Genomic DNA, 42,686 nt, shown 5'->3' with positions numbered 1-42,686 from the left:
GTCACCACGGCCGGTGGTACCAGCAACGCCCTCGCCTACTCCTACGTCGCCGCATCCGTTCCGTCACTCAGTAGTCTCAGTCCGGCCTCCGGTCCCACGTCCGGGGGCAACACGGTCATCCTCAGCGGCGTCAACCTTTCCGGTGCCACCGTGGTGATGTTCGGTGCCAGCCCCGCCACCATCCTCACGGACACCGGGACACAGATCACCGTGATCGCCCCGGCCGGGCCGCCGTCGTCGGTCGGTGTCACGGTCACCACGGCCGGAGGCACCAGCAATCCACTGCCGTACTTCTACCTCGCCGCGCCCACCGTCAGCGATCTGTCCCCCCACCTCGGCCCGGCCACCGGAGGCAACACCGTCACCGTGCTCGGCAGTAACCTGACGCTCACCAGCGCCGTGACCTTCGGGGGAAGCCCGGCCACCAACATCCACGTGCTCTCCGACAACCAGCTCATCGTGACCGCTCCAGCCGGGCTCGGCACGGTCGTCGTCACCGTCACCACACCGGGCGGGACCAGCTCCGCGGCCACCGGAAATCCGTACTACACGTTCCTCGCTGCACCCGTCCTGACCAGCCTCACCCCCGCCCACGGCTCTGATCTCGGCGGCGAGGCGGTCGTGCTGGGCGGCAGCAACCTCACCTACACCGACGCGGTGACCTTCGGCGGCGTCCCGGCCTCGTTCGCGGCGATCTCCGACACCCAGGTCGTCGCGACCAGCCCGGTCGGGGCACCCGGCACGGTGAACGTCGTGGCGCACACCCCGGCCGGAAACAGCAACGCCCTGCCCTATGTCTACGACCCTTCTTGAGCCCAGCGGCTCCACGGAACGCAGCTGCGATGGATCAGAAAATTGGGAAGGGAGAGCGTCATGGTTCCGGTCATGATCAGCGTCAGCAGCACCATCCAACGCGCTCCAGCGGGAGGCACTTCGATCCCCGTCCGCTGCACCGATTTCACCGGTGCCTCGGCCGCCCGTATGGGCGGCGTCCCGGAGCCGGGGGGTTGTCATGGAGGCGAATGAGCCGCTGTTGACGGATGAGATACCAGTGGGGCACGCCCCCATCGTGGCGGCGATCACCCCGGACGGTCGGCACGTCTATGTGACCAACTTCGGGAGCAGCAGTGCCAGCGTGATCGATACGACCACCCGGAGCGTCATCGCCACGATCGGTGTGACCAGCGGGCCGTGGGGCGTCGCGGTCGCCCCGGGCGGGATGCGCGCCTATGTGGCCTGTTTCGGGTCCGACACAGTAGCGGTCATCGACACGACCACCAACCGGGTCACCGCCGGCGTCCCAGGGCTGGACAAGCCCCTCGGTCTTACGGTGTCACCCGACGGCTCCCGGCTCTACGTGGCCAGCCAGGGTGGGAACCGGGTAGATGTGATCAGCACGGCCACCAACACGCGCATCACCTCGGTACCGGTGGGCACCGGTCCGCGCAATGTGGCGGTCACACCTGACGGGACGCAGCTCTATGTCACCGAGGAAGGCGCGGACACGGTCACGGTCATCGACACCGCCGCCCTCAGCGTCACCGCGACTCTCCCCGGGTTCGTCTTCCCCCGAGGAGTGAAGCCATCACCCGACGGACAGCGCATCTACGTGACGGAGTACGGCGGCAACAGACTGGACGTCATCGACACCGCCACGCACAGCGTCGTGCACACGGTCACGGGGCTGTCCATTCCCTTCGGCGTGGCGCTCAGCCACGACGGGCTGCTGGCGTACGTGGCGTGCAACGGCGATGACAGCGTCTCCACCATCGACCTCGTCAGGAACGAGATCATAGATACGGTGCCGGGCTTCCACGCGCCGTCCTGGCTGGTGGTCACCCCGGACGACCTCGACGTCTACGTGGTCAACAACGGCAACGAGACGGTGCGCGTGCTGCCCACGGCGCCCGGTGCGTACCCCGACGTGGGGCCCCTGTCGGGTGGGACGGCGGTGAACATCATCGGGGAGGGGCTGGGCGACACCACCGCCGTCCGCCTCGGATGCGAGCCGGCCGCCTCGTTCATGGTCGTCAACGACCAGGAGATCCTGGCCATCTCGCCGCGCCTCGACACCGACGTCGAGATCGACGGCACTCTCGGGCAGCTCACCACCCGAACCGTAGGCCGCTTCTACTACCTCCCGGATTCGGTGCTGACCGGGATCAGCCCGACCTCGGGTCCGCTGAGCGGGGGCGGCACCCTGACCGTGACCGGCCGGGGCCTGGTCACCACCACATCGGTGCGCTTTGGCACCGTCGCTGTCACCCCGTCGTCCGTCCTGGACGACAAGGTCACCGTGACGGTGCCGCCCGCGCAGACAGCCGGCCCCGTGCCGGTCACCGTCGTCACGCGGAGCAACTCCTACGGACACTCCACCTTCACCTACGTGGGGCCGCCCGGCATCAGCTCCGTGACCCCGTCCTCAGGTTCGACGGCCGGCGGCGCCCGGTCCTGATCGTAGGCACCGAGCTCGCGTCCACCCAGTTGGTGACGATCAGCGGTGTCGCGGCCGCCTTCGGGATCATCTCCAACACCCGGATCGCCGCCATCACTCCCCCCGCGGCCGCCCCCGGCCCGGCGAACGTCACCGTGACGACGGCGGGCGGCACCACTACCGCGCCCGGGGCGTTCGTCTATACCTGATCGCCGGGGCCGGGCCATGCACTCCGCTCGGCCCGCCGACCTTGACAGTCGCCTGCCCCAACAGGTGGTTGCCTGGCCGGAGTGCAGGCCAGACGATCCGGCGCTGGCCGACGAGGAGCCGGCCGATCGGATGGTCCGCTGGTGGCGGCGGACCTGGCCGGGCCACTCCCGGGCCGGGTACCCGCCGGTCGCCCTGGTCGTCACCGGTGCCGAGCCGGTGGCGCTGGAGGGCCGGCAGCAGGCGGTGGCGGACCTGGCGGCCGCCGCGCCGCGCTGACGCGGGTGTGGCTGTTCGGCGGGGGGTGCGGTTTGTGGTTCGGTACGGGATTCGGCTGGGGGTTCGGTGCGTGGTGCGGTTCGGCCACCGGCCGCCGTCTCCGCTTGCCGCCTGTTTACGCAGCTCAGGGGCACTGGGGCGGCGTTCTCACCACTTCGACTTACCTTCCTTGGCCCCTTGCTGGTGGTTGTGGTGGGTGGGTTGGGGCGTTGGTCGGTGTGGTGGGTCGCTGCGCTGTGCTTCTTGTTCTCGCGTCCGGCTGGGGCCGGCCGCTCGTGGGTGTGGCGGGCTGGATGTGGGGGCCGTCCCGCGCGGGCGGGTCGGGCGGGGCCTCGCCGGCGGTCAGGTCGCAGCTGTTTCCTGGGGGGTGTCCGGGCGGGTGGCCTGCTTGAGTTCCATCTCGGCTTTGTGCCGGTTTCCCGTCTCGGCCCAGTGCGAGTGGGCGTACAGCTCGGCGCTGACGGCGGCGAACGCGAGCCGGTTCTCCTCGGTCGGGTCGGCGGCCCAGGCGGCCTCGGCGGCGTACCAGCGGCGCTGGAGTTCGAGCAGGTCAGCGGGGAATGCGGTGTCGGACACCAGTTCATCGTAGACATCGCACGGTGTTAGCGCGTCAAGCCGAGGGGGCGAATCCGCTGTTGACGATGCGGGTCCAGAGGGTGTGGTGCCAGTCGTTGGCGTCGGGAGCGGGCGCGGCGGTCAGGACCGGGTTCGGGCCTGTCTCGATGAGGTGTAGCAGGGTCCAGGCGACGCCGTAGCAGTCGTCCGGTCCGAAGCAGGCGACGAGTGCCTGGGCTTCCTCGCCGGTGACGGGCGTGGTGATGGCTTGGAGCTGCTCGACTCGCCGGTCGATCTCCTCCTCGTCGGCGTCCCAGTGGGGGAGGGGGCCGTCGGCTACGAACGCCTGCACTTCTGGTCTCATCCGCTAATGATCGACCGCTGCGGCTGGCTGGGGCATGGTGGGGTGGGTTGCCAGGTCAGATCGAGTGCGCTTTCCACTGTGGCGATGCTGGGTTCCTGGGAGCCGCCGGTGGCCGCCATCGCCGCGTTGTAATGAGGCGGGGGCCGACAAGGCCCTTGTGAAGGGCGAAGTCGTCGACGCCGAGCACCCGGACCTTCCCGGTCAGCGGGTCGGGCAATACGCGGATCAGGCGTATCAGGGCGTCCCGGCCGACCCCGTCCGACAGACACGCGGCCAGCCGGGCGCCGGCCCGGCCGCCGAGTGCGAGGGCGACGGTCTCGCGGACCTTCCGTAGCGACACGGTGCACCGCCCATAACGGAACGTCAGGCCCGGGACCTGCTCGGCGAAGGTCCGCTTCCCGCACTCGTCACTGTCACAGAAGAACCGGCGGACCCGCAGGTGAAGCACCAACTCCTGCCCGGAGACCGCGGTGTCGCTGATCCGCCGCTCGTAGCCGCTGTGGACCCGATCGGACCAGGTCCCGCAGCCTGTGCACGACGCTCCCGGTGTCCTGCCTCGGGCATGCACCCGGACCGACCGGCCCATCGATCTGACCAACTCGACGTGCAGCAGCGCGAACTGGGGGAACAAGACGGCCAGAAGATCAGCAACAGACACCCGACATGATCGCCAACCATCGAGATCCGCGGGCAGCTTTCACGGAACTGATGCTGTTGGTGATCTCCACCAGTCCCACAACAGCACCCAGGTCGCTCAGTGGTCGGAAGTGTCCGTCCGCTGCGTCATGCTCCCAGCGTGAACGAAGACGCCTTCTGGCAGCTCATCGAAGACTGCAGGCCCGCAGGACCTGACTCGGAGGCCGAACTCCACGTCCACGTCGACATTCACCAGCCGCTCCTGCCCCGGGCCGGTGCCGGCACCGGGACCTCGGACAGTTGTTGGACTTCCGGCCTGCCGTAGGCGGAAAAGGTGAACGCTCGCCGGAGGCTCAGGAACCAGCCACGTTTGCGGGCGCGGTCCAGCCGGTAGCTCGGATCCACTCGACCAGGTCCAGGGTGGCCGGCTCGATCGAGCGCACCACCGTGAGGTCCGAAGGGTCTTCCCTCGCCTTCGCGAACTCGCGGAACATCGCCTTGTCGAGGTCGTTGGGAAGCACGCTCAACGGGAGGGCCTCGTACCGTGCCGGGAGCCCGGCGTGCGCGCCGAACGCCTCGGCGATCTGGGGGCCCGTCAGCTCGTCGCCGACGAGCTCGACGACTCCGCCGGTCGCCACCGCGGTGTCGAGCAGGAGCGCGGCGGCGACCCGGCCGATGTCCCGGACCGAGATCATCTTCAGGGGGACGTCCTCCGGCAGCGGCATCCTCAGCACGATCTCCCCATGCTCCAGGCTCGGTGCCATCATGCTCGCGAAGTTCTCCATGAAGGCGGTCGCGCGAACCACCGAGGCCCTGAGGCCGGACTGCCTCAGGTGCTCCTCGATCGACTGCTTCGAGTCGTGGTGCGGCACACCCGACTCCCGGTCCGCCCCGAAGACCGAGTTGAACACGACGTGCGGGACGCCCGCCTCAACTGCCGCGTCGACGAGCGCGGTACCGATGCGGATCTCCGCCTCGACCTCTTCGAGGCTGTTCGCTTCCGGGGTCATGAAGGAGAACCCCCCGACCGTCGCCAGCGCGGCGGTCAGCGACGCCGGGTCGTCGGCCCGGACGGCCGCCAGCTCGACGCCGCGGGCGGCCAGCGCCCGAGCCCGGTCGGACTGCGGGTTGCGAACCAGAGCCCGCACCCGCGCGTTGTGGTCCAGCAGCGCGTCGACCACCGCCCCGCCCTGTTGCCCCGTCGCGCCGAAAACGGCGATCGTGCCGGTCGTCCGGGTGTTCATCGCTGCCACCGCTTCACCAGCGGTCTCAAGCTTGATCTGTTGTGACATGTCTCCACGATGCGGTCTGCGGTGCCAGGCGCACCACCGTTATCACGCCAGGATCTTCCGATAACCCGCCAGCGGCGGGTAGCCTCGATCGCGTGTCCGACCCCCGCGGCGAGCCGAGCTTCTGCACCGACGATGTGCCGTTGTCGGCGCCGCTGGCCCATGGCGCCGACGTGGCCGCGCACTTCCACGACTACGGCCAGCTCCGCTACGCCGCGCGTGGGGCCCTGGTCACAGCGACCCAGGTGGGCACCTGGGTGGCGCCGGCCAGTCGGATCATGTGGGTGCCGCCCTTCGCGGTGCACAGCAGCAAGGCGTACGGCGAGACGGACATCCGGGTGCTGTCGCTGCCTGTGACGCTGACTGGACAACTGCCGGCCGAGCCGTCGGTCTTCGTGGCGAGCGCGTTGCTGCGCGAGGCCTATCTGGCGCTGATGAGCGAGGGCGAGCCGCTGGAGAGCCCCCGTTCGCGGCTGCTGATCGACGTCGTACTCGCCGAGCTCGCCCGCGCCGCACAGGAGCCGCTGCGCCTCCCGGAGCCGAGCGACCGGCGTCTCAAGGCGGTCACCGACCTGCTCCATGCGGACCCGGCAAGCCCGGCGACGCTGGCCGAGCTGGGCCACCGCACCGGCACCGGCGAACGCACCCTGAGCCGACTGTTCGGCAGCGAGCTGTCGATGAGCTTCCGCCACTGGCGCACCCTGCTGCGCATCCAACGGGCGCTGATCGAGCTCAGCGACGGTGCCTCGGTCACCGACACGGCGATCCGGTTGGGCTGGTCGAACCCCGGCAGCTTCATCGACGCCTTCACCGAACTGGTCGGTCAGACACCGGGGGGCTACCGCTCGTCGGCTCGGTCCTCCCGCAGCTCCCATGGGTGAGAGGGGTGACTCCCTCCTTCACCACCCAGAGCGCCCGCCAGCTGACGGCGGCCGACCCAAGCGGTTCTGATCCACAGAAGTGATCCTGTTGGTGATCTTCACGAGCGACGAGTTCGAGTCCCGTCGCTCAGTTGTTGGCACAGGTGCTGGAAGCGGGTGGTTTGGCCTCGTTGAGGATCGGTTGATCTGGCGTCGTCGTGGTGCTGACTGAGGCGGATGATGTTGGTTCCGGCTGCGGTAAGGACGTGCTGGACGTGGGTCTTCGCGGTGCCGCGGTAGCGGCAGTTGCGCAAGCCGTGGGCGTGGACGGTCTCGGAGACGGTGGCCTCGCAGCCGGCCCTCATGGCGTATCGGTCCTGCCAGGGTTTGGTCTTCTGCTCTGTCCTGACGCGGTTTTGGATCTCCTGCAGGGGCTGTGGCAGGAGCAGGACGTGGCGGCCTTTGCCGTCGACGTTTCCCGTGCACTTCGGGCGGTCGTCGCAGGCCCGACAGACGGCACGGGGAAACAGCACGGACAGGCGCGGCTGTCCGTCGGCGAGGGTCGGTTTCCATGGCGGGCTGGTGGCACCGTTTGGGCAAGTAAGCGTTCGTTCCTCCCAGTTGGGGTGGAAGTCCTCCTTGTTGAAGCCCGGCAACGCCCGTGATCGAGGTGGGAGCCGGACGGGGCCAAGCAGGTCAATTCCGTACTCGGTCCTGGCCCGATGGATGGCGGCGGGGCTGGTGTATCCGCCGTCGACCAGGTGCTCGGCCGGAGCCAGGTCGCGTGCGGCGAGGTCGGAGTGGATCCGTTCCAGGGCGTCGATGTCCTGCTCGGGCGCCGGCGTGGTGGCCACGTGCACGATCACGTTCGGCAAGCCGCTGTCGCAGGTCTCGGTCTGGTGGTCCTTGTAGCCGACCCACTCGGCCTTGCCGGGCTTGTGGCTGAAGCGGGCCTGCGGATCGTGGGGAGAGATGATCTCCACCGACGACCACGGAACCCGGGCGGAGGCGGGATCGGGCCGCCCGTCGGAGGCGTCCGCGGTCGTCGAACGCCGAGGGCTGTGGCGCCGGCTCAGCCGGTCGCGAGTCTGCTTCGGGCCGCGCCAGCACAGATCACCGTGTTCGTCGTACCAGTACTGCTGGACCCAGACCTGGCGCATCACCTCGACCTTGGGCAGCCGCCGCAGCCGGGCCGGTGCGTCCGGGGCAAGGAGGGCCTGGAACAGGCGCATTCCGTCCTCACCGACCGTGAGCGCGTACTGCTTGCGCTCGCTCGTCTCCTTGGGCAGCCGGTCGTAGCGCACCGGTCGACCGTAACGGCGGGCCCACTCGTCCGTGACCAGGGCGGATATCCAGTCCTCGTCTGCTGCGGCCACCTCCTCCAGGGCCGCGCGCAGGGTCTCGCCGACCAGTTCGATCCGGTCCAGACGCCGCACCGCGGCCAGGACATGGGTGGAGTCGGTCCGCTGTCTCCCGCGCCGCTTCACCAGCCCCGTCTCGGCCAGCCGTTCCACCATCAACGTCAGCAGCCGGTCCGCCCGGTCGCCCTCGGCCATCCGGTCACGGAACTCGCTGAGCACCGAGAAGTCGAAGCCCGGATCGTCCAACTCCAGCCCCAGGCAGTAATTTCCAGTCCAGACGACACCGGACGGCCTCGGCGGCCTGACGGTCGGTGAGGTTCTGCGCGTATTGCAGCACCGACACCAGCGCCAATCGCGCCGGTGACAGGCCGCGACGTCCGTCTGCGGGATACCAATCGGCGAAATCCTCGTCCGTGAACAGCCCCTCCAAGTGATCCCGCACCCACATCGCAGCAGTGCCCCGAGGATTGCTCGCCTGTGCCATCCGCGCAGTCAGCGGCGGGATCTCCCGCCCGGACCATGAACCCATCGCCACCGCAGTCCACCCCTCTGAACAGGCCCGACCTCCAGGCCAGGACAGCAGACGAGCACTGGCGCATTCAGCCGATGGCGGCAATATCACTCTCGCCAGTGAAGATCACCAACAGCATCCGGAACTCGCGCCAGAGCCAGTCTGTCGTGTCCGCTGACAGCAGCGGGAGCAGGTACCGGATGCGCGCATTCTTACAAGCCATCTCTCCTGCTTGCCAGGACCCTTGTGCTGAAGCGCCCGACAAACGTGGAAGGTGTTTGTGCGGGCGCTTCCCGTCCAAGCCATGACGATGCGTTCCCTGCCTGAACTGCCGGTCGCCGAATGCGGGCGGGCCGGCCTTGAGGGCACGGGGCCAAACCAGAATGGGGGTTGCAGATGAAGAAGAGGCTTGCCGCAGTGGCAGCCGGGGTAGTGATCGCGTTCGGTGGGGGTGCCCTGATGGCGCCTGCGGCGGTCGCCGCACCCGCCCCCGCGGTCGAAGCCGCACTCGCGGGTGGCACCCAGTTCGACGTGGGTCCCTTCCCGGAGATCGCGACGTGCGAGGCTGCAGCCATCAGCCTGTACGCCTACTACACCAATCAGGGCTACGGAGCCGCGGCGTTTTGCTACCTCGCTGCGGGCATGCCGCCTTTCGGTGTGTACAAGGTGCGAGTCGTCCTCCGCTGGTGATCCCCAGCGCTTTCGCGGCGGTCGGTCCCAGTACTGTGCCCACCCGCACCCACCCGCACCCACCCGCTGGTGACTCACTGACGGAGCCGGACAAGCACGGATGTAGCTGGCCCCCCGCTGGCGCGCGTTCGGTGGGGGCCCACAATGAACCAGTCCCCCGGTTGGCCACGCTCCCGTCGGCCAACCGGGGGGGGTCGGTTACGCCGGCACCCCCCGTGGCGAGATCACCCACGACGTCGCCTGGCCGCTCGCGGCCCCACCAGGCCGGCACACCTGCCTGCATGCCGTCCCGCTGCCCTGACAACCCCGAGCACGCCACACCACAGCCGCAACGAGAACCGGGTCCTCCCGGGCGCTGGCGCGCGGTGCGGGACCGGGGGCCGCAGCCCGCCTGCGCCAGTGGTCCGCTACCGTCGCGCGTTCGCGCTTGCATCCTCGAGGGCGGCCACGCGGTTGCGGAGCGTGCCGATGCGTTCGACCTCGACCTCGACGACGTCGCCGGGTTGCAGATGGCGGCCGGAGAACACGCCGGCGCCGCGCGGTGTCCCGGTGAGGATCACGTCGCCGGGTTCGAGGGTCTGGTAGCGCGAGAGGAAGGAGATCAGCTCGGCCACGTCGTGGATGAAGCCCGCGGTGCGGTCGTCCTGGCGCAGTTCGCCGTTGACCAGGGTGCGCAGCCGCAGGTCGAGCGGCTGGTGGAATTCGTCGGGGGTGACCAGGCAGGGGCCGAGCGGTTTGAAGGTGTCGAAGCTCTTGGAGACGCCGATGGAGGCGGTCGGGTCGCCCGTCATCGCCCGGTGCTGGATGTCGCGGGCCGAGACGTCGTTGGCGATGGTCAGGCCGGCGAGGTGGCGCATCGCGTCCGCGGTGTCGACAGAGGTTGCGGAGCTGCCGATGACGGCGGCCACTTCGCCCTCGTAGTCGACCTGCCGGGACGCGACTGCCGGGAGGTGGATGTCGTCGCCGGGGGCGATGACCGCGGAACCGGCGACGACCTGGAAGTTCGGCTCGGTGGGCAGGGTGATGTCGGCCCGGCCCATCGCGGCGAACATCTCCAGGGCCTCCTCCGCGTGACTGTGGTAGTTCAGTCCGACGATCAGGATTTTCCCGGGCTGGGGAACGGGTGCGTGCACGCGGACCTCGTCGAGCGCGACCTGCCGGACGACCGCCGCCGTGCGAGCCGCCGCGATCCCCGGGCCGCGCAGGAGGGCGCCCAGGTCGGCGAAGGGGAGATCGAGCAGGGAGAGCTCGCCGGGGCTGTCCTCTCGGGCGATACCCAGGGCCGTGCTGTACAGGCGCATCAAAGACTCCCGCAGGTCGGGGGTGGCTTCTCTTGGATCAGAGTCAAGAGCCTTCTTGTTTCGGAGTCAAGAGCTAGTTCATCGCCCCCCCGGAGCCGCCGACGGATGGTGCGGCGGCGCCGCCTAGGCTTTGCTGTCATGCCGAGGAACCGTCAGCAGATCCCGAAAGCCGAGCGCGAGGCCGTCCTGGTCGAGAGCGCCTGGGAACTCTTCGCCGACCAGGGGTACAAGGGGACCAGCCTGGCCGAGATCGGCCGGGCGGCGGGCGTCGCGGCAAACGCCGTGCGCTGGTACTTCCCCACTAAGGACGACCTGTTCGCCGCCGCACTGGACCGCAGGTTCCTGCGCGAGCGGGAATACGTCGAGGCGGACCCCGCCATCGGGGGCGATCCGCGCCGACAGCTGGTGGCATGCCTCGTCGGTCTGGAGGCCTACCGCGGGCTGCACCGGGAGGCGTACGACCGCATGGGCGAGTCGCCGGCGCTGACCGACACCTACGCCCGCATGCAGGAGTGGCTGGAGGGTCGCCTGCTCGCGGCAGTCGCGGACCGGCTGCCCGAGGGGGCGGACGTCGCGCCGGTGGCGGATCTGGCGCACGTGCTGTTCGAGGGGCTGCTGGTCAGTACGCGAATGCTGGACCGGACGACCGGGGAGCTCGTCGACCTGCTCATGGAGGCGCTGGTGGCTGCCGCGGCGGCACGCTGAGCCGGGCCCTTGAGGGCTGCCGCGGCGGCGTGCCGAGCTACCTCTTGACTGCCATACAAGAGAACTCCTAAGTTCCTCTTGTATGGCAGCCAAGAGGGCTGCCGTGCTCCCGAGAAGGAGGTCGCCACCCCATGGCTTCTCCCGACAAGCTCGCCCATGTCGTCCTGCGCACCGGCCGCCTGCCGGTCATGACCGACTGGTACGCGAACGTCCTTGAAGGCCGGGTCGCCTTCGCCAACGAGCTCCTCGCCTTCCTGACCTACGACGACGAGCACCACCGGGTCGCGCTGATCGCCACCGGGGCGTCCGAGCGTCCGACCGAGGCACACACCGGCCTCCACCACATGGCGTTCACCTACGCGACGCTCAAGGACCTGCTCGACACCTATCGGCGGCTGAAGGGCGAGGGCATCCACCCCTTCTGGTGCATCAACCACGGGCCGACCACCTCGATGTACTTCGAGGACCCCGACGGCAACCACATCGAGCTCCAGATCGACAACTTCGCCACTGCGGAGGAACTCGACGAGTGGTTCCGCTCCGGAGCCTTCGAGGCCAATCCGATCGGGGTCGACTTCGACCCCGACGACCTGCTGCGACGCTTCGAGTCCGGCGAGTCCCCCGCCGACCTGGTCCGGCGCGCATGAACGACTTCGACACGCCCGTCGTCATCATCGGCGCCGGCCCCGTGGGCCTGGCTACCGCGCTCGTCCTCGGCCGGCACGGCGTCCGCAGCGTCGTCTGCGAACAGTTCGGCGGGATCAACCCCCACCCCAGGGCCCACGTCGTCAACACCCGGTCCATGGAACTGTTCCGGGCCTGGGGCATCGCGGACGCCGTCCGGGCGGACTCGGTGGACCCGGCGCAGGCCGGCACCATCCTGTGGAAGCAGACCCTCGCCGGGGAGTCCCTGGGCCGGATCGACTTCGCCGAAGGCCCCCGGATCCTGGAGCGGATACACGCCTCGGCCGAGCAACTCGCCTCCTGCGCACAGGACCGGGTGCAGCGGCACCTGCTGGACGCGGTCGTCGCCCAGGGAGCGGCCACCCTCCGCTACAACACCACCGTCAAGGAGGTGACCGACCACGGTGACGCCGTCGACGTCACCGTGGAGGGGGCGGACGGGCGGCAGACCCTGCGCACCCGCTGGGTCGTGGCTGCGGACGGGGCGACGGGCGGCATGCGCGACCGGCTCGGCATCGCGATGGACGGCGCCCCGGTTCTCGGCCACCAGCTGAACATCTACTTCCACGCCGACCTCTCGCCGTGGACGCACCAGGACCCCGCCCTGCTGGTCTGGCTGATCAACAGCGTCTCCCCGGGCGTGCTCATCGGCATGGACGGTGCCCGCCGGTGGACCTTCCAGCGGGCCTTCGACCCGGCCGTCGAATCGCCGCAGGACTACCCACCCGAGCGCTGCGCCCAGATCATCCGGGACGCCGTCGGAACCACCGAACTCGACGTGGACATCCGCTCCGTGGGGTCGTGGACCATGACGGCCCGGACCGCCGCGACCTACCGCCGCGGCCGGGTCCTGCTCGCCGGCGACGCGGCGCACCAGTTCCCGCCGACCGGCGGCCTCGGCATGAACAGCGGCCTCGCCGACGCGGACAACCTCGGCTGGAAGCTCGCCGCCGTACTGAACGGTCACGCCCCCGAGGCCCTGCTCGACAGCTACGAGCGGGAACGCCGCCCCATCGCCGTCGACAACGCCCGCCACAGCATGATGAACGCCATCAAGATGGCCGACGTCGGCATCGGGACCGGCACGGCCGTCGTCGCCGCGCGCCTGGAGAGCCCGGACCCGCAGGTCGCCGCGGCGGAACGCCGACGGATCGCGGAAGCCGTCCCTCTGCAGCGCCCGCACTTCGACGCGCTGAGCCAGGAGATCGGGTACGTCTACGGAGCGGCCCGGTGGGCCGACGGCGCCCTGTCCTCGGACGGCGACCGCACGCCGACCGCCGTCCGCGGGGCGCGACTTCCGCACGCCTGGGTCGAGCGCGGCGGGGAGCTGGTGTCCACCCACGACCTCCTGGTGCCGGGCTTCACCCTCTTCGCCGGGCCGGGAGGAGCCGCCTGGGCGGACGCGTTCGCGGTCGCCTTCGAGGAGTTTTTCCCCGAGGGGCCCGGGGGCGGCATGGCGCAGCGGACCGTCGTCGTCGGCGACGTCGCCAGCGCGGACGGCGCCTGCCTAGACCTGCTCGGGATCGGCGCGGACGGAGCCCTGCTGGTCCGGCCGGACGGTCATATCGCGTGGCACAGCGCCGAGGGATCGGCTCCCGTGTCGGCTCTCACCGGCCTGCTCCGCGGAGCTGAACGGCCCGCCCGGTAACGCTCCGTCAGATCCTGTCCCCGCCGGGCGGGGGCCGCGACCGCGGCTCCCACCCGGCGCTCCCTCCCCACCGCCCGGCCGCCCGCCCCCACCGGGCAAAGCCCGGCGGACCGGCAAGCGGGCCCGCGGGCCCGTACCCGCCCCGCCAACCGATGCCCCACCCGGAGGAACACAGTGGTGACCTCTCAGAACCCGACCGAGCCCCGGCCCTCGCTCCAGGACCGGTACACCCTCGAAGAAGGCAGCGTCCACCTCACCGGCATCCAGGCGCTCGCCCGGCTGCCCCTCGACATCCGCCGCGCCGACCGCCGCGCGGGCCGCAGCACCGCCGGATTCGTCTCCGGGTACGAGGGTTCGCCGCTCGCCGGATATGACATGGAACTCGCGCGCTGCCGCCCCCTCCTCGAGGAGTACGACATCGTCTTCCGCCCCGGCGTCAACGAGGAGTTGGCGGCGACGGCGGTCCAGGGCACCCAGCTCGCGGCCGAGCAGCCGGACAAGCGCGTCGACGGCATCACGGCCGTCTGGTACGGCAAGTCCCCGGGCCTGGACCGCGCCTCGGACGCCATCCGGCACAACAACCTGATGGGCACCCACCCGGCCGGCGGCGCGCTCGCCCTGGTCGGTGACGACCCCGCCGCCAAGTCGTCCACCGTCCCCGGCGCCTCCGAACTGCTCCTCGCCGACCTCGGTCTGCCCACCCTCTACCCGTCCGACCCGCAGGAGGCGCTCGACTTCGGACTGCACGGCGTGGCGATGTCCCGGGCGTCCGGTCTGTGGGTGGCGCTGAAGATCGTCACGGCGGTCGCCGACGGCTCCGGCACCGTCGACGTGAGCGCCGGCCGGATCTCGCCGGTCGAACCGGACCTCGTCATCGACGGAGTGCCGTACCGCCACACCGTCGGCTCCCGGATGGTGCAGCCGGCGCTCGGCGACCTGGAACGCACCCGGGAGGGCGCCCGTCTGGAGATCGCCCGCCGCTACGCCGCCGCCAACGGCCTCAACCGGATCACCGTCTCGGGGTCCGAGGACCGCGTCGGCATCGTCGCGGCGGGCAAGACCTTCCTCGACGTCCGTCAGGCCCTGCGCATCCTCGGACTCGACGACGCCGAACTGAACCGGCGGGGTGTGCGCCTGCTCCACCTCGGCATGATCCACCCGCTGGAACCCACGGTCGTCGAACGGTTCGCGCGAGGACTGAGCCACATCGTGGTCGTGGAGGAGAAGCGGCCGCTGATCGAGACCGCCCTCAAGGAACTGCTCTACGGGCATGGGAACCGGCCGGCCGTCTCCGGCAAGCGCGCACCCGACGGTTCGGTCCTCTTCCCGTTCGACGGAGAACTCGATCCCGACACCGTAGCCGCACGGCTCGCCCACCGGCTGAACAGCCTGGGCGACTTCCCCACCGTGCGCGCCTGGTCGGACGTCCGGCGGCCGACGGTGGCCGGGCGCCGGGCGCTTCCGCTCCTGCCCATGGCGACGCGCACCCCCTACTTCTGTTCCGGCTGCCCGCACAACCTCTCGACCAAGGCGCCCGAGGGCGCCGCCGTCGGAGCCGGGATCGGCTGCCACGCCATGGTCACGCTCATGGACCCCGCCCAGGCCGGGGACGTGATCGGCATGACACAGATGGGCGGCGAGGGCGCCCAGTGGATCGGGATGCAGCCGTTCCTCGCCCGCGACCACCTGATCCAGAACCTCGGCGACGGCACCTTCCACCACTCCGGCAGCCTCGCCATCAGGGCGGTGGTCGCGGCCGGGGTGAACGTCACCTACAAACTGCTCTACAACTCGGCGGTGGCGATGACCGGCGGGCAGCAGCCGATCGGCGTCATGCCCGTGCCCGCGATCGCACAGGAGCTGTTGGCGGAGGGCGTCGGACGCGTCATCGTCACGACCGAGGACGTCAAGCGCTACCGGCGGGTCGCGCTTCCGAAGGGCGTCGTCGTCTGGCACCGCGACCGGCTGCCCGAGGCCCAGGACGTGCTCGCCCGGACCCCCGGGGTCACCGTGCTCATCCACGACCAGGAGTGCGCGACGGAACTGCGACGCAAGCGCAAGCGCGGCCTTGCGCCCGAGCCCGCCGAGCAGGTGGTGATCAACGAGCGGGTGTGCGAGGGATGCGGCGACTGCGGACAGCAGTCGAACTGCCTCTCCGTGCAACCCGTCGACACCGAGTTCGGGCGCAAGACCCGGATCGATCAGTCCTCCTGCAACAAGGACTACGCCTGCCTGGCAGGGGACTGCCCCTCCTTCCTCACGGTCGTGCCCGCCGGCGGGAAGCGCGCCTTCACCGCCACCGCCATGCCGGACACCGCCGCCCTGCCCGATCCGGCACCTGTCGTGCCGGCGTCCCACACCGTCCGGATCACCGGCATCGGCGGTTCCGGCGTGGTCACTCTCGCGCAGATCCTCAGCACCGCGGCCTCGCTCGTGGGCCTGCACGTCCGGACCCTCGACCAGACCGGCCTGGCCCAGAAGGGCGGTGCGGTGGTCTCCGACATCAAGATCACCACGGACCGGACCGACCAGGCGGGCAAGGCGGCCCTTGAGGAGTGCGACCTCTACCTCGGCTGCGACTTGCTCGTGGCCGCGGAACCCGGAAACCTGTCAGCGACCGCCCCGGCGAGAACGGTGGCGGTCGTCTCCACCACAGAGGTCCCGACCGGACGGATGGTGATCGACCCGAACGTGACCTTCCCGCCCGCCGAACCACTCAAGGAAAGAATCCGGGCCGGGGTGAGGGACAGCGTCTTCCTGGACGCGCGGCGGCTCGCCGCCGACCTGCTGGGCGAGGACCAGTTCGCCAACCTCCTGCTGACGGGTGCGGCCTACCAGGCCGGCGGGCTGCCAATTCCGGCGCACGCCATCGAGGAGGCGATCACCCTCAACGGCGTCAAGGTCGAGGCCAACCTCAAGGCGTTCCGCCTCGGCCGCCAGGCCGTCGCCGACCCCGAAGCCTTCGCCGCCGCCCTGCCCGGGCACGCCGCTCCCGAACGGCGCCTCTCCGCCGCCGTCCGTAACGTCCTCGCGTCGGCCGGGGCCGCCCCCGGGTCGGAACTCGCCCGGCTCCTGGAAATCCGCGTCCCGGACCTCATCGCCTACCAGAACGTCGCGTACGCAACGAGGTACCTGCGCTTCGTCGAACAGGTGCGGCGAACCGAGAACGAACGCGTGCCCGGCTCGACCGCACTCGCCGAGGCCGTGGCCACGTACCTGTACAAGCTGATGGCGTACAAGGACGAGTACGAGGTGGCCCGGCTCTCCCTTGACCCCGAGGTCGAGCGGGAGGTGCGAGCCCGCTTCGGGGACGGCGCGCGAATGTCCTACCGTCTCCACCCGCCCGTGCTGCGGGCCCTAGGAATGACCCGCAAGATCGAACTCGGCCCCTGGTTCAAACCCGCCTTCCACGCCCTCGCAGCCATGCGCGCCATCCGCGGCACCCGCCTCGACCCGTTCGGAGCGGCCCGCGTGCGCCGCACCGAACGCGCCCTGGTGGTCGAGTACCGAACCACCATGGCCGAGGTCTGCCGGCTCCTCGGCGAGGACGTCCACGGCCTGGCCGTCGAGATCGCCTCACTGCCCGACACCGTGCGTGGCTACGAGGAGATCAAACTGGCCTCGGTCGCACGGTACCGGGCCCGCTCCGAGGAACTGGTCGGCCGCTTGCACTCCCTGACCGGACTGCAAAAAATCTGATCATTGGCGCGCCAGCGCGCCGGAGACTGCCATGACGGGCGCGAGCAGCCCACTCTCACCGGCCCGCTATCAGGTCCGCTTCCCTGTCCACCGCCTGCCGCCCCACCGCGCGCTGCCGGGGTGGCCAAGGCCGTTCCGCCGCCTCTTACGCCGTCGCCTTTGGCGGGGGGCCGGCCGGTCGGCGGGGGGAGCGGGCGGTGAGGCGATGCATCGCGACCCGCTACGAGAAGACCGCCACGATCTACCTGGCCGGACTCCACATCGCCGGCATCTCCCTCTGGTCCGCCAGATGATCCAAACGAGACCGCCTAGTACCAATGCCGGTGACTTTGTGGTCTGTGTGTCGTTGGTTGTGGTGTGGCGAGGGTGGGGCAGGTCAAGTCGTGTGCGGGTGAGCGGTTGTCGGATCGGATTGCGATCGGGGTGCTGACGCAGGCGTTTCCGCCGGGTCTGGTCGATGAGGTGATCGCAAAGACCGGGCGGGGTGAGAAGCGCAGTCGTCTGCTGTCGGCGCGGGTGGTGGTGTACTTCGTGCTGGCGATGTGTACGTCCTGGTCGACGGAACCCTCGCCGAGTGCGACCGTGTCGGCGACGGACGCGTCGACTACTCCGGCAAGCATCGCCGCCACGGCGTGAACCTGCAGGTCATCACCGGTCCGGCCGGCGGGCTGGTGTGGATCTCCCGCGCTCTGCCCGGCCGCACGCACGACCTGACCGCCGCGCGCACCCACCGCATCGTGAAGACCTGTGTCCGACTTCGGATCCCGGTCCTGGCCGACATGGCGTACACCGGTGCCGGCGGAACGTTCGCAATGCCGGCCAGACGCCCGCCCCGGAACGAACTCACTGTCGGGCAGAGATCGCTGAACCGGGCCCACGCCCGCCTCCGCTACCCCGTCGAACGTGGCGTGGCCACCGTCAAGCGCTGGAAGGTCTTCCGCCGCGCACGCTGCAGCCCGAACTGGTTGACGTCAGCAGCCAAGGCCGTCCTCACCTAGAGCTGCATCGCTGAAAAGGCTCAGTGCCAGCAGCCCGACCGCGTCGGCAGCCTTCTCATCAAGCTGTCGCTCAGGCAGGCGGCCGAGCAGGTTGAGCGCGTCGGTGGCCAGGGCGTCGACCAGGCCGGCGCGGGCCTGCTCGTCGTTCCAGGCGATGCGGGGCTTGCCCGCATCGGCGTAGTCGTGCGCGGTGCACCAGGTGGCGGCCACGCGCTCGGCCCCGGGCACATCGCGGATCACGCGGCGGATTGCGGCGACGAGTTGGGTGACGGTGTCCTGGGTTGCCACCGCGTCGTCCAGCACGGTGGAGTCCAGTGCCCGCCGGCGTTTGCCCTTGAGTACGCCGGTGGCTGCCACGACCCCCTTGACCTTGGCGAACAGCCGCATCGGATCCCCGGATCGTTGCAGGCGGCGCCGGATGGGGTCAGCAGGGACGCGTCGAATGCGGTGTCGTTGAGGCCGAGACCGCAGGCGGCCTTCCACCGCAGGTCGCAGCGCAGTTCCTGGACCGTCACGAAGTCCGACAGGCCGTGCAGGCTCTGCAGCACCACCGTCGCGGCCAGGACCTGCGGCGGCATACTCGGCCGCCCGTTCGCCGACGTGCTCTCGGATTTCGGCCGGGGTTGTTCTTCGTTCCCCCTGCGGTCGAAAGTTCAACGGTGGTCGGAGCCGCGCGCCTTCGGAGGGTCCGGGCAGGGTCGCCCTTGTGTCTGGAGCGGGGCTGACCGGGGCGAGGCGGGGTGCGCTGTCAGCGGTCGCCGGTTACGGGGGCGAAGGGTCCGTCCAGGGCTGCCCATTGCAAGAGCAGGATGGTCTTGCCGTCGGTGATGCGTCCGTCGCGGGTCATGGCGAGGGCTTGGGTGAAGGGTAGTTCGAGGACCTCGATGTCTTCGCCGTCTTCTTCGAGTCCGCCGCCGGTCCCGGTTCGGTCGGCCGGGGTGTAGGGGGCGGCGAAGAGGTGGAGGCGTTCGGTGACGGAGCCGGGGCTCATGTAGGTGTCGAGGACGTGGGTGAGTGGGCCGAGGGTGACGCCGAGTTCCTCTGTGCTCTCGCGTCGGACGGCGCTCTGGGGGTCGTCCGCGTCGAGGAGTCCGGCGGCGGCTTCGATGAGCATGCCGTCCGGGTGGTCGTTGACGTAGGCCGGGAAGCGGAACTGGCGGGTGAGCAGGACCTTGCGGCGTTCGGTGTCGTAGGGCAGGACGGCCGCGCCGTTGCCGCGGTCGTAGGTCCCGCGCTGCTGGGTGACGGTGCGTCCGTCGCGGCGGCGGTAGTCGAAGGTGGTGCGGCGCAGGACATGCCAGCCCTGGGAGGTGAGTTCGACATCGCGGATCACGACGTCGGGGTTGCGGGCCAGGTCCCGTCCGGCGCGGTCGAGGTCGGTGCGGCCGCGGTGGTCGGGGGTATCGATGCCGGGGCGGGTCTTCACGCGGTCTCCTGCGGGGTGCGGTGCGGGATGTCGTTCACGTCGTGGTAGACGGGCAGGCCGCGGCGGCGGGCGATGGCGACGTCCTGATCGGCCCCGGTGGAGTCACCGGGGAGCCGGAGCACGGCGTCGCAGTGGGCCAGCAGGCGCTCCGCGGTCGGGTAGAGAACCTGGTCGGCAAGGGGATCGGTGAGGCCCGCACCGGCCGAACGCAGGACGGGCAGGGCGACCCACTCCCCGATCATGGGGACGTGGCCGGCGGCGAACACCGGCCATGCTGCTGCTTCGAGGCGGGCGAGGTTGGCGGCCATAGCCTGCGGGTCGCCATCGGTGCCGGAGCGGTAGGGCCCGGCGATGAGGATGAGCATCGGCTTGTCGGTCATGGTGCGCTACAGTACACGCAGAAACGTGCAAGAACAGGAGAGAATGCGGATGCTGGCTGCCGAGAGGCGTGACCACCTGCTGGGCCTTCTCGCCCGCGAGGGCAAGATCGTCGCCAAGGACGTCGCTGCCGACGTGGGCATCTCCGAGGACAGCGTGCGCCGCGACCTGCGCGACCTCGCCGCCGAGGGGCTGTGCCAACGGGTCTACGGCGGCGCGCTGCCCGTCTCCCCGGCCGTCGTGGACTACACGGCCCGCCGGGCCGTCACCCCCGACGGCAAGCGGAAGGTCGCCGCCGCGGCCGCCGCGCTCGTGCGGCCCGGCAGCGCCCTGATCCTGGACGGCGGCACCACTGCCCTCGCCGTCGCCCACGCGCTCCCGGCGGACCTGGCGTGCACCGTGATCACCCACAGTCCAACGATCGCGGTCGCTCTGTTGGAGCATCCGCAGGTTGAGGTCTTCCTGCTCGGCGGCCGCGTCTTCAAGCACTCGGCGGTCGCCTCTGGCGCCGCCGCGGTAGAGGCCGCCCAGAACGTCTCGGCCGACCTTTGCCTGCTCGGCGTCACTGGCGTTCACCCGGAGGCGGGACTGACCACCGGCGACGCCGAGGAGGCCGCGATGAAGCGCGCCCTGGCCGCACGGGCCGCAGACACCTACATCCTGGCCTCCTCCGAGAAGATCGGCACAGCCTCCCGGTTCCGTGTCCTGCCCTGGGAGGAGATCAGCGGACTCATTACCGACGCCGACCCCCACCACGCAGTCGTCGAGCAACTCACAGAGCGCGGCGTGGAGGTCCTGGCAGCCGACTGAAAGCCACGGACCGACCGGGGGACCGCAGGAGAATCAGGGCACTGCCCCGCCAGCGTGATCTCGCTGACGCGGTGGGCGGCGGCGACATCTCTGCGGAGTTGGCCTTCACCTCACGGATGACACCCATTCTCTACGAGAAGCTGCAGGGAAGTCCCCGCCGCGTCAAGCGCTCATCAGCGACATGCGGGTGCGCCAGTCCGTCGCCGGCTGTGGCGGGTCGGTGGTTCGCTGGTGGGTCTTGTTGGCGGGCTGAGGGTTTATGGGTTGGTTGAGAAGGACCGGGCCGGGGTCTGTAAAAAGAACGGCTCTTAGAAGCGATTACCAAACCGTGTGACACGGCTGCCGTTCGAACTCTTGCGCGCATCACCCTTGTTCAAGTGAAAGCTTGTTGGCGCACGCATAGGAAAAGGGCCTCCTGCACAGCTCGGTGATGTCGAGTCAACCGAGAACCAGGAGTTGTCCCACTGTGGCGTGTCCGCCCCGCTCGCGTCCAACTCCGGCGTGTCGCCGTGCGACTGCCTCGCCCACCGCTTGGGCAACGCCGCCGACCAGCCCGACCGAACCCGCCGCTATGGCTCCGACCTCACCGACGCCGAATGGGCCCTGGTCCGACCGCTGCTGCCGGTTCCAGCCTGGATGAACGGACGCGGCGGACGCCCGGAGGGCTACTGCCACCGCCAGATGTTGGACGCGGTGCGCTACTTGGCCGCCGAGGGTACGCGCTGGGCCAGCCTGCCCGCCGACTTCCCCAAGTGGCGCGCGGTGTACCGGTTCTTCCGCCGCTGGCGCGACAACGACTTCATCAAGGAGCTCTACAGCCGCCTGCGCACGATGCTGCGCGCCCTGACCGGGAAGAAGGAGGAACCGACCGCGGCGATCATCGACTCGCAGTCGGTGAAGGCCGACGCCACCGTCGGCGCCGCCACCCGCGGCTACGACACCGGAAAGAAGATCAACGGCCGTAAGAGGCACATCGCCGTCGACACGCTCGGCCTGCTGCTGGTCGTGATGGTCACCGCCGCCTCGGTCAAGGACAACGACGCCGGCCGCGACCTGCTCACGCGTCTGCGGGCCCGGTACCGGGCCGTCACCTTGGTCTGGGCCGATGGCGGCTACACCGGCTGGCTGGTCACCTACGCCCACGCCGCGCTCGCCTTGGCCCTGACCATCATCAAGCGCCCCGACGACGTCACCGGGTTCGTCGTGCTGCCGCGCCGCTGGGTCGTGGAGCGCAGTTTCTCCTGGCTGATCCGGGCCCGGCGCCTGGCCCGCGACTACGAGACCCGCGAGGGCATCGACGTGGCCGCCGTCGACGCCGTCTGCTTCGCCGACCCCAAGAGCTCGGTCATCGACATCGTCCAGGCGGTGGGCCGCGCGCTGCGCCAGTCCTACCGCCAGGGCAAAGTGTCCTGGGTCATCATCCCCGTCTACCTCCCGACACCCGCGGTCGGCGACGACACCGCCACCGCCGACCCAGCCGAAGTCACACGCCGACGAGGCCGTGAAGGCCGAAGCCGACGCCGAGATCGGAGCCTCCAGCTTCCGCACGATCTGGCGCGTCCTGCGCGTCCTGCGCGTCCTGCGCGCCCTCGCCGCCCACGACGCCCGGGTGGTCGGCCGGATCACCGAGTTGCGCGCGAGCCGCTCGCAGGGCACCGCGCACACCACCGCAGCCACGCCGACCGAGGGCGAGGCCGTCTCGGCCGGGGATGGCGAGCAGCAGCCGGCCCCGGCCGAGTCGCCGATCGAGTGGCTGCGGATCAACGCGAAGCAGCACGGCGCGGATCCTCCAGACCGTGAAGCTGCGGGCGTTCAACCCGCGCGCCGTGGAGTGGCAGCGCATGCACGCGGTCGCGGCGGTCTTCCACCTCCAGCACGGCCACCTCGACCCCACCGACAAGACCAAGCATGCCGAGCTGATCTCCTGGCTCGCCCGCCAGCGCCACCTCTACGGCCAGGGCCTGCTCGACGCCGCCCGGATCTCGGAGCTGGACGCGCTCGGCATGATCTGGTCAAAGAACGCCAACGCCTGGGAACGCGGGGCCGCCTACGCCGCCGCGTTCCACCACCAGCACGGCCACCTCGCCATCCCCGCCACCGCGAAGCTGGACGACTACGCGGTGGGCGCCTGGATGCGCCGCCAGCGTAAGGCCGACAACCTCACCGGTGACCAGGCCGCGAAGCTGGACGCGCTGGACGAGCTGTGGCGCCTGGAGCACTGGAACCGCTCCTATTGCCGCATGCTCGCCTACCTCGCCGCCGGCGGCACCCTCGACGGCCCCGCCAACCGCACCGGCGGCGAAGCCGACCCGGCCTTCCGGCCCGGCACCTGGCTACGCAAGCCGGACAAGGCCCGCACTGACGGCAAGCTGACCGAGCAGCAGACCGCGCTCCTGGAAGCCCTCCACCGGCACGCCGAGACCGTCACCGGCTGACCCACCCCGCACCGCCCCCGCCGTCTCGCCCCAGGACGGCCCACTTCCCGGAGGAGACGAAGGACCACACCTACTACCCAGTCGCCCAGGGTCTCCTGGTACGCCCAGTGGGAATGCGCCGCCTGCCGCGACGACGGCGACGCGCTGTTCGAGGACGGCACCCTGGTCGACGCCGACCACGACTGCGACCGTCATGGGTGGAGCGGACCCGCGTCGCTCTGCGGCTGCTCCGCCGCACTCCCCTGCCATGAGGTCGGCAGGGTGGCTGGGCAGCGGAGCGATGGGGTGCGGGGCTGCGCGAGGGGTCGGGGCGCCCAGAGTCGAGCAGGTGCGTACCGGCACCAAGAGTCCGCAGGGGCTGGAAGTCTTCGTGGCAGTGAAGGTCCTGCGCCCGGGGGTGCCCCTCGGCAGCCCATGGTGTGGCGAGTCCGGCCGCGGCCCGAGAGGCGGGGCTGGCGCCGGCAGCGCCTCGGCCCGGACCGGGCGGCTGCCGGTCCGGGCCGAGGAAGGGGCTGGCGGGTTAGCGGGGGGCCTGTGCCTCGGCCTCGTGCTTGAGGTTGGTGACCCAATGGTGGAGGGAGCTGTCGAGGGCCGCTTGGAGCACGGCTTGGTTTGCCGTGACCGGCTCGCCGGTCCAGGACTCCTCGGTGTGGACGAGGACGCCGTCGCGGGTGGGGGTGAAGGTCCAGACGTGGACGGCGGTGATGCCCTGGGCGGGACCGCCCCACACGAGGCGCTTGCCGGGGACGACCTGCTTGACGGTGGAGGTGATGTCGAGGCCTTCGGTGCTCCAGCGGAACACCGAGCCGGGGCGCAGACGGCCGGGGGTTTCCTTGGTCATGCTCTCGACGTTCGGCTGCCAGGCGGGCCAGTTCCGGACGTCGGTCTGGATGTTCCAGGTGGTGCGCAGCGGGGCGTGGATGAGGATCTCGGTGCGGGTGATGACGGGGGCCTGCTGGTCTATCTGCACGTCGCCCGGGCGCTTCGCGCTCGCCCGGGCCGTCGCGGTGGGGCGGTCCGTGGTGAGGGCGGAGGCGGAGGTGGAGGTGGTCACCAGGAGTGCGCCGGTGACGGCCACGCTGACGGCCGCGGTTTTGACTGTGGTGAGCGTGCGCAAGTCTGTGCTCTTTCGTGGGAGGTGTGGGTCTGCTGGGCGCGTCCCCGGGGCGGTGGCCGTCCCGGGGTTCGTCACAGGGTGCCGTCGGGGATCCAGGAGCCGTGGATGCCGGCGGTCACCCGTCGCGGGAGGTGGACGGTGGCGATCCGGTCGAGGCCGGCGGCGTCCAGGACGAGCAGTTGGGAGGCGTCCTGCTTGAGGTCGGAGACCACGGTCAGTAGGTAGCCGTCGTCCTCCCGGGTGCCACCGGCCGCGGGCACGAACACCGCCTCGCTGGGTAGCCGGGCGTCGCCGGCCTGGTGGATCCGCCGCTCCCCGGTGCTGCGGTCGTACTTGACGATGCCGTAGCCGCCGAAGCCGTCCTGATCGGGGAAGGAGATCGCGTACTGGTAGCGGTTCTCCAGGCCGAGGTAGTCCTCGTTGAGCGTGGGGAACTCGATGGGCAGGTCGTCGATCACGAGCTCCTGCACCCGGCCGGCGGCCAGGTCGACGATCCACCGGCGGTTGTAGGAGCGGGTGTTGGGCTCGCTGCCGCGGCCGGGGGCGCCGACCCACCAGTTCCACGACAGCTGGAAGCCCTCGCGGTCGACGGTCGGGCCCTCCAGGACGATGCGGCCGTCGGCGTCCTCGTAGGCGTTGGCGACGTGCAGCATGTTTCCCGGCTCGATCGGGAACCAGCGGACGGCGGCGGCGCCCTGCGGCCCGCGCGGCATGACGCCGATCCGGGCGGGTTGTGCGTCCTGCCAGGAGTACGGGATGCCGGAGTGCTCGGCGGGGTCGAAGGTGACGGTGCCCTCAACGAAGACCACGTGGTTGCGGGTGACGGCGAAGTCGTGCTTCAGGGAGGCGGTGGCGCCGGGGATCTCGGCGCTGTGGGTGATGTGCCCGTCGGCGTGCGCGACGTGGTACACCATGAACGGCGGGAAGGGCGAGGAGCCGAAGAAGTGCAGCTCGCCGGTGAGCGGGTCGCTCTTGGGGTGCGCGGTCATCGCGCTGCGCAGCTTGCCGTCGAAGTCGAACGGGCCGACCGTCTCCAGGTCCTTGGTGAGTTCGAAGGGGAAGTTGGCCTCGCACAGGGCGAGCAGTCGGCCGCCGTGCTCGATCACGTGGGTGCCGGCGGTGGAGGCGGTCAGGTCCGGGCCGTTCTCGGTCATGTACGGGGCGCCGTCCAGCGCGGGGGTGCGCACCCAGCGGTTGCGGTACCACTCGGCGCGGCCCTCGCGCAGCCGGACGCCGTGCACCATGCCGCTGCCCTTGAACCAGTGGGCGGGGGTGACGCCGGGCTTCGGGTTGTGGCTGTTGCGGACCAGGCGACCGGTCAGTTCGGGCGGCAGGGTGCCCTCGACGGTCAGCTCGGTGGCGGTCAGCTCGTCGGCGATCGGGGTGTAGTGGCCGGTCAGGAAGGGTTTGTCGGTCATGGTCGGTTCCTCAGGGTCTCGGCGCGGTGGTGTGGGGGAGCGGGCTGGGCGGCGCGGCGATCGGCGCGTGGCGGTGCGTCAGGCACGCTGTTCGGCGCGGTTCTTCAGGCAGGTGAGCCAGTTCTCCAGGGAGGTGCGCAGGGCGGCGCCGAGCTGGTCGGCGTCGGCCTCCACGGGGGCGCCGCTCCAGGACTCCTCGGTGCGCACGAGCACCCGGTCGCCGGTGCGCTCGAAGGTCCACACGTGAACGCCGTCGATGCCGTGAGCGGGGCCGCCCCAGACGATCCGGGCGCCGGGTACCAGCTCGTGGATGGTGGAGGTGATGTCCAGCCCGTGGGTGCGCCAGGTGAACGTGGTGCCCTCGGCGAGCGGGCCGTCCAGGCGGGCTTGGTCGATGTCGGTGTTCCACACCGGCCAGTCGCCGATGCCGGTGTGCAGGGCCCACACCCGGTCCAGCGGGGCGTCGATCTCGGTGGACAGGCGGACGATGACGGGCGCGGCCTCGTCGATGGTGGTCATGGCGGTGTTCCTTTCGGTCGGTGTGCCGGGGGGTCGGTGGTGGATCGGGTGGTCAGTGCCGGCCGGGCACGACGCTCCGGGGAGCGGGATCCGGGGTGGTGGCGGCGGTGCGTCGGGTCAGGCGGGCCGCGAGCAGGGCGGTGGCGGCCAGGACGGCGGCGCAGGCGGCGAAGGCGGTGCGGTAGCCGGAGGTCAGTGCCTCCAGGTGGGGCTGGTGGTCGGTGGCGTGCGCGGTGACGGTTCCTGCGACGGTCGCGAGGACCGCGAGCCCGACGGCGCCGCCCACCTGGCGGGTGGTGTTGACCAGCCCGCCCGCCAGGCCCGCGTCCGCCCCGGCGACGCCCTCGACGGACAGGGCGGTCAGCTGCACGAACGCGATGCTGAGTCCGATTCCGACGAGGACACTGGGGCCGAGGACGTCGGTCGGGAAGCCGCCGTGGGCGCTGATGCGGGAGAGCCACAGCATCCCGGCCGCCTCGGTCAGCAGGGCCCCGACCGCCACGGCCCGGTTGCCGACCCGCCGGGCAAGGGCGGGGGCGAGGGCGGCACCGGCCATGTTGGCGACCGCGAGGGGGAGTTGGCCGAGCCCGGTGGCCAGCGAGTCTTCGCCGAGGACCTGCTGCTGGTAGAGCGGAAGGAAGTAGAACAGGGCGATCCACGTCGAGCCGAACAGGGCCATCAGGAGGTTTCCGGCCGCCACGTTCCCGCGGGCGAACAGGCGCGGGGGAACCAGCGGGGCCGGGACGCCGCGCTCGATCCGGAGGAAGAGCAGCGCGAGTGCGGCGGCGGCGACGAGCGCGGCGAGGACCCGGGTGTCGGTCCAGCCGGCCCGGCGGGCCGTGGTCAGACCCCACACCAGGGCGGTCAGGGCCAGGGCGCTGGCAGCGGTTCCGGCGAGGTCGAAGCCGGCCCTGTCCGCGGGGGCGGCGGACGGGACGAGCATGACCGTCGTCGCCAGGACCGCGACCGTACCGATTGCCACGGCGTGGAAGATCCAGGGCCAGCCCCATGCCTGGGTGAGGAGCCCCCCGAGGACCACTCCCGCCGCACCCCCCGCACCGGAGACCGCGCCCCAGACCGCGAGTGCCCTGTTACGGCCGGGGCCCGGCGGACGGAGGCCCATGGCCAGGGCGAGGGCGGCGGGGGCGATCGCCGCCGCACCGGCGCCCTGGGCGGCGCGGGCGGCGATGAGGACACCGGGCGAGGAGGCCAGCGCGGCGGTGGCGGAGGCGGCCCCGAACGTGCCCAGACCGACGAGCAGCACCCGGCGCCGGCCCAGCAGGTCGGCGGCGCGCCCGCCGGCCAGCAGCAGCGCGCCGAAGGCCAGGCCGTAAGCGTTGACCACCCAGGTGGTGGCGGTGTCGGAAAGGCCGACGCCGTCACGGATCTGCGGCAGCGCGACGTTGACGATGGAGGTGGCGAGCATGACGGTGAACTGGCCGGCGGCCAGTACCGCGAGGACGGCGCCGGGAGGCGGTTTGCGCATGCGAAGTCCTTGACGAGCCGGGGTGGGACGGGGAAGGCGGCGGCGTTCCGCGCCTGGCGGGTGCGGCGCTCAGCGCGGGGCGCGTTCGGCGGCGGACTTCAGGTGGAGGAGCCACTGGAGCAGGGACTGGTCGAGCGCTTGCCCGATGCCTGCGGGGTCGGCCCGTACGGGCGCGCCGTCCCAGGACTCCTCCGTGGCGACGAGGGTCGCTCCCGCCCGAGGCGTGAGCGTCCACTGATGGATGGCGGTGACGCCCTGGGACGGGCCGCCCCACAGGATCAGGCGGGGTGCCTCGAGCGCGTACACCGTGGAGGTGATGTCCAGCCCGGCGGTCCGCCAGTGGAACACCGCGCCCGGCGCCAACGGGGTCAGCGCCCGGGCCTCGGTGATGTCCGGCTGCCAGGACGGCCAGTCGGGAACGGAGGTCAGCAGGTCCCAGACAGCGGTGGCCGAGGCACTGATCGGCAGTTCACGACGGGCGATCACCGGAGCGGCCCGGTCGATCCCCGAGGGCGTGTTCTTCATGGGATCGAGTCTCGTCCGACCGGCCCCGCTCCCTCATCGGCGAAAGTCACCTAGGCGACTGCCTAATCCCCGCGTAGACGGCTACCGAGACCGGCGGCGGCACCGGGCCCCGCACGACCCGCCGGGCCGCACCGGCTCTGAAGGCCCTCGTTCCTTTCCCGCCGCCCGCCCGGGAAGCGGGGCGCCGAACCCGGTCTTCGAGGCACCCGCGGAACAGTCCGCGCCCCGGGCGCCGGAGGGCGTCCCCCTGGGTGGGTACCGGGGGACCGGTCCCCTCCCGCCCCCCACGCACATGGTCGGTTGGACGAGCGCCCTACGTCGCCTGGCCGAGGACGGCGGCGAGCTGGCGGCGGGAGGTGATGTCGAGCTTCTTGAAGACGCTCCGCAGATGGGCGTCGATGGTCCGGGGGCTGAGGAAGAGGCGGTCGGCCACCTCGCGGGAGGTCGCACCGGTCGCCACCAGCCTGGCGATGTTGAGCTCCTGACCGGTCAGCAGCTCCATCACCCCGAGCGCGGCGGACCTGGCCTGTTCACCGGCGGCGACCAGCTCGGCCCCGGCCCGTTCGGCGAACCCCTCCGCCCCCATCGAGGTGAACAGCTCGTGGGCCGCGCGCAGAACCTCACGCGCCTCCCGTCGACGGCCGTCCCGGCGCAGCCACGCCCCTTGGTGGAGCAGGGCCCGGCCGTGCCACAGCCGCAGGTCGGCGGCGTCCAACCGTGCCACCGCCTCGGCGTGGAGCGGCCCGGGGTCGTCAGACAGCAGAGCGGCGAGGTGGGCCCGCACGCCGAGCGCCCAGTCGGTGCCTGCGGCGCGGGCGTGGTCCGACAGCCGGGCGAACGCCTCGCGGGCGGCGTCGTCCTCGCCGCAGCGCAGTGCCGCTTCGACGAGTTCGGGCAGTGCGAGGCTGGAGACCCCGAAGTCACCGTCTGTCAGGGCAAGCCGGGCCGATGCCAGTGCCGCGCGGTGGTCGGCGGTTCCGTTGGCGTAGACGGCCGCCGCCGCGTGGGCGGTCGCGGTCAGCATGCCCTTGTGCCGCGCGTGGGACTCGGCCAGGACCCGGGCGATCAGCGGTTGCGCCTCGGCGGCTCCTCCGCGCAGCGCGGCGGCGAACAGGCGGCCGTACCAGTGACGCGGGACTCCTGTCACCTCGGCTATCGCGTCGGCCTCGCTGTTCAGGGCGGAGGCGGAGAGCAGGTCACCGCGTTGGACGGCTGCCATGGCCTGTATCCAGAGCCCGACCGGGAGCGTCATCAGCGTTCCGCCGGCACGTGCGGCGTCAACGGCGCGGGTGGCGATCCTGTCCTCCAGGGCGACGTCCCACAGTTCGATGGCCAGCAGTGCAGCGAGGGACAAGCGCCCGGTCCAGAACGGATCGGTGACGTTCGACAGCAGTTCCAGCAGCCTCGGGACCGCTGCCAGGTCGCCGTCGAGGTAGGCGACGAGCGCGTCCAGCAGTTCGTCGGCCGTGGTGCGGTCCCCCGCCGCGACAGGGGCCCGCCGGGCCGCCTCGAGTGCGTCGCGTGCGGCTGCGGAGGCGCGGCCGACGACGAGCCCCGCCTGCAGGGCGTCCAGCAGGTGGAGCCGGGCCCGGTCGGGATCGAGACCGGCGGCCTTGATGAGATGGCCGACCGCGTCGGCCGCGCCGTCCCGGAAGAATGCCGCCCGGCCGCGCAGGAGTTCGGCCTCCACCCGGCCGGCGCCGTCGATCGCGCCGTTCTCGGCCGCTTCGACCAGCGTGATCGCAGTCTCGAAGGAGCCGGCCTCCAGCGCGGCCCGGGCCGCGGCGAGGCTACGGCCGGCCCGCAGGCACGGATCGTCCGTGAGGGCCGCTGCCTGTTCCAGGAAGGCGGCCTCGGCTGCGGCACCGCCCCTGCTCCGGGCGCGTTGCGCGCAGCGCAGGAGGTCGGCCGCGACGTCCTCGTCGGGACGGGGGGCGGCCTGTGCCCGGTGCCACGAACGTCGGTCGGGCGCCGTCAGCGGATCGGTGACATCGGCGAGTGCCGCGTGGACGCGGCGGCGCTCGGCCGCTGACGCGGACGTGTACACCGCCGAGCGCACCAGGGGGTGCCGGAACCGGGACTGCCCGCCCAACGCGATCAGGTCCGTGGCTTCGGCCTCGGTTCCGGCCTCCGGCGGCACGTCCAGCACGTCGGCGGCCCGCCACAACAGGCCCGGATCCCCTGTTGGCTCCGCGGCCGCGACGAGGAGCAGCGTGCGTGCGCCTTCGGAGAGTCGGGAGACCCGCTCCTGGTAGCTACGCTCGATGCGGCTGGCCGGCGAGACCGGAGCGGGCAGGCCGAACCCTCCGGCCATACCGGCGGGCCCGAGCCGGCGCGGCAGTTCCAGCAGGGCGAGCGGATTTCCGCGTGCCTCCGCGAGGATCCGTTCGCGGACCCGCTCGTCCAACGGGCCCAGGAGGCTGGTGGACAGCAGGGCCCGGGCCGCCTGGTCAGGCAACCTGGACAGCGTCAGCGACGTCAGCCCTTCGAGTTCCGCGACGGCGTGCGGCTCACGGACTCCGAACACGATCGCCACCGACTCGTCCGCGATCCGCCGGGCCACGAACGCCAATACCTGCGCCGACGCCCGGTCCAGCCACTGCGCGTCGTCCACGACGCAGAGCACCGGCGCCTCGGCGGCGGCGTCGGCCAGCAGGCCAAGCAAGCCGAGGCCGACGGTGAAGCGGCTCGGTGTGCCACCGTCCCGCAGTCCCATGGCCACAGCCAGGTCCTCCCGGTGTGCGCAGGGCAGCCGCTCGATGCGATCGTGCAACGAGCGGGTGAGCTGGTGCACCGCCGCGTAGGCGAACTCCGCTTCGAACTCGGCCCCATTCACCCACAACAACCGCACGCCCTCCAGCCCTTCGGTGGCATGGCACAGCAAGGTGGTCTTCCCGATACCGGCCTCGCCGCGAACGACTGCCGCCCCACCCTGCCCCGCTCGCGCGGTGGCGAACAGCTCAGCGAGAGCGACGCGTTCGGTGGGCGGAAAGTACTGAGAGCCGGTCACGGGAGCCACCCCGAAATCATGACATGCGCTCTGAGCTGGACGGATACCGGGACCGGAAGCTGTCTCCGAGCCCTTCGTACCCGGGAATGCGCCGGATGAGCGCTACGACCCCGACCGCGACACCCGCCCGTCGCGCTGGTCGTCACCGGTGCCGGACCTGTCGCGTTGGCCAACCGGCAGCAGGCCGTCGTGGACCTGTCGGCGCAGACGTGGCGCGGCCGGTGGTGCAGGGAGGTCCGCGACCACGACGACGGCTGGCGTGAGTACGACGACTCGGTGCCCGTCGTCGCGACCACGCGGGAGCTGCTGGCCGCCCGCGGGCTGCTCGGGCCGGTGTGGTGGCGCTTCGGCCGCTCGGGCCGGCACTCCCTCCTCGAGGCGCTGGAGAACCCGAACAACCGGGCCGCCTACGACCTGCGCCAGGCCGCCCGCGAGGACGAGGAGCACCCGGCCCACCAGGAGCTGATGGACTCCCTGGTCTGCATCGACTGCGGCGACGTTCCCGAGGAGGAGAGCACCTGGGAGTACGGCCCCCAGGGACAGGTCGAGTGGACCCGCCGCCCGGGTGGCCGCTGCTGGACCTGCCACCAGGACCGCGAGGAACGCCTGGAACGAGAGGCCGAAGAACAGCTGGAGGCCGCCCGCACGGCCAACGCCGCGCTGCGCCCGTGCTGGACGTGCCGGGGCTCGATCGGCGGGAAGGAGGGCTCGGAGCTGGAGCTGCGGGAGAAGGCGCGGCCGGACCGGCTGGAGTGCCCCGAGTGCGTACAGGCCCCGCGCCGCAAAGGACTTGGGCCCACTGATGCTGCCGGTCCCGACCAAGCGCGAGCTGGTGGCCGCGCTGGTCTCCACTCCAGACGATCCGTGGTGGGAGGACCGCGTGCTGCACACGAAGCTCTACCCGGCGAGGGGCCGCCGTGTGTGACCTGTTGGTGATTGTGGCCCTGGCGCCGGTCCGCCGTCCGGGCCGCCGGCCTCGGCGGCTCCCCGCCTCCCCCGGTGCCCGCCCGCCCGCTGCTGGGCCCTGGCCGTCGTTCTGGTCGGCCGTCCGGGCCGGTCCCGCTGCGCCTGGCTTGGCCGTCCTGTCCCGCCATGCCCGCGCTGGATACAGTGGCCGCTGCCACGGTGCAGGCGAGGGGGACGACGTGAAGCGATGGCAACGCGGTGCTGTGACTGCTTGGGCGGTGCTGGTGGTCGGCGGGTGTGCCGTGACTGTCCTTCTCGGAGGCACGACCGATGATTCACAGCCCGCAGGGCCGCCGACCGTTCCGACCTCACCTGGCAAGCAGGCCTCGCCCTTTCCCTGCCCGACCAATGCGGTCTGTTCTGCGTACATCGTCCCGGGCGGTTGACCACGGGTCAGGCGGGTCCGTCGGGGCGTGGGCGGGGGCGTGCTGTTGCCGGGGCCGGCCTTCTCCTGGCGGTGGTGCCCGGCGGCCCCTGCGCCGCGGCGGCGCAGGCGCCGTACCAGCCCGTCGCCGATGCCCCGCCCGGGCAGGAGGCGGTCGTCAGGAGAGCGTGGAGGAGCCCGGGCCGTCCTGGCCGGTGCCGCTGGCGACCGCGGAGCAGGGTGCGTCATCGACCTGGCGGGGGACGGTACTGCCTCATCGAGGTGCTGGACAACCCGGACAACCGTGCCGCCTACGACCGGCGGCAGAAGGCCCGGGCGAAGAAGGCCTGCCAAGCCCGCCGCGAGCCGACGCGGACCCTGGCCTGCACCGACTGCGGCAACGGCCCCCGGGGAGACCTCCTGGGAGTACGGCCGCCGCCCCGGTCGGCGGGCCGTGGGCCATGCGGCCAGGCGGCCATCAAGTCACTTCCGGGGGAGTCGAGTTGGCGTTCAATCGGTTTGTCGTGGCCGATGCGGGCTATACGGCGGACATGAGCGGCAGATACCGAGGAGCGGGCGCGGCCCGCGCAGTCATGCTCGTCGCCGACGTCCTCGCGGGCGTCCTGGGGCTCTGGATCGCCCTTTCCCTCCTGGGCGCCAACCCGTCCAACGACCTGGCCCACGCCGTCCACGAGGCCGCCGACTGGCTGTCCACCTGGGCACGCGACCTCTTCACCCCCTCGCAGGACTGGCTGCGTACCCTGCTGAACTACGGCATCCCGGCGCTCGCCTACCTGCTCATCGGTCACATCGCGGCCGGCTGGCTGCGCCGCGTGGACTGACCGCCACGGCCAGGTCGAACGTCCGGCGGCGCGGGTACCCTGGGTACCCGCCAGCCGTCCCCGGCCCTTGCCCCCGGGCCGTCGGTCTCACGCCGGGGGAGTTCGTGCCGGAAGGCCGCCGGCGCCTCCGGTTCCTGCGGCCGCGCCGTTGCCGCCGGTGGCCGCGCCGTTGGGCAGGTCCGCGCTGACGGCGGCGGGGACCGAGGCGGTGGGAGATGAGCCTCCGGCGCCTCCGGTGCCGGAGGTCGCGCCAGCGCCGTCGCCCGCCGGCTCGCGGCCGTTGTTGCCGGATCCGTTCGCGCCGGGTCGGCCGGGGCGCCGGCGGGGCCCGGTCTTCCGGGGTTGCCGGTGGTGGTGCGGGCGGCTTCGTCGTACTCCACCTGGCAGTCGCCCGAGGTCGCTGCGCCGCCGGAGCCGGGGCTTGCCGGGGAGCCTGGGCTCCCGGCTGCGCCGCCCGCGCCGCCGGAGGCGCCGATCTTACCGTCGCAGGTTGCCGACCGCGCTGGCCGACACCGACGGTGTCCCGGGGCGGGTCGAGCTGACGGCGATGATCGACGGGGCGACGCGCACCCTCACCGCGGCGGGGTGCTGCGGCCGACCACGAAGGCAGTTGACGCGAGCGTGCTGCTGGCCCGCACCGTCACCCCGGAGCTGATGCGGCCGGGCTGGGCGGATGCCCTGCGGATGTCGCGTTCGGTGCTGCCGCACCGCCGACTGTTGAGCCTGGATGAGCGCCTGGAACACGCTGCGGCCCGCCCGGTGATCGTCCCGGAGATGATCGTCTGCGACCACGGGAAGGCGTTCATCTCCCGCAAACTCAAGTCGTCCTGCCGGTTCCTGGAGATCGACTTTCAGCCCGCGCGCAAGGCTTCCGGCTTCGAGAAGGGCCACATCGAGAAGATGCTGGCCTCGATCGCGACGCTGTTCGTTCAGTTCCTGCCCGGGCACCTGGGTCGCAGCGCGGACCACCGCGGCCGCCACCCGGAACGCGAGCGGCTCTGGTCGTTGCTGGAGCTCCAGGAGCTCCTGGACGAGTGGATCGTCGCCGCATTTACCGACCGCGAGTTGTGCTGCCCGTGATGTCCGTCTGGGCCTGTGACATGGACGTGATGGGCTCGTTTACCGACCGGGACCGGGACGTCTGTCATGTTCCGGAGTCGGTACGGAGGACGAGTGGTACGGCACGTGGTGATCGGGGACTTGAGGGTCCAGCAGATCGAGCGGAAGGACGGGCGGCGATCGTGGACGATCGTGTGGCCCGAGGGCGCGGAACACACCGAGGCGGACCGGTTCCTGCGCGTCCATGACGGCTCGGGGACGCAGAGAACGTATGCGTATCTGCTGGTGGATCACCTGCGATGGCTGGAGCGTGAGTGCCTGGCCTTCGACACGGTCCAGCTGCGGGACCTGGAACGGTACATGGGCATCGTCGGCGCCGAGGTCCGCATGCCGCTCGGCGAACCGTGGCGAGTCGGCAAGCGTCCCTATGGCCGGTCCGCGCTGTCGGCCGCGGCATCCTGTCTGAAGGGCTTCTACCTGCACCAAGCCTCGCTCGGTGTCGGCGTCGAGCTCGGCGAGAAGCTGGACAGCACCCGACTTCCGTCGCGGGTGGACCGTCGTCGCTCGTTCCTCGGTCACGTGAAGTCGGCGATGCCGGCGAACCCGCTCACTCCGAAGGGCCCGCACCGTCGGCACCCGAAGATGCTCCCCGACGGTGCCCGGGAGAGTCTGCTGGAGGTCGTGAACGCCGCCCGGGACCGACTGGTGGTTACATGGCTCGCCGACGGCGGGCTCCGCATCGGCGAGCTCTGCGGGCTGCACCTGGTCGACCTGCACCTGCGGGAGAACGCGGCCTGCGGCGAGTGCCGCAGCCCTCACCTGCACGTCTGCCACCGCCCGAGCAACCCGAACCGGGCCGAGGCCAAGACCAAGCACCCCTGGCGGGTTGAGCACGGCACGGTGACCGGCGGGCTGATCAAGAGGGTCAGCCCCGCGATGGTGCACGCCTACTTCGAGTACATGACGACCGAGTACCCGCGCGGCGCCGGGCACGGCATGCTCCTGGTCCAGCTGCGCGGCGCCGATGCCGGGCAGCCCTGGGCGCCGGTCGGGGCCCGCCGGATGCTCGGCCGGGCCGGAAAACGTGCCGGCCTGGGGCTGGTGAAGCCCCATGCCTTCCGTCACACGTTCACCTCTGCGGTTCTCGACGCCGCCGACGGCAACCTGCTGATCGCCCGGGACGCCGGCGGCTGGGCCTCGGCCACCACGGTCGACGAGGTCTACGGGCACGTCGACGTCCACGACTCCACCTTCGACGCGGCCCTGCGCGCGGTCTGGGGTGAGGCCCGGTGACCATCACGTCGCTGCTGCCGCGGCAGGACCCCCGCACGGGCCGGGACCGCCTGGAGGTCCTCACGGCGCTGATCAACGCGCCGTCCTTCGACCCGCTGTTCCGCCCGGACCTCATCACGATCCCGCCTGATCACCCCGTCTACCGCTGGAACTGCCTGGTCACGGACTGCGAACGGACCACGATGGGCCACGGCGACCTGTGCTCGGCCCACGAGATGCTCTGGCGTCGGCAGCGTGACGCCGGAGCATCACGAGCCGAGTTCCTGCGCACCGCACCACCCGCCGGCCCCGGCCAGGAGGTGGAAGAACGCCCCTGCCAGATCTGCCCCGACCGGCCCGCCCGGCACCTGACCCTGGACCTCTGCCACCACCATCAGTTTCGGTGGTATCACCACCGTGACCGCCATGGCGCCGACGCCGACTTCGACTGCTGGCTCGCCGACCAGCAAGCGGCCCCCGGCTACGGAAACTGCCTGGTCCAGGTCTGCCCCGACCTGGCCGACTCACCGCTGGGGCTGTGCTTCCGCCATGACCGGAGCTACCGCAATCAGCACCGCCCCGGAGGGGCGGTGCTGCCCAGTCAGTGGGGCAATCGCTATGAACGCACCGGCCGGCCCACTCCGGTCGAGTACGTGGACGAGTCGGCCTTCCGTCGGTGGTGCACGACGGCCGCAGCCGTGCTGCGGCCCGCGCAGGTCAATCTCCGGGGACTGCACCCGCTGCTGCGAGCCGAGATCCAGTGGGGCATGTTCTGGCACACTCAACGACCCTACGGCCGATGGGAGTTGCCGCCACTGCAGCGGCTCGTGAACTACGCACGCGCGCACGGTCTGCGTTCCTTGACCGACGTGGGCTGGGACGACGCGGACCAGCGCAAGGCGGTCACCCGCGAGGGTGTCTACATCGCCCAGGCCATCGCGGGCGCCTTGCACCCTCTCTACGTGACGCCGGAGGAGACGCGCGAGCTCGGCTGCATCCTCACCGAGCACTTCGGCCGCAAGCTCACCGGCCGCGCGATCCGCATCGACCTCACCGGCGTCTCCCAGCAATGGCTGCGCGACCTGACCTGGGACCACCTGGTCGCGATCCTGCGTTCTCCCAGCTGCCCCCGCAGCGGAGGCACCTTCGACGACATGCGCCGAGCCGGTCTGGAGCTGAGCACCTTCCTTGAACTCCACGCTCCCGCGCAGGGCCACAACCCACGGGCCTTGACGGCCGAGCACATGCACCAGTTCGTCGCCGACCAGCGGCAACGCGAACGGGACGGTCTCGTCTCGCTCGCGGCCAGGGGACTCCACGGCAAGCCGTCGATCGTGACCGCCAACACCCGGCAGCGCGTCTTCCACCGAACCCGGCGGCTCCTGCGCGGGGCCCTGGAATCGGGCGAGGCCGAACGCCTTGGCCTGGACCGGGCCTTCATCGCCGCCATGCCCGCCCCGGGACGGATGATCAGCCGTGCTCGGCCGCCGTTCGCCGACGAGGTCGCCCGCGCGCTCGCCGCGGAGAACAACCTGGGCAAGCTCGCGGAAACCTACGATCCCTTCGATCGTGGCCTGCGGGACGCCTGGGAGACGATCATCGTCACCGGCCGCCGCTGCAGCGAGGTTCTCAAACTCCGCCTGGACTGCCTCGGCCGCTACGGCGGACTCCCCATGCTTTGGCACGACCAGACCAAGGTCGGCAACTACGACCAGGCCCTGCGGATCCCCGAACGGGTCCACCACCTCCTGCAGGACCGCCAGCTCAAGACCCTCGCCCTGTTCGAGACCCGAAACAACCGGCCGCCCACCGCCGAGGAACGGGCTCAGATGGCACTGTTCCCGACCAACCAGCGCAACCGCAACGGACGCACTCCGCTGTCCTACAACTGGTTCCACAAAGGCTTCAAGCCGTGGATCGACGAACTCGACATCGGCCGGTGGGTCCCCCATCAGGCCCGGCACAGTCTGGCCACCAGCCTTCTGCGGGCCGGCGCGAGCCTGACCCACGTCCGTCGCTACCTCGGCCACGTCTCCGAGCGGATGGCCGAGCACTACATTAACCCTCGGGAATTGCATCAGACGGGCGAGAAGTCGCAGGTCGCCAGCTCACAGAGACGCCCTGACGCTCTCGAAGGCTACTACGAACTAGCCGTCTGATCAGGCGGTTTGCCACGCTCATCCCATCTGATGCAGGATCTGCCCTCTAGAAGGGATGGTCTGCGTGGCGCAACAGCGAACGGCGGCCCTGGCCGGTGCGGCTCAACTGGAGCTGGTCTCCGGAGTGATCCAGCTGCGTCCGGAGGACGCGATGGTTGAGGCGATGCTGCGCGGATGGCGGGCCCAGCAGCTGTCCCGCGGCCTGAAGGAGGACACGATCGCCGGCCGTGAGCGTCTGATCCGGCGCTTCCACGAGTTCACCAACGAGTACCCGTGGCAGTGGCTGCCCGGCCACATGGACGAATGGTCGGCCTCGCTGACGGGTGAGAGGCACCTTGCGCCGTCCACGATCCGCAGCTATCAAGGCGACGTGCGGCAGTTCACCGAGTTCCTGATCGACGGCCGCTACGGCTGGGCGACCGCCTGCGAGGACGCGTTCGGCACGCACCCGGTGGCGATTTGCCACGAGTGGAACACCATCGCCCACCTCAACGACTACGAGGGCGACCCCGAGGCCCGGCCGTTCACCCGCGACGAGCTGCAGCGGTTCCTCGACTACGCCGACGACCAGGTTGACCGGGCGGTGCGGTCCAAGCGCAAGGGGGCCTTGGCCGCTTACCGGGACGCCACCCTGTTCAAGGTCGTCTACGGCTGGGGCCTGCGGCGCACGGAGACCTCGAAGCTGGACGTGGTCGACTTCGGCCGCAATCCGAAGGCGCGTCAGTTCGGCCGGTACGGCACGCTCAACGTGCGTTACGGCAAGGCGAAAAGAGGGCAGCCGCCGCGGCGTCGGAACGTGCTGTCGGTGATGGACTGGGCGGTGGACGCCGCCCGGGACTACGTGGAGAACGTCCGCCCGCGCTTCGGCTGCGAGGACCACCCGGCGCTATGGGTGACCGAACGCGGCGGCCGGGTCAAGCCCTCGGAGATCAACGCCCGGTTCGTCGCCTACCGCGACGCCCTGAAACTCCCCAAAACTCTGGTCCCCCATTCCCTCAGACATTCATATGTCACACATTTGACCGAAAACGGTATAGATAGGCGTTTTATCCAGCAGCAAGTAGGCCACGAGTGCGACAGCTCCACCGCCGTATACACCCACGTCAGCGACGACTTCATGAACACTGCTCTGAGCAACGCACTCAACCCGGCGTTCGACGAGGCGCCGACCGGGAAGGACCGATGATGGCCGCCAAGCTCGACTACCGCTGGCACCTGCGTCACCTGATGGCGGACCGCGGCATGTTCTCCACCACCGACCTCCTGCCGCCACTGGCCCAGCGCGGCATCAACCTGTCCTCCAGCCAGGTCTACCGCCTCGTCGTCGAGCGCCCCGAGCGCCTCAGCCTGAAGATCCTTATGGCCCTGCTGGACATCCTGGACTGCACGATGGACGACCTCATCGAACCCGTCGCCCCAGCCGGCGCCGCCCAGAGGCCGAAGAAGGCCGCCGCTGGAGGGACAGCCGCCGAGAGCATCGGTGATCTGCGGCCCAAGCGTGCTCGGATCGCCCCGGTGGACCGGTGACCGAGACCATCGACGAGGCCCTGGTGGACCCGGTCGGCCTGATCGTGCGGCTGGTCTCAAAGGTCGAACCCGGTCTGGATGTCGCCAGGATCCACGAGGTCGTCGTGGATGTCGCCGGCGGCCGCGCGAAACGCCGCCGACTGGCCCAGCTCCTCTCAGACTGCCCGCAGGTGCTGACGACCGGCGGGCCGCCGGTCGCGTGGTCGGTCGGACAACTCCTGCGAGGGCTGCGGGCCGTCGGCGCAACGTCGATAGCCGCCCCACGGTGCGGTGAATGCGGGCGAACATTGACCTACATGATCAGCCGGCGTGGGTACCTGCTCTGCTCGCCCTGCCGCGATACGGCCCAAACCTGCGCCGCCTGCGGAGACCAGCGGCGAGTCAGCACCCGCGACCGTCACGGACAGCCTCGCTGCGATCAATGCCCCGACGACCAGGGCGACCCGATGGTGCTGCTGGCGGAAGCCGTCACCGTGATCTCCCCGGACCTCGACCCGGCCGACGTCAGGGCTGCACTGTGTCGGGCAACGGTCCGCCCGGCCGGGCAACGTCGGCTGGCCTGGGCGATCGTGAACCAGCCCTCGCTGCTGACCGGCGCGGGCAGCGACGCCCCCACCCCGGCGGTCCTGCGCTTCATCGACGAACTCCTCGCGGCGGGCGCCAGCAACATCGCGCGACCGTCGTGCCCGCGCTGCGGTCGGACCGTGGCACTGTCGAAGCTGCTGGACGGGCAGCGGATCTGCCGGACCTGCTTCGCGCACCACCGGGCGGTGCCCTGCGCCGGGTGCGGAGCGGTCCGTGAACCGGCGACCCGCGATGCCGAGGGCCGCCCGCTGTGTCCGAACTGCCTCAGCAGCGATCCGATCAACCTCGAAGACTGTCGTGGCTGCGGGCGGCGACGTCGCGTCGCGGCCCGCACCCCGGACGGCCCGTGGTGCGATCATTGCCGGCCTCGCACCGCCGCGACGTGCGGGATCTGCGGGCGATCGACACTCTGCGAGATCTCCGCCGCGACCGGCGAACCGTGGTGCGACCGGTGCCAATCATGGTGGGCCCGTTGCAGCGGTTGCCACACCATCGCCTCGATCCGCGGCGGTACACGCAAGGCGCCGTTGTGCGCGAAGTGCCTCAATCCCGATCCGGATTTCTGGGAGCGATGCCCGGTCTGCAAAACCACCTGGCAGACGAGCGCGCACCGGCCGTGCCATCGCTGCACTCTCGCGCAACGCGCCGACGAGGTGTTCGCCGGCCCCGACGGGTCCGTTCGCCATGAACTGGCCCCTCTGCATGCCGCGTTGATCGGAATCGACCGGCAGGTCACCGCAGTCGCCTGGCTGTCGCGGCCGGTCGTCACCGGGCTGCTGAAGGAGATTGCAGCCGACCAGCGCGCGGTGACCCATGACGTCCTCGACGAGCTCGCGGCGGGCAAGACCCTCGACCATCTGCGGGCCGTCCTCGTCGCCGGAGGCATGCTGCCTGACCGCGACGAGCGGCTCGTCAAACTCGAGCGCTGGACTGCCCGGATCGTCGCATCTCGTGGCGACCACGACGAACGGGCGATGCTTCACCGCTACGCGGTCTGGCACCACCTCCGACGCCTGCGGCAACGCGTCGGCGCCGGCCATGCCACCCACCTGCAGACGGCCAACGTCCGCAGCCACATCACCGCCGCCGTCAACTTCCTGGACTGGCTGACCAGCAGAAGTCTGACCCTCACCACCTGCACCCAGCTCGACCTGGACCAGTGGAAATCACGCGAGGACCTCAGCTACCGGGACCAGACCGGCCACTTCATCCGCTGGGCGACCAAGAACCGGCTGGCAAAGGGGCTGACCTTCGGCGCCGAGCGTTGGCAGGGCCCGGTCGGCCCTCACGATTCCGAAGGCCGCTGGGACGACGCCCGCAGACTCCTCCACGACGCAACGCTGACCACCGCCGACCGGGTCGCCGGACTCCTCCTGCTCTTCTATGCCCAACGACTCAGCACGATCAGCGCCCTCACCGTCGACCAGGTCAGCGAGGCGAACGGCCGGGTTGCGATCCGGCTGGGGACCGCCCCGACGGTCCTGCCCGAACCGCTCGCCGCACTGGTCCTCGACCTGATCGCCACGCGACACCCCTTCACAGTGATCGGACACACCGATCAGACGCCCTGGCTGTTTCCCGGCCAACGCCCAGGCCAGCACATCAGCGCCGCTCGTCTCGGCAAACGGCTGATCAGCGTGGGGATCCAACCTGGCCAGGCCCGGTCAACGGCCCTGTTCGCCCTCGCCGAGGAGGTCCCGGCCGCGATCCTGGCCCGCATGCTCGGCATCCACATCCAAGTCGCTGTCCAGTGGCAGAAGGCATCCGCCGGCGACTGGGCCGCCTACGCCGCCGACGTCAGCCGCCGTCTCCCGGAGAACCGATGAAGCTACCCATCACCATCCACCAAGCACGGCTCGGCGCCGTGGAGTTCAAAGTCATCCGACCAGCCCAGCCATTGATCCACGCCGTGCTCGCCGACCACGATCGACACCTGGACGCCCATCTCGATCAAGACGCCGCGCGGCGAATCGGCGGTCTATGGACGCTCGCTGCCTCTTCACCGCGCTCACTGGTCCACCTGCCGATGCGAGGCAACCAAGCCCCCTCCCGCGAGCTGCCGGAAGACGGCATGCGTCAGCTTGATCTCGTACTGCTGCATCACTCGCTCCAGTTCGCGCCTTCACGATGGAAGGAGGTGCGCGGGCGACTCGGCCCGGGTCGTCCGCAGACCGTGACGCTGCCCGATCCGGGACATACAGGCGACGCCGTGATTGACCACGAGGCACGGCACTACCGGGAGAACCGGGACCTGTTCCACCAGCATCTCCACGCCGAGACCCTGTTCATGACCGGCAGCGCGAAGGTGTTCAGGGAAACCGCCCGGCACTTCCTCAACGTCGCGCGAAACGGTCCCAGCTACGTCCCCGTTCATCCCAGCTACCCGTACTTCTGCACAGAGCTCCACTCCAACGACGGCATTCTCGGCGACGCGCGCGAGATCCACATCGAGTACTGCGACCAGTGGGACTCAGAGGACGTTAAGTCCCTTTTCTCTCGGTTCGTGATCGCTCGTTCGTGTGAACGTCAGCCGTACTGGCGTGCCAGTCGGGGCTAGGGTGATGTTC

Annotated in this window: 37 protein-coding genes and 4 pseudogenes; 24 read left to right on the top strand and 17 right to left on the bottom strand. The window is 70.8% G+C overall.

Annotation, left to right across the window (positions count from 1 at the left end; genetic code table 11):
- From ACIBEC_RS43295 to ACIBEC_RS43280, 4 genes are all read left to right on the top strand, one after another.
- Positions 1 to 813 (top strand): IPT/TIG domain-containing protein (locus tag ACIBEC_RS43295; protein WP_360510361.1); only part of this gene is annotated, 813 nt, incomplete at its 5' end.
- 238 nt (positions 814 to 1,051) lie between these two features.
- On the top strand, positions 1,052 to 2,455 hold the full coding sequence (locus tag ACIBEC_RS43290) for an IPT/TIG domain-containing protein (RefSeq protein ID WP_396290418.1): 1,404 nt from the start codon (positions 1,052 to 1,054) through the stop codon (positions 2,453 to 2,455).
- A 32-nt stretch (positions 2,456 to 2,487) separates the two neighbouring features.
- On the top strand, positions 2,488 to 2,643 hold the full coding sequence (locus ACIBEC_RS43285) for an IPT/TIG domain-containing protein (RefSeq protein WP_360507889.1): 156 nt from the start codon (positions 2,488 to 2,490) through the stop codon (positions 2,641 to 2,643).
- Positions 2,644 to 2,773: 130 nt separating this feature from the next.
- Positions 2,774 to 2,920: a hypothetical protein gene (locus ACIBEC_RS43280; RefSeq protein WP_360507886.1), complete on the top strand. Its 147-nt coding sequence runs from the start codon at positions 2,774 to 2,776 to the stop codon at positions 2,918 to 2,920.
- 342 nt (positions 2,921 to 3,262) lie between these two features.
- Here ACIBEC_RS43280 and ACIBEC_RS43275 read toward each other — a convergent pair whose 3' ends face one another.
- The 4 genes from ACIBEC_RS43275 to ACIBEC_RS43260 form a co-directional block, all read right to left on the bottom strand.
- The gene (locus ACIBEC_RS43275) at positions 3,263 to 3,496 is read right to left on the bottom strand and encodes a hypothetical protein (protein ID WP_360507883.1); all 234 of its coding nucleotides are present in this window, start codon (positions 3,494 to 3,496) and stop codon (positions 3,263 to 3,265) included.
- 34 nt (positions 3,497 to 3,530) lie between these two features.
- Positions 3,531 to 3,839, bottom strand: a complete 309-nt coding sequence (locus ACIBEC_RS43270) for a hypothetical protein (RefSeq protein WP_360507881.1) — start codon at positions 3,837 to 3,839, stop codon at positions 3,531 to 3,533.
- A gap of 55 nt (positions 3,840 to 3,894) precedes the next feature.
- The gene (locus ACIBEC_RS43265; protein ID WP_360507878.1) at positions 3,895 to 4,470 is read right to left on the bottom strand and encodes a transposase family protein; all 576 of its coding nucleotides are present in this window, start codon (positions 4,468 to 4,470) and stop codon (positions 3,895 to 3,897) included.
- A gap of 358 nt (positions 4,471 to 4,828) precedes the next feature.
- On the bottom strand, positions 4,829 to 5,719 hold the full coding sequence (locus tag ACIBEC_RS43260; protein WP_360507901.1) for an NmrA/HSCARG family protein: 891 nt from the start codon (positions 5,717 to 5,719) through the stop codon (positions 4,829 to 4,831).
- 140 nt (positions 5,720 to 5,859) lie between these two features.
- Between ACIBEC_RS43260 and ACIBEC_RS43255 the strand changes: the two genes are divergently transcribed.
- Positions 5,860 to 6,645 carry a helix-turn-helix transcriptional regulator gene (locus ACIBEC_RS43255; protein WP_360507875.1) on the top strand — a complete coding sequence of 262 codons (786 nt, stop codon included), beginning with the start codon at positions 5,860 to 5,862 and terminating at the stop codon, positions 6,643 to 6,645.
- A gap of 98 nt (positions 6,646 to 6,743) precedes the next feature.
- Here ACIBEC_RS43255 and ACIBEC_RS43250 read toward each other — a convergent pair whose 3' ends face one another.
- The 3 genes from ACIBEC_RS43250 to ACIBEC_RS43240 all read right to left on the bottom strand — a co-directional run bounded on the left by ACIBEC_RS43250 (position 6,744) and on the right by ACIBEC_RS43240 (position 8,797).
- Positions 6,744 to 8,231: a transposase gene (locus ACIBEC_RS43250; protein ID WP_360507872.1), complete on the bottom strand. Its 1,488-nt coding sequence runs from the start codon at positions 8,229 to 8,231 to the stop codon at positions 6,744 to 6,746.
- A complete protein-coding gene (locus tag ACIBEC_RS43245) occupies positions 8,185 to 8,433 on the bottom strand; it encodes a transposase (protein ID WP_360507898.1) in 249 nt (82 codons plus the stop codon). Before ACIBEC_RS43245 ends, ACIBEC_RS43250 begins: the two co-directional genes overlap by 47 nt.
- Positions 8,434 to 8,584: 151 nt before the next feature.
- The gene (locus ACIBEC_RS43240; protein WP_396290415.1) at positions 8,585 to 8,797 is read right to left on the bottom strand and encodes a hypothetical protein; all 213 of its coding nucleotides are present in this window, start codon (positions 8,795 to 8,797) and stop codon (positions 8,585 to 8,587) included.
- Between the two features lie 95 nt (positions 8,798 to 8,892).
- Here ACIBEC_RS43240 and ACIBEC_RS43235 point away from each other — a divergent pair, with 95 nt between their 5' ends.
- Positions 8,893 to 9,186, top strand: coding sequence for a hypothetical protein (locus tag ACIBEC_RS43235; protein ID WP_360507868.1), 294 nt, complete (start codon positions 8,893 to 8,895; stop codon positions 9,184 to 9,186).
- 407 nt (positions 9,187 to 9,593) lie between these two features.
- Here ACIBEC_RS43235 and ACIBEC_RS43230 read toward each other — a convergent pair whose 3' ends face one another.
- Positions 9,594 to 10,487 carry a fumarylacetoacetate hydrolase family protein gene (locus ACIBEC_RS43230; protein ID WP_360507865.1) on the bottom strand — a complete coding sequence of 298 codons (894 nt, stop codon included), beginning with the start codon at positions 10,485 to 10,487 and terminating at the stop codon, positions 9,594 to 9,596.
- A 138-nt stretch (positions 10,488 to 10,625) separates the two neighbouring features.
- On the opposite strand from ACIBEC_RS43230, the gene ACIBEC_RS43225 reads away from it, so the two are divergent.
- The 6 genes and pseudogenes from ACIBEC_RS43225 to ACIBEC_RS43200 all read left to right on the top strand — a co-directional run.
- A complete protein-coding gene (locus ACIBEC_RS43225) occupies positions 10,626 to 11,192 on the top strand; it encodes a TetR/AcrR family transcriptional regulator (protein ID WP_360507862.1) in 567 nt (188 codons plus the stop codon).
- Positions 11,193 to 11,323: 131 nt separating this feature from the next.
- Complete coding sequence (locus tag ACIBEC_RS43220) at positions 11,324 to 11,839, top strand: VOC family protein (protein ID WP_188309925.1); 516 nt, start codon at positions 11,324 to 11,326, stop codon at positions 11,837 to 11,839.
- Entirely contained in the window at positions 11,836 to 13,524 is a 1,689-nt protein-coding gene (locus tag ACIBEC_RS43215) for an FAD-dependent monooxygenase (protein WP_360507859.1), read from the top strand. Before ACIBEC_RS43220 ends, ACIBEC_RS43215 begins: the two co-directional genes overlap by 4 nt.
- A 177-nt stretch (positions 13,525 to 13,701) precedes the next feature.
- Positions 13,702 to 17,223, top strand: coding sequence for an indolepyruvate ferredoxin oxidoreductase family protein (locus tag ACIBEC_RS43210; RefSeq protein ID WP_360507856.1), 3,522 nt, complete (start codon positions 13,702 to 13,704; stop codon positions 17,221 to 17,223).
- Between the two features lie 357 nt (positions 17,224 to 17,580).
- Positions 17,581 to 17,769, top strand: a pseudogene (locus tag ACIBEC_RS43205) (transposase domain-containing protein); the annotation flags it as partial.
- A pseudogene (locus ACIBEC_RS43200) lies at positions 17,769 to 18,221 on the top strand (transposase family protein); the annotation flags it as partial. The pseudogenes ACIBEC_RS43205 and ACIBEC_RS43200, both read left to right, overlap by 1 nt.
- Here the strand turns inward: ACIBEC_RS43200 and ACIBEC_RS43195 are convergent.
- The 3 genes and pseudogenes from ACIBEC_RS43195 to ACIBEC_RS43185 form a co-directional block, all read right to left on the bottom strand.
- Positions 18,207 to 18,820 (bottom strand): annotated as a pseudogene (locus tag ACIBEC_RS43195) (transposase); the annotation flags it as partial. The pseudogenes ACIBEC_RS43200 and ACIBEC_RS43195 overlap by 15 nt on opposite strands.
- Positions 18,821 to 18,969: 149 nt before the next feature.
- On the bottom strand, positions 18,970 to 19,647 hold the full coding sequence (locus ACIBEC_RS43190; RefSeq protein WP_360507853.1) for an NUDIX domain-containing protein: 678 nt from the start codon (positions 19,645 to 19,647) through the stop codon (positions 18,970 to 18,972).
- Complete coding sequence (locus ACIBEC_RS43185; protein ID WP_360507851.1) at positions 19,644 to 20,027, bottom strand: DUF4406 domain-containing protein; 384 nt, start codon at positions 20,025 to 20,027, stop codon at positions 19,644 to 19,646. Before ACIBEC_RS43185 ends, ACIBEC_RS43190 begins: the two co-directional genes overlap by 4 nt.
- Positions 20,028 to 20,076: 49 nt before the next feature.
- On the opposite strand from ACIBEC_RS43185, the gene ACIBEC_RS43180 reads away from it, so the two are divergent.
- From ACIBEC_RS43180 to ACIBEC_RS43170, 3 genes are all read left to right on the top strand, one after another.
- Positions 20,077 to 20,835, top strand: coding sequence for a DeoR/GlpR family DNA-binding transcription regulator (locus ACIBEC_RS43180; protein WP_360507848.1), 759 nt, complete (start codon positions 20,077 to 20,079; stop codon positions 20,833 to 20,835).
- 471 nt (positions 20,836 to 21,306) lie between these two features.
- Positions 21,307 to 22,635, top strand: a complete 1,329-nt coding sequence (locus tag ACIBEC_RS43175) for an IS5 family transposase (RefSeq protein ID WP_360507845.1) — start codon at positions 21,307 to 21,309, stop codon at positions 22,633 to 22,635.
- A complete protein-coding gene (locus ACIBEC_RS43170; protein WP_360507842.1) occupies positions 22,632 to 23,270 on the top strand; it encodes a helicase associated domain-containing protein in 639 nt (212 codons plus the stop codon). The genes ACIBEC_RS43175 and ACIBEC_RS43170 overlap by 4 nt, the downstream gene beginning before the upstream one ends.
- Before the next feature lie 520 nt (positions 23,271 to 23,790).
- Here ACIBEC_RS43170 and ACIBEC_RS43165 read toward each other — a convergent pair.
- From ACIBEC_RS43165 to ACIBEC_RS43140, 6 genes are all read right to left on the bottom strand, one after another.
- Positions 23,791 to 24,387, bottom strand: a complete 597-nt coding sequence (locus ACIBEC_RS43165) for an SRPBCC family protein (RefSeq protein WP_360507839.1) — start codon at positions 24,385 to 24,387, stop codon at positions 23,791 to 23,793.
- A 71-nt stretch (positions 24,388 to 24,458) separates the two neighbouring features.
- Complete coding sequence (locus ACIBEC_RS43160) at positions 24,459 to 25,805, bottom strand: carotenoid oxygenase family protein (protein ID WP_360507836.1); 1,347 nt, start codon at positions 25,803 to 25,805, stop codon at positions 24,459 to 24,461.
- A 78-nt stretch (positions 25,806 to 25,883) separates the two neighbouring features.
- Entirely contained in the window at positions 25,884 to 26,324 is a 441-nt protein-coding gene (locus ACIBEC_RS43155; protein WP_360507833.1) for an SRPBCC family protein, read from the bottom strand.
- 52 nt (positions 26,325 to 26,376) lie between these two features.
- The gene (locus ACIBEC_RS43150; protein ID WP_360507830.1) at positions 26,377 to 27,810 is read right to left on the bottom strand and encodes an MFS transporter; all 1,434 of its coding nucleotides are present in this window, start codon (positions 27,808 to 27,810) and stop codon (positions 26,377 to 26,379) included.
- 69 nt (positions 27,811 to 27,879) lie between these two features.
- Positions 27,880 to 28,335, bottom strand: coding sequence for an SRPBCC family protein (locus ACIBEC_RS43145; RefSeq protein WP_360507827.1), 456 nt, complete (start codon positions 28,333 to 28,335; stop codon positions 27,880 to 27,882).
- A gap of 313 nt (positions 28,336 to 28,648) precedes the next feature.
- Positions 28,649 to 31,345, bottom strand: coding sequence for a LuxR family transcriptional regulator (locus ACIBEC_RS43140; protein WP_360507825.1), 2,697 nt, complete (start codon positions 31,343 to 31,345; stop codon positions 28,649 to 28,651).
- 165 nt (positions 31,346 to 31,510) lie between these two features.
- Between ACIBEC_RS43140 and ACIBEC_RS43135 the strand changes: the two genes are divergently transcribed.
- The 9 genes and pseudogenes from ACIBEC_RS43135 to ACIBEC_RS43095 all read left to right on the top strand — a co-directional run bounded on the left by ACIBEC_RS43135 (position 31,511) and on the right by ACIBEC_RS43095 (position 42,676).
- Positions 31,511 to 32,281 (top strand): hypothetical protein, encoded by a 771-nt coding sequence (locus ACIBEC_RS43135; protein ID WP_360507822.1) that lies wholly within the window; start codon positions 31,511 to 31,513, stop codon positions 32,279 to 32,281.
- 945 nt (positions 32,282 to 33,226) lie between these two features.
- Positions 33,227 to 33,517 carry a hypothetical protein gene (locus tag ACIBEC_RS43130; protein ID WP_188309939.1) on the top strand — a complete coding sequence of 97 codons (291 nt, stop codon included), beginning with the start codon at positions 33,227 to 33,229 and terminating at the stop codon, positions 33,515 to 33,517.
- A gap of 514 nt (positions 33,518 to 34,031) precedes the next feature.
- Positions 34,032 to 34,579, top strand: a pseudogene (locus ACIBEC_RS43125) (integrase); the annotation flags it as partial.
- 111 nt (positions 34,580 to 34,690) lie between these two features.
- The gene (locus ACIBEC_RS43120; protein ID WP_360507819.1) at positions 34,691 to 35,869 is read left to right on the top strand and encodes a tyrosine-type recombinase/integrase; all 1,179 of its coding nucleotides are present in this window, start codon (positions 34,691 to 34,693) and stop codon (positions 35,867 to 35,869) included.
- A complete protein-coding gene (locus ACIBEC_RS43115; protein ID WP_396290408.1) occupies positions 35,866 to 38,007 on the top strand; it encodes a tyrosine-type recombinase/integrase in 2,142 nt (713 codons plus the stop codon). Before ACIBEC_RS43120 ends, ACIBEC_RS43115 begins: the two co-directional genes overlap by 4 nt.
- A 64-nt stretch (positions 38,008 to 38,071) precedes the next feature.
- Positions 38,072 to 39,193 carry a tyrosine-type recombinase/integrase gene (locus ACIBEC_RS43110; protein ID WP_360507813.1) on the top strand — a complete coding sequence of 374 codons (1,122 nt, stop codon included), beginning with the start codon at positions 38,072 to 38,074 and terminating at the stop codon, positions 39,191 to 39,193.
- A complete protein-coding gene (locus tag ACIBEC_RS43105) occupies positions 39,193 to 39,534 on the top strand; it encodes a helix-turn-helix transcriptional regulator (protein ID WP_360507895.1) in 342 nt (113 codons plus the stop codon). Before ACIBEC_RS43110 ends, ACIBEC_RS43105 begins: the two co-directional genes overlap by 1 nt.
- Positions 39,531 to 41,945 carry a site-specific integrase gene (locus ACIBEC_RS43100; RefSeq protein WP_360507810.1) on the top strand — a complete coding sequence of 805 codons (2,415 nt, stop codon included), beginning with the start codon at positions 39,531 to 39,533 and terminating at the stop codon, positions 41,943 to 41,945. The genes ACIBEC_RS43105 and ACIBEC_RS43100 overlap by 4 nt, the downstream gene beginning before the upstream one ends.
- Entirely contained in the window at positions 41,942 to 42,676 is a 735-nt protein-coding gene (locus tag ACIBEC_RS43095) for a hypothetical protein (RefSeq protein ID WP_360507807.1), read from the top strand. Before ACIBEC_RS43100 ends, ACIBEC_RS43095 begins: the two co-directional genes overlap by 4 nt.
- Positions 42,677 to 42,686: the final 10 nt, after the last annotated feature.

Origin of the sequence: Kitasatospora sp. NPDC051164, from assembly GCF_044455625.1 — a bacterium.
GTDB lineage: Bacteria > Actinomycetota > Actinomycetes > Streptomycetales > Streptomycetaceae > Kitasatospora.
The sequence above is the reverse complement of the archived record's forward strand: the minus strand, read 5'-3'. Positions and strand labels throughout refer to the sequence as shown.

Bases quoted from the DNA above. Each gene is read 5' to 3' on its own strand.
- ACIBEC_RS43280 (WP_360507886.1), top strand. From the start codon at position 2,774: ATGGTCCGCTGGTGGCGGCGGACCTGGCCGGGCCACTCCCGGGCCGGG.
- ACIBEC_RS43270 (WP_360507881.1), bottom strand. From the start codon at position 3,839: ATGAGACCAGAAGTGCAGGCGTTCGTAGCCGACGGCCCCCTCCCCCAC.
- ACIBEC_RS43260 (WP_360507901.1), bottom strand. From the start codon at position 5,719: ATGAACACCCGGACGACCGGCACGATCGCCGTTTTCGGCGCGACGGGG.
- ACIBEC_RS43245 (WP_360507898.1), bottom strand. From the start codon at position 8,433: ATGTGGGTGCGGGATCACTTGGAGGGGCTGTTCACGGACGAGGATTTC.
- ACIBEC_RS43235 (WP_360507868.1), top strand. From the start codon at position 8,893: ATGAAGAAGAGGCTTGCCGCAGTGGCAGCCGGGGTAGTGATCGCGTTC.
- ACIBEC_RS43230 (WP_360507865.1), bottom strand. From the start codon at position 10,487: ATGCGCCTGTACAGCACGGCCCTGGGTATCGCCCGAGAGGACAGCCCC.
- ACIBEC_RS43225 (WP_360507862.1), top strand. From the start codon at position 10,626: ATGCCGAGGAACCGTCAGCAGATCCCGAAAGCCGAGCGCGAGGCCGTC.
- ACIBEC_RS43220 (WP_188309925.1), top strand. From the start codon at position 11,324: ATGGCTTCTCCCGACAAGCTCGCCCATGTCGTCCTGCGCACCGGCCGC.
- ACIBEC_RS43215 (WP_360507859.1), top strand. From the start codon at position 11,836: ATGAACGACTTCGACACGCCCGTCGTCATCATCGGCGCCGGCCCCGTG.
- ACIBEC_RS43185 (WP_360507851.1), bottom strand. From the start codon at position 20,027: ATGACCGACAAGCCGATGCTCATCCTCATCGCCGGGCCCTACCGCTCC.
- ACIBEC_RS43180 (WP_360507848.1), top strand. From the start codon at position 20,077: ATGCTGGCTGCCGAGAGGCGTGACCACCTGCTGGGCCTTCTCGCCCGC.
- ACIBEC_RS43160 (WP_360507836.1), bottom strand. From the start codon at position 25,805: ATGACCGACAAACCCTTCCTGACCGGCCACTACACCCCGATCGCCGAC.
- ACIBEC_RS43155 (WP_360507833.1), bottom strand. From the start codon at position 26,324: ATGACCACCATCGACGAGGCCGCGCCCGTCATCGTCCGCCTGTCCACC.
- ACIBEC_RS43150 (WP_360507830.1), bottom strand. From the start codon at position 27,810: ATGCGCAAACCGCCTCCCGGCGCCGTCCTCGCGGTACTGGCCGCCGGC.
- ACIBEC_RS43145 (WP_360507827.1), bottom strand. From the start codon at position 28,335: ATGAAGAACACGCCCTCGGGGATCGACCGGGCCGCTCCGGTGATCGCC.
- ACIBEC_RS43130 (WP_188309939.1), top strand. From the start codon at position 33,227: ATGAGCGGCAGATACCGAGGAGCGGGCGCGGCCCGCGCAGTCATGCTC.
- ACIBEC_RS43105 (WP_360507895.1), top strand. From the start codon at position 39,193: ATGGCCGCCAAGCTCGACTACCGCTGGCACCTGCGTCACCTGATGGCG.
- ACIBEC_RS43095 (WP_360507807.1), top strand. From the start codon at position 41,942: ATGAAGCTACCCATCACCATCCACCAAGCACGGCTCGGCGCCGTGGAG.